The organism is Shinella zoogloeoides (assembly GCF_003574625.1).
Lineage (GTDB): Bacteria > Pseudomonadota > Alphaproteobacteria > Rhizobiales > Rhizobiaceae > Shinella > Shinella zoogloeoides_A.
In genome coordinates this window covers 113,315-167,960 of the sequence record NZ_QNUJ01000005.1, presented here as the reverse complement: position 1 = coordinate 167,960, position 54,646 = coordinate 113,315, and the positions used below count along the sequence as shown (strand labels likewise).

The 54,646-nt window shown below is 66.3% G+C and carries 57 protein-coding genes and 1 riboswitch (2 of these 58 cut by a window edge); of the genes, 41 read left to right on the top strand and 16 right to left on the bottom strand.

What is annotated here, in order from left to right; translation table 11 throughout:
• Together DSD28_RS11580 and osmF are read right to left on the bottom strand one after the other, a co-directional pair.
• On the bottom strand, positions 1-945 hold the 5' portion of the coding sequence (locus DSD28_RS11580; protein ID WP_119256554.1) for an ABC transporter permease. 216 nt of this gene lie to the left of the window's left edge; 945 of the gene's 1,161 nt are visible here — the first part of the coding sequence; it begins with the start codon at positions 943-945; the stop codon falls past the left edge of the window.
• Between the two features lie 50 nt (positions 946-995).
• Positions 996-1,907 (bottom strand): glycine betaine ABC transporter substrate-binding protein OsmF, encoded by a 912-nt coding sequence (gene osmF / locus DSD28_RS11575; RefSeq protein ID WP_119256553.1) that lies wholly within the window; start codon positions 1,905-1,907, stop codon positions 996-998.
• A 283-nt stretch (positions 1,908-2,190) separates the two neighbouring features.
• Here osmF and DSD28_RS11570 point away from each other — a divergent pair, with 283 nt between their 5' ends.
• Positions 2,191-3,567: an FAD-containing oxidoreductase gene (locus tag DSD28_RS11570; RefSeq protein ID WP_119256782.1), complete on the top strand. Its 1,377-nt coding sequence runs from the start codon at positions 2,191-2,193 to the stop codon at positions 3,565-3,567.
• Between the two features lie 141 nt (positions 3,568-3,708).
• A complete protein-coding gene (locus tag DSD28_RS11565; RefSeq protein ID WP_119256552.1) occupies positions 3,709-6,369 on the top strand; it encodes a bifunctional diguanylate cyclase/phosphodiesterase in 2,661 nt (886 codons plus the stop codon).
• Here the strand turns inward: DSD28_RS11565 and DSD28_RS11560 are convergent.
• Positions 6,347-7,486 (bottom strand): gluconeogenesis factor YvcK family protein, encoded by a 1,140-nt coding sequence (locus tag DSD28_RS11560; RefSeq protein WP_245424815.1) that lies wholly within the window; start codon positions 7,484-7,486, stop codon positions 6,347-6,349. The two genes, DSD28_RS11565 and DSD28_RS11560, sit on opposite strands and share 23 nt — an antisense overlap.
• 285 nt (positions 7,487-7,771) lie before the next feature.
• Between DSD28_RS11560 and DSD28_RS11555 the strand changes: the two genes are divergently transcribed.
• The 19 genes from DSD28_RS11555 (at position 7,772) to DSD28_RS11465 (ending at position 22,971) form a co-directional block, all read left to right on the top strand.
• Positions 7,772-8,545 (top strand): amino acid ABC transporter substrate-binding protein, encoded by a 774-nt coding sequence (locus DSD28_RS11555; RefSeq protein ID WP_119256551.1) that lies wholly within the window; start codon positions 7,772-7,774, stop codon positions 8,543-8,545.
• Between the two features lie 102 nt (positions 8,546-8,647).
• Positions 8,648-9,328, top strand: coding sequence for an amino acid ABC transporter permease (locus DSD28_RS11550; protein WP_119256550.1), 681 nt, complete (start codon positions 8,648-8,650; stop codon positions 9,326-9,328).
• A complete protein-coding gene (locus DSD28_RS11545; RefSeq protein ID WP_119256549.1) occupies positions 9,325-10,086 on the top strand; it encodes an amino acid ABC transporter ATP-binding protein in 762 nt (253 codons plus the stop codon). Before DSD28_RS11550 ends, DSD28_RS11545 begins: the two co-directional genes overlap by 4 nt.
• Positions 10,087-10,226: 140 nt before the next feature.
• Complete coding sequence (locus tag DSD28_RS11540) at positions 10,227-10,670, top strand: helix-turn-helix domain-containing protein (RefSeq protein ID WP_119256548.1); 444 nt, start codon at positions 10,227-10,229, stop codon at positions 10,668-10,670.
• A 6-nt stretch (positions 10,671-10,676) separates the two neighbouring features.
• Complete coding sequence (locus DSD28_RS11535; protein WP_119256547.1) at positions 10,677-12,485, top strand: hypothetical protein; 1,809 nt, start codon at positions 10,677-10,679, stop codon at positions 12,483-12,485.
• 30 nt (positions 12,486-12,515) lie between these two features.
• Positions 12,516-12,776 (top strand): hypothetical protein, encoded by a 261-nt coding sequence (locus DSD28_RS11530; RefSeq protein WP_119256546.1) that lies wholly within the window; start codon positions 12,516-12,518, stop codon positions 12,774-12,776.
• Positions 12,773-13,960 (top strand): YcaO-like family protein, encoded by a 1,188-nt coding sequence (locus DSD28_RS11525; protein ID WP_119256545.1) that lies wholly within the window; start codon positions 12,773-12,775, stop codon positions 13,958-13,960. The genes DSD28_RS11530 and DSD28_RS11525 overlap by 4 nt, the downstream gene beginning before the upstream one ends.
• Positions 13,957-14,673, top strand: a complete 717-nt coding sequence (locus DSD28_RS11520) for a TfuA-like protein (protein WP_119256544.1) — start codon at positions 13,957-13,959, stop codon at positions 14,671-14,673. Before DSD28_RS11525 ends, DSD28_RS11520 begins: the two co-directional genes overlap by 4 nt.
• A gap of 107 nt (positions 14,674-14,780) precedes the next feature.
• Complete coding sequence (locus tag DSD28_RS11515) at positions 14,781-15,005, top strand: hypothetical protein (RefSeq protein WP_119256543.1); 225 nt, start codon at positions 14,781-14,783, stop codon at positions 15,003-15,005.
• Between the two features lie 284 nt (positions 15,006-15,289).
• Complete coding sequence (locus DSD28_RS11510) at positions 15,290-15,727, top strand: YqaA family protein (protein ID WP_119256542.1); 438 nt, start codon at positions 15,290-15,292, stop codon at positions 15,725-15,727.
• A gap of 54 nt (positions 15,728-15,781) precedes the next feature.
• The gene (locus tag DSD28_RS11505) at positions 15,782-16,327 is read left to right on the top strand and encodes a sigma-70 family RNA polymerase sigma factor (protein ID WP_119256541.1); all 546 of its coding nucleotides are present in this window, start codon (positions 15,782-15,784) and stop codon (positions 16,325-16,327) included.
• Positions 16,314-17,087, top strand: a complete 774-nt coding sequence (locus DSD28_RS11500) for an anti-sigma factor family protein (protein ID WP_119256540.1) — start codon at positions 16,314-16,316, stop codon at positions 17,085-17,087. Before DSD28_RS11505 ends, DSD28_RS11500 begins: the two co-directional genes overlap by 14 nt.
• A 31-nt stretch (positions 17,088-17,118) precedes the next feature.
• Complete coding sequence (locus tag DSD28_RS11495; protein ID WP_119256539.1) at positions 17,119-17,835, top strand: Bax inhibitor-1/YccA family protein; 717 nt, start codon at positions 17,119-17,121, stop codon at positions 17,833-17,835.
• Between the two features lie 276 nt (positions 17,836-18,111).
• Positions 18,112-18,228: riboswitch (TPP riboswitch) on the top strand.
• A gap of 91 nt (positions 18,229-18,319) precedes the next feature.
• Entirely contained in the window at positions 18,320-20,131 is a 1,812-nt protein-coding gene (gene thiC, locus DSD28_RS11490; protein ID WP_119256538.1) for a phosphomethylpyrimidine synthase ThiC, read from the top strand.
• Between the two features lie 2 nt (positions 20,132-20,133).
• Positions 20,134-21,111: a glycine oxidase ThiO gene (gene thiO / locus DSD28_RS11485; protein ID WP_205536196.1), complete on the top strand. Its 978-nt coding sequence runs from the start codon at positions 20,134-20,136 to the stop codon at positions 21,109-21,111.
• The gene (gene thiS, locus DSD28_RS11480; protein ID WP_119256536.1) at positions 21,108-21,305 is read left to right on the top strand and encodes a sulfur carrier protein ThiS; all 198 of its coding nucleotides are present in this window, start codon (positions 21,108-21,110) and stop codon (positions 21,303-21,305) included. The genes thiO and thiS overlap by 4 nt, the downstream gene beginning before the upstream one ends.
• A gap of 1 nt (position 21,306) precedes the next feature.
• The gene (locus tag DSD28_RS11475) at positions 21,307-22,080 is read left to right on the top strand and encodes a thiazole synthase (RefSeq protein ID WP_119256535.1); all 774 of its coding nucleotides are present in this window, start codon (positions 21,307-21,309) and stop codon (positions 22,078-22,080) included.
• Positions 22,077-22,682 (top strand): thiamine phosphate synthase, encoded by a 606-nt coding sequence (locus DSD28_RS11470; protein ID WP_119256534.1) that lies wholly within the window; start codon positions 22,077-22,079, stop codon positions 22,680-22,682. The genes DSD28_RS11475 and DSD28_RS11470 overlap by 4 nt, the downstream gene beginning before the upstream one ends.
• A 76-nt stretch (positions 22,683-22,758) precedes the next feature.
• The gene (locus DSD28_RS11465; protein WP_119256533.1) at positions 22,759-22,971 is read left to right on the top strand and encodes a TOBE domain-containing protein; all 213 of its coding nucleotides are present in this window, start codon (positions 22,759-22,761) and stop codon (positions 22,969-22,971) included.
• Here the strand turns inward: DSD28_RS11465 and tsaA are convergent.
• The gene (gene tsaA, locus DSD28_RS11460) at positions 22,968-23,489 is read right to left on the bottom strand and encodes a tRNA (N6-threonylcarbamoyladenosine(37)-N6)-methyltransferase TrmO (RefSeq protein WP_119256780.1); all 522 of its coding nucleotides are present in this window, start codon (positions 23,487-23,489) and stop codon (positions 22,968-22,970) included. The two genes, DSD28_RS11465 and tsaA, sit on opposite strands and share 4 nt — an antisense overlap.
• A 129-nt stretch (positions 23,490-23,618) precedes the next feature.
• Here tsaA and DSD28_RS11455 point away from each other — a divergent pair, with 129 nt between their 5' ends.
• Positions 23,619-24,179: a PadR family transcriptional regulator gene (locus DSD28_RS11455; protein WP_119256532.1), complete on the top strand. Its 561-nt coding sequence runs from the start codon at positions 23,619-23,621 to the stop codon at positions 24,177-24,179.
• The gene (locus tag DSD28_RS11450; protein WP_119256531.1) at positions 24,179-24,469 is read left to right on the top strand and encodes a DUF2218 domain-containing protein; all 291 of its coding nucleotides are present in this window, start codon (positions 24,179-24,181) and stop codon (positions 24,467-24,469) included. Before DSD28_RS11455 ends, DSD28_RS11450 begins: the two co-directional genes overlap by 1 nt.
• A 151-nt stretch (positions 24,470-24,620) precedes the next feature.
• On the opposite strand, the gene hpaR is transcribed toward DSD28_RS11450, so the two are convergent.
• Entirely contained in the window at positions 24,621-25,112 is a 492-nt protein-coding gene (hpaR, locus tag DSD28_RS11445) for a homoprotocatechuate degradation operon regulator HpaR (protein ID WP_119256530.1), read from the bottom strand.
• Between the two features lie 115 nt (positions 25,113-25,227).
• Between hpaR and DSD28_RS11440 the strand changes: the two genes are divergently transcribed.
• The 4 genes from DSD28_RS11440 (at position 25,228) to DSD28_RS11425 (ending at position 28,304) form a co-directional block, all read left to right on the top strand.
• Complete coding sequence (locus DSD28_RS11440) at positions 25,228-25,941, top strand: fumarylacetoacetate hydrolase family protein (protein ID WP_119256529.1); 714 nt, start codon at positions 25,228-25,230, stop codon at positions 25,939-25,941.
• Between the two features lie 144 nt (positions 25,942-26,085).
• On the top strand, positions 26,086-26,523 hold the full coding sequence (locus tag DSD28_RS11435) for a pseudoazurin (RefSeq protein ID WP_409530000.1): 438 nt from the start codon (positions 26,086-26,088) through the stop codon (positions 26,521-26,523).
• A gap of 307 nt (positions 26,524-26,830) precedes the next feature.
• On the top strand, positions 26,831-27,421 hold the full coding sequence (locus DSD28_RS11430) for an ankyrin repeat domain-containing protein (protein WP_119256779.1): 591 nt from the start codon (positions 26,831-26,833) through the stop codon (positions 27,419-27,421).
• 46 nt (positions 27,422-27,467) lie between these two features.
• Positions 27,468-28,304: a bifunctional allantoicase/(S)-ureidoglycine aminohydrolase gene (locus tag DSD28_RS11425; protein WP_119256527.1), complete on the top strand. Its 837-nt coding sequence runs from the start codon at positions 27,468-27,470 to the stop codon at positions 28,302-28,304.
• 56 nt (positions 28,305-28,360) lie between these two features.
• On the opposite strand, the gene DSD28_RS11420 is transcribed toward DSD28_RS11425, so the two are convergent.
• The gene (locus DSD28_RS11420) at positions 28,361-29,548 is read right to left on the bottom strand and encodes a cyanate transporter (protein WP_119256778.1); all 1,188 of its coding nucleotides are present in this window, start codon (positions 29,546-29,548) and stop codon (positions 28,361-28,363) included.
• A 136-nt stretch (positions 29,549-29,684) separates the two neighbouring features.
• Between DSD28_RS11420 and DSD28_RS11415 the strand changes: the two genes are divergently transcribed.
• Positions 29,685-30,548: a LysR family transcriptional regulator gene (locus DSD28_RS11415; RefSeq protein WP_119256526.1), complete on the top strand. Its 864-nt coding sequence runs from the start codon at positions 29,685-29,687 to the stop codon at positions 30,546-30,548.
• Here the strand turns inward: DSD28_RS11415 and DSD28_RS11410 are convergent.
• Positions 30,536-32,038 (bottom strand): malonate--CoA ligase, encoded by a 1,503-nt coding sequence (locus tag DSD28_RS11410; RefSeq protein ID WP_119256525.1) that lies wholly within the window; start codon positions 32,036-32,038, stop codon positions 30,536-30,538. The genes DSD28_RS11415 and DSD28_RS11410 overlap by 13 nt on opposite strands.
• Positions 32,039-32,104: 66 nt before the next feature.
• Positions 32,105-32,887, bottom strand: coding sequence for an SDR family oxidoreductase (locus DSD28_RS11405; RefSeq protein WP_119256524.1), 783 nt, complete (start codon positions 32,885-32,887; stop codon positions 32,105-32,107).
• A 125-nt stretch (positions 32,888-33,012) separates the two neighbouring features.
• Between DSD28_RS11405 and DSD28_RS11400 the strand changes: the two genes are divergently transcribed.
• Genes DSD28_RS11400 through DSD28_RS11390 form a run of 3 tightly spaced genes read left to right on the top strand, consistent with a single transcriptional unit; the run spans position 33,013 to position 33,876 of the window.
• On the top strand, positions 33,013-33,210 hold the full coding sequence (locus DSD28_RS11400; RefSeq protein WP_119256523.1) for a hypothetical protein: 198 nt from the start codon (positions 33,013-33,015) through the stop codon (positions 33,208-33,210).
• Positions 33,197-33,616, top strand: a complete 420-nt coding sequence (locus tag DSD28_RS11395; RefSeq protein ID WP_119256522.1) for a CBS domain-containing protein — start codon at positions 33,197-33,199, stop codon at positions 33,614-33,616. Before DSD28_RS11400 ends, DSD28_RS11395 begins: the two co-directional genes overlap by 14 nt.
• Positions 33,613-33,876 (top strand): DUF982 domain-containing protein, encoded by a 264-nt coding sequence (locus DSD28_RS11390; RefSeq protein WP_119256521.1) that lies wholly within the window; start codon positions 33,613-33,615, stop codon positions 33,874-33,876. Before DSD28_RS11395 ends, DSD28_RS11390 begins: the two co-directional genes overlap by 4 nt.
• A gap of 45 nt (positions 33,877-33,921) precedes the next feature.
• Here the strand turns inward: DSD28_RS11390 and DSD28_RS11385 are convergent, their stop codons facing one another.
• The gene (locus DSD28_RS11385; RefSeq protein ID WP_119256520.1) at positions 33,922-34,977 is read right to left on the bottom strand and encodes a DNA topoisomerase IB; all 1,056 of its coding nucleotides are present in this window, start codon (positions 34,975-34,977) and stop codon (positions 33,922-33,924) included.
• An 8-nt stretch (positions 34,978-34,985) separates the two neighbouring features.
• Positions 34,986-37,070, bottom strand: coding sequence for a glycogen debranching protein GlgX (gene glgX / locus DSD28_RS11380; RefSeq protein ID WP_119256519.1), 2,085 nt, complete (start codon positions 37,068-37,070; stop codon positions 34,986-34,988).
• 157 nt (positions 37,071-37,227) lie between these two features.
• Here glgX and treZ point away from each other — a divergent pair, with 157 nt between their 5' ends.
• From treZ to treY, 3 genes are all read left to right on the top strand, one after another.
• Positions 37,228-39,009, top strand: coding sequence for a malto-oligosyltrehalose trehalohydrolase (gene treZ / locus DSD28_RS11375; RefSeq protein ID WP_119256518.1), 1,782 nt, complete (start codon positions 37,228-37,230; stop codon positions 39,007-39,009).
• Positions 39,006-39,437, top strand: a complete 432-nt coding sequence (locus tag DSD28_RS11370; protein ID WP_119256517.1) for a CBS domain-containing protein — start codon at positions 39,006-39,008, stop codon at positions 39,435-39,437. The genes treZ and DSD28_RS11370 overlap by 4 nt, the downstream gene beginning before the upstream one ends.
• A 65-nt stretch (positions 39,438-39,502) precedes the next feature.
• Positions 39,503-42,124 (top strand): malto-oligosyltrehalose synthase, encoded by a 2,622-nt coding sequence (gene treY, locus DSD28_RS11365; RefSeq protein ID WP_119256516.1) that lies wholly within the window; start codon positions 39,503-39,505, stop codon positions 42,122-42,124.
• 6 nt (positions 42,125-42,130) lie between these two features.
• Here the strand turns inward: treY and DSD28_RS11360 are convergent, their stop codons facing one another.
• Positions 42,131-42,838 (bottom strand): GntR family transcriptional regulator, encoded by a 708-nt coding sequence (locus DSD28_RS11360; protein WP_119256515.1) that lies wholly within the window; start codon positions 42,836-42,838, stop codon positions 42,131-42,133.
• A gap of 228 nt (positions 42,839-43,066) precedes the next feature.
• On the opposite strand from DSD28_RS11360, the gene DSD28_RS11355 reads away from it, so the two are divergent.
• From DSD28_RS11355 to DSD28_RS11325, 7 genes are all read left to right on the top strand, one after another.
• A complete protein-coding gene (locus DSD28_RS11355; protein ID WP_245424814.1) occupies positions 43,067-44,254 on the top strand; it encodes an ABC transporter substrate-binding protein in 1,188 nt (395 codons plus the stop codon).
• A 147-nt stretch (positions 44,255-44,401) separates the two neighbouring features.
• A complete protein-coding gene (locus DSD28_RS11350) occupies positions 44,402-45,271 on the top strand; it encodes a branched-chain amino acid ABC transporter permease (protein ID WP_119256514.1) in 870 nt (289 codons plus the stop codon).
• A 4-nt stretch (positions 45,272-45,275) separates the two neighbouring features.
• Positions 45,276-46,247: a branched-chain amino acid ABC transporter permease gene (locus tag DSD28_RS11345; RefSeq protein WP_119256513.1), complete on the top strand. Its 972-nt coding sequence runs from the start codon at positions 45,276-45,278 to the stop codon at positions 46,245-46,247.
• A complete protein-coding gene (locus tag DSD28_RS11340; protein WP_119256512.1) occupies positions 46,244-47,026 on the top strand; it encodes an ABC transporter ATP-binding protein in 783 nt (260 codons plus the stop codon). Before DSD28_RS11345 ends, DSD28_RS11340 begins: the two co-directional genes overlap by 4 nt.
• 3 nt (positions 47,027-47,029) lie before the next feature.
• Positions 47,030-47,752 (top strand): ABC transporter ATP-binding protein, encoded by a 723-nt coding sequence (locus tag DSD28_RS11335; protein WP_119256511.1) that lies wholly within the window; start codon positions 47,030-47,032, stop codon positions 47,750-47,752.
• A gap of 1 nt (position 47,753) precedes the next feature.
• Complete coding sequence (locus DSD28_RS11330; protein WP_119256510.1) at positions 47,754-48,473, top strand: aspartate/glutamate racemase family protein; 720 nt, start codon at positions 47,754-47,756, stop codon at positions 48,471-48,473.
• A gap of 174 nt (positions 48,474-48,647) precedes the next feature.
• Positions 48,648-49,352 carry a GntR family transcriptional regulator gene (locus DSD28_RS11325; protein WP_119256509.1) on the top strand — a complete coding sequence of 235 codons (705 nt, stop codon included), beginning with the start codon at positions 48,648-48,650 and terminating at the stop codon, positions 49,350-49,352.
• A 26-nt stretch (positions 49,353-49,378) separates the two neighbouring features.
• Here the strand turns inward: DSD28_RS11325 and DSD28_RS11320 are convergent, their stop codons facing one another.
• The 5 genes from DSD28_RS11320 to DSD28_RS11300 all read right to left on the bottom strand — a co-directional run.
• Positions 49,379-50,431: a sulfate/molybdate ABC transporter ATP-binding protein gene (locus DSD28_RS11320; RefSeq protein ID WP_119256508.1), complete on the bottom strand. Its 1,053-nt coding sequence runs from the start codon at positions 50,429-50,431 to the stop codon at positions 49,379-49,381.
• 19 nt (positions 50,432-50,450) lie between these two features.
• On the bottom strand, positions 50,451-51,311 hold the full coding sequence (gene cysW, locus DSD28_RS11315) for a sulfate ABC transporter permease subunit CysW (RefSeq protein WP_119256507.1): 861 nt from the start codon (positions 51,309-51,311) through the stop codon (positions 50,451-50,453).
• On the bottom strand, positions 51,301-52,164 hold the full coding sequence (gene cysT / locus DSD28_RS11310) for a sulfate ABC transporter permease subunit CysT (protein ID WP_119256506.1): 864 nt from the start codon (positions 52,162-52,164) through the stop codon (positions 51,301-51,303). The genes cysW and cysT overlap by 11 nt, the downstream gene beginning before the upstream one ends.
• Positions 52,165-52,169: 5 nt before the next feature.
• Positions 52,170-53,195, bottom strand: a complete 1,026-nt coding sequence (locus tag DSD28_RS11305) for a sulfate ABC transporter substrate-binding protein (protein ID WP_119256505.1) — start codon at positions 53,193-53,195, stop codon at positions 52,170-52,172.
• 226 nt (positions 53,196-53,421) lie between these two features.
• Positions 53,422-54,646 carry the 3' portion of an FAD/NAD(P)-binding protein gene (locus DSD28_RS11300; RefSeq protein WP_162911360.1) on the bottom strand. 92 nt of this gene lie beyond the right edge of the window, so 1,225 of the gene's 1,317 nt are visible here — the last part of the coding sequence; its start codon lies beyond the right edge, outside the window — the gene reads right to left on this strand; it ends in the stop codon at positions 53,422-53,424.

Below are 54,646 nucleotides of genomic sequence, written 5' to 3'. Positions count from 1 at the left end.
GATGCCGGTGAGGATGACCGGGAAGGCTAGCGGCAGCTCGACGCCGAAGAGCCGCTGGCGACCCGTCATGCCGATGCCGCGGGCGGCGTCATCGGCATCGCGCGGCACGCCGGCAAGGCCGACCACCGTATTGGCGACCACCGGCAGCAGCGAGTAGAGGAACAGCGCGACGAAGGCGGGCGCGGCGCCGATACCGCGAATGCCGATGGCCGCCGCCCCCGGCACATGCAACGCGATCCAGCCTAATGGCGCGATCAGCAGGCCGAAAAGCGCAATCGACGGGATCGTCTGGATGATGTTCAGCACATTGAGCACGCCCGCCCTCAGCGCCTCCACCCGGTGACAGAGGATGCCGAGCGGCAGGCCGACGAGCGTGGCGGCGGCAAGCGAGCCGAGCGCCAGCACGACATGCCGCCCCGCCTCCAGCCAGAACGTATCGGCGCGGTTCGCATATTCCTTCATGAGCGACAGGCCGTCCCAGGCGCCGGACATCAGGAGCACCGCCGCCGCCAGCACGACGGCGGCAAGCAGCGCGATACGGGCATAGGGCGACAGCCTCAGCCGGGTGAGCGCATCGGCGGCCAGAAGCGCGAAGGCAAAGCCTGTAAGCCAGAAGCCGGAGGCCGGCGCGACGCGGGCATAGCTGTTTTCCGGCGGCGTGAGATGGTCGGCGGAAAGGCCGACCAGGACGGCGAGCGCCAGAATGGCGGCAAAGCCGAGCAGGAGCCGCAGGATCGTCGGCGTCTTCAGGACGACGATCACGATGGCAACGGCGACGAAGGCGAGAAGCGCGGGCCCGAGCCCGCCGGGAAGCGCCTCGAGGATCGGCCGGCCCTCGCCCGGCACGATGCGGTTGGCCCGGAAACTGGCGAAGGGCGCCAGAAAGGCGCCGTAGGCCAGCAATGCGGCGATCACCACGCCGAGCTTGTCGATCCTGAACGTCATGAATGCCTTTCGAAAGGCCCCTCGCCACGAAAGGCGAAGGGCAAGGCCGGCTATTTCAGGAAGCCGTTCTTTTTGAGGAAGTCCTCGGCAACGGCCTTGGCCGGCTCGCCGCCCACCTGGACGCGGCCGTTCAGGTCCTGCAGCGTGACGAGATCGAGCTTCTCGAAGACCGGCTTCAGGAGGTCCTCGATCTGCGGATTGTCCTTCAGCACGGCTTCGCGGATGATCGGCGCCGGCTGGTAGACCGGCTGGACGCCCTTGTCGTCCTCGAGCACGACGAGGCCGGACGGGGCGATGCCGCCATCGGTGCCGTAGACCATGGCGGCATTGGCGCCGTTCGTCTGGTTGGCGGCCGCCGAGATGGTCGCGGCCGTGTCGCCGCCCGAAAGGGTGATGAGCTGATCGGGCTTCAAGGTAAAACTGTAGGTCGTCTGGAAGGCCGGAAGCGCCGCGGCCGAATTGACGAATTCGGACGAGGCAGCGAGCACCACCTTGCCGCCGCCGGAGACGTATTTGCCGAAATCCGTCAGCGTCGCCAGCTTGTTCGGTTCGGCGACGTCCTTGCGCAGCGCGATCGCCCAGGTATTGTTGGCCGGCGACGGCGTCAGCCAGACGATCTTGTTGGCGTCGAAATCGAGCGTCTTGGCAAGCTCGTAGGCCTTGGTCGCATCCTTCCAGGCCGGGTCGTCGGCCCTTTCGAAGAAGAAGGCGGCATTGCCGGTATATTCCGGATAGATGTCGATCTCGCCGGCAATGATCGCCTTGCGCACGACCGGCGTCGCGCCGAGCTGCACCCGGTCCGTCGTCTGGATGCCATTGGCATTCAGCACGGCAAGGATGATGTTACCGAGCACCCCGCCTTCGGTGTCGATCTTGGAGGAGACGACGACCTGGGCCTGGGCGGCGCCGGCGGCAAGACCGAGCGCGAGGGTAGCTCCGAGGAATTTGACGGCTGGACGCATGGGATGACCTTTCGTGCTGTGCGGGAAATCCAGAATGGTATTTTCACCACGTTTGGAACGGCCCGTCGGGGCAAGGCATTTCATATATGGCAGGCAATCGCAAAAAATAGGCCGCGCGAACACGATTAAGCGCGCGCGGCCAAAGCATTTTCAGGATCGCGCGAAGAGCGGCGATTGGCAATAGAAACACGTTGCAATCGCCAAACGCATCCCACACTCTGGCGCGAGCTTCGTTCCATATCGCCGCGTGGAGCCCCGCGCCGCAGGTATTTCATGGAGAGGCATCATGCGCACATTCGACGCCATCATCATCGGTGCAGGCCAGGCCGGCCCCTCCCTTGCCGGCCGGCTGACGGCTGCCGGAAGGACCGTGGCGCTCATCGAGCGGAAGCTCGTGGGCGGTACCTGCGTCAACACCGGCTGCATGCCGACCAAGGCCATGGTAGCGAGCGCCTATGCCGCCCACCTTGCCCGCCGCGGCGCGGAATACGGCGTGGTGACCGGAGACGTTTCCGTGGATTTCGCGAGGGTCATGGCGCGCAAGGACAAGGTGCGTTTCGACGCCCGCAAGGCCAACGAGGACTGGCTGGCGGGCATGAAGGGCCTCACCTTCATCCGCGGCCATGCCCGCTTCGAAAGCCCGAAGACCATCCGCGTCGGCGAGGAGCGGCTTTCGGCCGGGCAGATTTTCCTCAATGTCGGCGGCCGCGCCGTCGTGCCGGACTTTCCGGGTGTCGGCGAGGTGCCGCATCTCGACAATGCCTCGATGATGGAGCTCGACCGCCTGCCGGCGCACCTCGTCATCGTCGGCGGCAGCTATGTCGGGCTGGAATTCGCCCAGATGTTCCGCCGCTTCGGCTCCAGGGTGACGGTGGTCGAAAAGGGACCGCGGCTGATCTCGCGGGAAGACGAGGATGTCAGCGACGCCGTGCGCGACATCCTCGAACGCGAAGGCATCGCCATCCGCACCGGGGCGGAATGCATTCGCTTCGTCAGGAGCGGCAAGGATGTCGGTGTCGGCGTCGACTGCGCGGAAGGGGCGCCCGAGATCATCGGCTCGCATATCCTGCTCGCCACCGGCCGGCGGCCCAACACCGACGATCTCGGCCTCGACACGGCCGGAGTGGCGACCGACAAACGCGGCTACGTCATCGTCGACGACCGGCTGGAGACCAATGTGCCGGGCATCTTCGCCATGGGTGACTGCAATGGCCGCGGGGCCTTCACCCACACGGCCTACAACGATTTCGAGATCGTCGCCGCCAATCTGCTCGACAGCGAGCCGCGCAAGGTGAGCGAACGCATCCAGACCTATGCGCTCTACATCGATCCGCCGCTCGGCCGCGCAGGCATGAGCGAGACGGAGGCGCGCGGGACGGGCCGCAGGCTCCTCGTCGGCACGCGGCCGATGACACGCGTCGGCCGCGCGAAGGAAAAGGGGGAAACGCTCGGCTTCATGAAGGTAATCGCCGATGCCGGCACCGGGGAAATCCTCGGCGCCTCGATCCTCGGCACCGGCGGGGACGAGGCAGTGCAAAGCATTCTGGACGTGATATATGCAGGCAAGCCCTACACCACAATCACCCACGCCATGCACATCCACCCCACCGTCTCGGAACTGATCCCGACCGTATTCGGCGAGATGCGCCCGGCGGACTGAAACGCCCTGCCCGGCGCCCCGGCATCCTGCAAACCGGGCATCGCCTCGTCAGCAAATATTAAGTTGCGTCTGCCATCGTCCCTGACCGGCGGGTGTAAAAGTCCGGCGAGAGGGCAAGCGCGCGGAGACGAGCGAGACGCGATGACGGACCGGAATGCGCATTTCTCCTTCCGGGGGCTGGGATACTATATCCCCGCCATCGTCGTCGCTTTTGCCGTGCTCGCCGCCACCTTCCTCGCCGACGTGCAGAAGCGCCGGCTCGAGGAGGAATATCTGCGTTCCTCCACCACCGAACAGCTCGGCCTGCTGCGCTCCCGGCTCCTCGGCAATATCCTCGGCAACGTCAAGCTGGTCGAGGGCCTCATCGCGACCTTCTCGACCGAGCCCGGCATGTCGCAGCAGCGCTTCTCCGACCTTGCCGGCCGCATCTTCCGCGACGGCACCGAGCTGCGCAATCTCGCCATCGCGCCGGATTTCGTCGTCTCGCTCGTCTATCCGCAAAAGGGCAACGAGCGCAGCGTCGGCCTCGACTACCGCAAGAACGAGCGCCAGCGCGCCGCCGCGCTGCAGGTGCGGGCGCTCGATCGGCTGATCGTCACCGGCCCGGTCGATCTCGTGCAGGGCGGCCGCGGGGTCATCGCGCGCTATCCGATCCATGCCGGCACGGACAATGCCTTTTTCGGCATCGCCTCCGCCGTGATCGACCTCGACAAGCTGCTCGCCGGCAGCGGCTTCAAGGACGACATGCGCCTTGCCGTGTCGATCTCCAGCCGGTCGCACGAGGGCGGAGACGCTCGGACCTTCTTCAGCACTCCGGCCCCGGTTGATACGGAGCCGGTGGTGATGACCATCGATATCGGTCATGAGGTCTGGACGGTTTCGGCCGCGCCCCTCAAGGGCTGGCGCCAGCCTTCGGCGAGCCTCGGGGCCTTCCGCGCCGGCCTTGCGCTGCTCGCCGTCATCATCGTCGCGCCGATGTTCTGGGTCGGCTACCTGATGAAGGACCGCCACCGCCACATCATTGCGCTGCAGGACCGGGAGGAGCGGCTCGAGACCGTCTCACAGCGCCTGCAGCTCGCGCTCGACGCCTCGCGCGTCGGCGTCTGGGAATACGATTGCGAAAGCGGGGTCCTTGCCTGGGACCAGCGCATGCGCGAACTCTACAGCGTTCCCCCCTCCCAGCCGGTCTGTCGCTACGAGGACTGGCGCAAGGCGCTCCATCCCGACGATCTCAAGGAGGCCGAGCGGGCCTTCGCGACGGCGATCGAGATGGAACAGCCCTATATCACCGAATTCCGGGTGCTCGCGAAGGACGGCGTCATCCGCCATATCCGCGCCCATGGCATGACCTATCGCGCTTCCTCCGGCGCCAAGCGCATCGTCGGCGCCAACTGGGACGTGACGGAGGACATCGAGCTGCAGGCCGAGCTGCTGAAGGCCAAGCTGACGGCCGAGGCGCAGAACCGCGCGCTGGAGGACGCCCGCCGCGCCATGGAGCACAACTCCCTGCACGACGCGCTGACCCGCCTGCCCAACCGCCGCTTCCTCGACCAGCAGCTCGCCCTTGCCGGCGACGACAACCGCCCGCTGACGCTGCTGCATATAGACCTCGACCGCTTCAAGGACATCAACGACACGCTCGGCCATGCCGCCGGCGACGAGGTGCTGAAACAGGCGGCCGGCGTGCTGCGCGCGCATGTGCCTGCCGAGGACTTCATCGCCCGCATCGGCGGCGACGAATTCGTGCTCCTGTCGCACCGCGATCCGGCCGCAGCCGATTTCCCCACCCTCTCCGCCCGCCTCATCGAGGCGATCAGCGAGCCCATGGCGATCGAGGGTCACGATTGTCGCATCGGCGCGAGCATCGGCATCGCCACGCGCAACGACGCGGAGGAATCCGCCGAGCAGCTTCTCGTCAATGCCGACATCGCGCTCTACGAGGCCAAGCGCCGCGGCCGCAACCGCGTGGAAGCCTTCAACGACGAATTGCGCCTGCGCACCGTCGAGGTGAAGCGCCTCAGCGACGAGATCCTGCGCGGCCTGGAGCGCCAGGAGTTCCGCCCCTTCTTCCAGCCGCAGTTCGATGCCGAAACGCTGGAGATCGTCGGCGTCGAGGCGCTGGCCCGCTGGGAGCATCCGACGCGCGGCTTCGTGCCGCCCGACGTCTTCCTGCCCGTCGCCGAAAGCCTCAACGTCGTGGCGCGGATCGACGAGGCGATCCTCGAGCAGGCGCTGTTCCAGACCATCCGCTGGGAGGGCCTCGGCCTCGATATCCCGCGCGTCTCCGTCAACGTCTCCTGCCAGCGCCTGCACGACGACGGGCTGGTCGAGAAGCTGAGAGCGATGAACATCCGCCCCGGCTCGCTGACCTTCGAGCTGTTGGAATCGATCTCCTTCGATGCCGCGGATGACGGGCTCAAGCGGGTGATCGAAGAGATCAAGGCGCTCGGCATCGACATCGAGATCGACGATTTCGGCAGCGGCCACGCCTCCATCGTCAGCCTCCTCGAACTCTCGCCCAAGCGGCTGAAGATCGACCGCCGGCTGGTGCAGCCGCTGCTGGAATCGGCCGCGCAGCAAAGCCTCGTCCAGTCCATCGTCGATATCGGCAAGGTGCGCGGCATCGAGACGGTCGCGGAAGGCGTCGAGACGATGGAGCATGCCGAACTCTTGCGCCGCCTCGGCTGCGATATCCTGCAGGGCTACGCCTTCGCGCGCCCGATGGCCTCAGACGATTTCCTCGCCTTCGCCACGGCACGCGCCTGGATGCCGGCGAACCCTACGCCGGCAAGAGCGAGCTGAGGACGTCAGCGACCGTGCGGCCGTCGTGCTGTCCGCGCTGCCAGGGATCCTCGAATTCCTCGACCACCGCCTCCGCGCCGAGCCGCAGGCAGGTCTCCGCCAACGCACCGTTGCCGAGATAGGCGAAGGCCCCGACAGTCTTCTCGAAGGGCAGGAGCTGGCGGTTCGCCAGCACATGGGTGAACGGGCGCGCATCCGCCCCGCCGCGCGCCTGCCACAATGCGCCGGCGATATCGAGCATGCGGGCAAGGTCGAAGCCGCGGGTCTCCCGGCATTGCAGGATATTGCCGATGAAGACGCGGCGGGCATGCACGTTGCGGGCGATCGTCGGAACGATGCCCTCGACATGGAAATGCGGCAGGACGCTGGTGAAGAAGCTGCCCGGCCCGAAGACGATGGCGTCGGCGCTTTCGAGGCTTTCGAGCACGGCGTCGTTGGCCGCCACGCCGCCGCCCGCCGCCGAAAGCGTGATGTCGCGGATGCCGGTCCGCCCGGCCTCCTCCTCCAGCGCCGTCACCCGGTGCTGGCCCTCGATGCGCGTGCCGTCGTTGAGGATGGCGGAAAGGTCGACCCCGCCCTCCGCCGTCGACGGCCAGACATGGCCGGCAATGTCGCAGAGCTTGCGGAAGACGAAGATGGCGGTGTTGATGTCGCTGTTATGCGCGAGATGCGCGCCGGTGAGGATGAAATTGCCGATGCTGCCGTTGCGGAAATCGAAATCCCCGCCGATCGCCGCGCGGAAGGTGCGCAGGTAATTGAGGATGGCGCCGCGCAACCCCGGCTCCATGCGCTCCAGCAGCGGATGGCGGCCTTCGGCATAGAGCGCGAATTCCGTGCGGGCATCTTCCTGCGCGCCGCTGGTCAGGCGGGCATTGCACACCTTCACCACGTCGCCGGCGCGGCCCTCGCCATGCGCCATGGTCATCAGCGCCTGGCGGATGTCGCCGACGGCGAGCACGCCGAGGCTTTCGCGGATCACCTTCGAACTGCCGCCGCTATCCCAGGCCGGCACGATGCGGGTCAGCCGCACCGGCTTGGAAAGAAGCGCCAGATTGGTCGTGCGGCAGGCGGTGCCGCCCGAAAAGAGCACGATATGCGGCAAGCGGCTCTCGGCCATCCCGTCTCCTGCGTTTCTAGTTTCAGCGTCTTGGTATAAGCCTCCCGCGGCGCGCTGAAAATGGCATTCATCGGCCCTTCCTCGACGATCTTTCATCCTTCGTCCCGTCTATCGATTGTCACCGTGCAAGGGCTCAAAAGCCGCCGGCGCCGCCTGTAAGCGGCCGCCGATGAGAAAAATATTTGCATTCGCCCAAATAAATCGCAGTTTTCTGCCCATCGTTTTTCATGGATTTCTGCGATTGATCGCCCATCGAACATGTGAGCCAGAAACGGAGTCCCCAAGATGAACTGGTTGAAGACCCTTGCCGCCGCCGCGGCCCTGCAGGCCGCCGCTCTCGCCCCTGCCTTTGCCGGTGAAAACCTCGCCGCCGTCCAGTCGGCCGGCGCGCTGAAGATCGGCACCGAAGGCACCTACGCCCCCTTCACCTACCATGACACGGACGGCAAGCTGGTCGGCTTCGACGTCGAGATCGGCGAGGCGGTCGCCAAGAAGCTTGGCGTGAAGGCCGAATTCCTGGAAGGCAAGTGGGACGGCCTGATCGCCGGCCTCGACGCCAACCGCTACGACGCCGTGATCAACCAGGTCGGCATCACCGAGGCGCGCAAGCAGAAATACGACTTCTCCGAGCCCTATATCGCCTCCAAGGCCGTGCTGATCGTGCGCGCCGACGACGACAGCATCAAGGGCTTCGCCGACCTCAAGGGCAAGAAGTCCGCCCAGTCGCTGACCAGCAACTTCGGCAAGCTCGCTGAAGGATCGGGCGCCGAGCTCGTCGGCACCGACGGCTTCGACCAGTCGATCCAGCTCGTCCTGACCGGCCGCGCCGACGCGACGATCAACGACAGCCTGTCCTTCCTCGACTTCAAGAAGCACAAGCCCGACGCCAATGTGAAGATCGCCGCCGAACAGGAAGGCGCCGACTATTCCGGCATCATCATCCGCAAGGGCGAGCCGGAACTGCTGGACGCGATCAACAAGGCACTCGCCGAGATCAAGGCCGACGGCACCTACAAGGCGATTTCGGACAAGTATTTCGGCCAGGACGTCTCGAAGTAATCTTCGACCGGCCGCTTCGCGCCGGCCTGTTCCTGACATATAGATAGACCGACGAACTGGCCGGGGATGACCCGGCCAGCCGCATTTCGGAGGATCGCCCCCGTGCCGCCCTGGCTTCAACTGATGCTGGACTCGCTTGCCCCCCTGCTCTGGGCCGCGCTCGTCTTCACCATTCCGCTCACCCTCGCCTCCTTCGTGCTCGGCCTCGCGCTCGGCCTGCTGACCGCCGTCGTGCGGCTCTTCGCCCCGCGGCCGTTCTCGGATGTCGCGCGGTTCTATGTCTGGGTGATCCGCGGCACGCCGCTCCTGGTACAGCTCTTCGTGATCTTCTACGGCCTGCCGAGCGTCGGCATCCTGCTCGACGCCTTCCCGGCGGCCCTCATCGGCTTCACGCTCAATGTCGGCGCCTATACGTCGGAGATTATCCGCGCCGTCATCTCCTCCGTGCCGCGCGGCCAGTGGGAAGCGGCCTATTCGATCGGCATGAGCTGGTCGCAGGCGATGCGCCGCACCATCCTGCCGCAGGCGACGCGCGTCGCCGTGCCGCCGCTGTCCAACACCTTCATCTCGCTGGTCAAGGACACCTCGCTCGCCGCCGCCGTCACGGTGCCGGAACTCTTCCAGACGGCCCAGCGCATCGTCGCCACCACCTACGAGCCGCTGATCCTCTATATCGAGGCGGCGCTGATCTATCTCGCGCTGAGCTCGGTGCTCTCGTCCCTGCAGGTGCGGCTCGAAAAGCGCTTCGCCCGCTATGGCGGCTTCCTGGAGGCCCGCACATGATCGAACTCACGCATATCGAGAAACGCTTCGGCGACAATGTCGTGCTGCGCGACATCAGCCTGCGGCTGGCCGAAGGCACCGTGACGGCCCTCGTCGGCCCTTCCGGCGGCGGCAAGAGCACGCTTCTGCGCTGCATCAACCTGCTCGAAATCCCGACCGCGGGTTCGATCCGCCTCGGCGAGGAGAAGATCGATTTCGCCCCCGACCGCAAGGTCGGCTGGGACGCGATCCAGAAGTTGCGCCGCCAGACCGGCATGGTCTTCCAGAACTTCCAGCTCTTCCCGCACCAGACCGCCATCGCCAACGTCATGGAAGGCCTCGTCACCGTCCTGAAATGGCCGGCCGACAAGGCCCGGGCCCGCGCGATGGAGCTTCTCGAAAAGGTCGGCATGGCGCACAAGGCGGATGCCTGGCCGGCGACGCTTTCGGGCGGCCAGCAGCAGCGCGTCGCCATCGCCCGGGCGCTCGCGCCCTCGCCACGCGTCCTGCTGTGCGACGAGCCGACGTCGGCGCTCGACCCCGAGCTTGCCGAGGAAGTCGTGGAGGTCCTGAGCCGCCTTGCCCGTGAGGGAACGACCATGGTGATGGCGACCCACGACCTGCGCCTTGCCTCGCGCGTCGCCGATGCCGTCGTCTTTCTCGACGGCGGCGTGATCGTCGAGGAGGGCCCGCCCCGCGCCATCTTCTCGACACCCCAGCGGGATAGGACGAAGAAGTTCATCGCCTCGCTCAGCGCGCCGCAAAGCTACGACATATAGCGGCGGCGTACACGCAGCCTCACGTTACGGTAGCGATGAAATCCGGTCCGCGGCAGTTGCATCGAGCCGGGTATTCGAGCACAGTGAAGGCATATTCCGATATCGTATGCCCCGGCATGCCCTCTAGGGGAGAAAGTATCATGACCAAGAAAACACCGAACCCGATCGACGTCTTCGTCGGCTCCCGCGTGCGCCTGCGCCGCCTGATGGTCGGCATGAGCCAGGAAGCGCTCGCCGATCGCCTGGGCGTGACCTTCCAGCAGGTTCAGAAATACGAAAAGGGCACGAACCGCATCAGCGCGAGCCGTCTGCAGGCGATCTCCGACGTCTTCCGCGTGCCGCCGAGCTTCTTCTTCCAGGACGACGAGAACGCCGTTCCGACCGCAGGCGTCGCCCACGAGACCGGCGACGTCTCCACCTTCGTCTCCTCCAAGGAAGGCCTCGACCTCAACCGCGCCTTCCTGAAGATCGACGATGCCGGCGTGCGCAAGTCGATCATCGCGCTGGCGACCGCGCTCTCCAAGGCGAGCGCCGGAGCGGAAGCGGGCGAACGTGCGGACAGCGCATCGGAACTGCGGATCTGATAGCACATGCCGGCGCAGCTTCAGACGCTGGGCCATCTTCGCCTGCTCGACGAGGGCGGTAACGACATCGTCTTTCCCGAAAAGGCGCTGCTGATTCTCTGTTATCTCAAGACGCGCGGCCTGACGGAAATGCCGAGGGCCGACGCGGCGAGCCTTTTCTGGGACGACGGCAACGCTGCCGCCGCCTTTGCCAGCCTGCGGCAGACCGTCTCGCGCGCCCAGAAGCGGCAGCGCGATCTCGGCCGCGCCTATCTCGCCTTCACCGACGCCGCCATCGCGCTCGGGCCGGATCCGGTCGAAAGCGATGTCGCAAAGCTGCGGCAGGATGCGGGCCTTGCCATTCTGGCGGGCCTCCTTACCGAGGATTTCCTCAAGCACGTCAAGCCGGTCAACCGCGCGCTCGTCAACTGGATCGCGCTGCAGCGGACGGCCCATATGGCGTTGTTGCGCCAGGCCCTGCTCGACAGGGCGGCCGACAGCGGCGCCGCACGGCAGGTCCGCTCGTCCGCCGCCCTCCGCCTGCTGGAGGCCAATCCGCAGGACGAGGAGGTGCGGGCGGTTCTCACCGGCCGGCCGGCAACGCCGGCGGCGCTCATGACCGTTCAGCCGTCCATGCAGATCCTGACGCCGGATGAAGCCGGCATCGCGCTGCCGCGGCAGAACCCGCCCCGCGTCGTGCTGCTGCCGCCGGCCACGGCGCATGGCTCGCGCGCGGCGGCGCGCTTTGCCGAGGCCCTGATCGAGGACGTGACGATCGGGCTCTGCGCGCTGCGTTCGATCTCGATCATCGCGCCGCATACCGCCGCGCAGATCTCGCGGCAGGCGGACCGGGCCACCACCTACGAACGCCACAAGATCAGCTATATCCTGGAAACGCGCCTGCGCGACGAGGGCGACGGCCACACGCTCTTCGCCCAGCTCATCTTCTTCGGCAGCGACGAGGTCATCTGGGCCGAGCGCTTTCCGCTGTCGGCCGAGGGGCTCGCCCGCTCCCGCCAGATGATCGCCCACCAGATCGCCGGTGCCATCGCCACGGAGATCGAGCACAACGAGCTGGTGCGCGGCGATTACGAGCGCAACGCCGATGCCTACCGCACCTTCCTCGTCGGCCAGGGTCAGTTGAAGAACCTCGACCTGCGCGACATCCGCCGCGCCCGCAAGAGCTTCCGCGAGGCGCTGCAGACGAGCGCCGATTTCGCACCCGCCCTCGGCGGCCTCGCGCGCAGCTACTTCCTCGAATGGCTGGTGACCGCGCGCGGCGACGGCGAATTGCTGCAGCAGGCGGAGGACTATGCGGCGCAGACCATCAGGACCGACGAGCGGCTGCCCTCCGGCTACCGCGAGCTCGGCGTCGTGAAGCTCTACGCCCGCCAGTTCGACGAAAGCGCCGCCTATCTCGACCAGGCCGAGGCACTGAGCCCGCACCATGCCAATGTCATCGCGAGCTATGCCGATACGCTGGTGCAGGCGTCCCGGCCCGATCTCGGCCTCCGGAAGATCGAGCACGCCATCGACCTCAACCCGCTCTCCCCCGACGAATATTTCTGGACCGCCGCCGGTGCCAGCTATTCGCTCGGCCTCTATGAGCAGGCGCTCGACTATATCGCCCGCATGAAGGACCGCACGCCGGTCGACCGTCTTTCGGCCGCCTGCTGGAGCATGCTCGGGGACATGAAGAAAGCGCGGCATTTCGTGCGCCGCACCTACGTCGTCCATCCGAACTTCGACGTCGAGGCCTGGATGAAGATCGTCCCCTTCAAGGAAGAGTGGCAACGACAGCAGTATTATGAAGGCCTGAAAAAGGCGGGGTTCTGAGAATTCAACCGAACGAGGGAGGGACTGAACATGGCGCGACTGGTTGTTTTGGGCATTGAGGGAGATGACGGGCTCTGGGTCGCGGACCTCGACGCCGGCACGGTGACGCAGATCGGCGTTCCCTCGGGCGGCGCGCTGAAGGCCGCGGACGACCTGCGCAAGGCCGGCGCGACGATCACCAAGGGCGTGAACCTTGCCGCCCTCGCCTCCTCGGCGGATGCGGTTTCCGGCGGTTTCATGGATGTCTCGGGCGGATTCATGGACGCTTCCGGCGGCTTCATGGACAAGTGAGCCGGCCCTGTTCCGACCGGATCTGCGGCCCGGAAGAGACCTGGAGCCGGATCGGGGCGCTGCTGCCTCGGTTCGGCATCACCCGGCTTTCCCGCCTGACGGGGCTCGACCGCCTCGGCATCCCGGTCTGGAATGCGGTGAGCCCCAATGCCCGCTCGATCGTCATCAACCAGGGCAAGGGCATCACGGATATCGACGCGAAAGTCTCCGCCGCCATGGAGGCGCTGGAGCGGGCCGTCGCCGGCGACCCGCTCGTGCGCGCACGCCGTTCCTGCCGCCGCGCCTTCTCTGAGGCAGGGGAAACGTGCCTGCCGCTCGACATCTTCATAGCGGCCGGCCAGCCCTTCGTCGGCGAGGACGAGGTGATCGACTGGCTGGCAGGACACGACGTCGCGACGGGCGAGCGCATCTGGGTGCCGCGCGAGGCGGTGATCCTCGACCGCACGGAGGAAACGCCGCGTTTCTGGCAATCCTCGGATGGCCTGGCCTCCGGCAATTCGGAAACCGAGGCGATCCTGCATGGCCTGCTGGAGCGCATCGAGCGCGATGCCGATCGCTTGTGGCGTCTGCTTCCCCGGCAAAAGCGTCTTGCGGCGGCGATAGACCCGGCGCATATCGCGGACCCCGTCGCCGAAGCGCTTGTCGCGCGCTTTAGGGAAGCGGGGCTGGACCTTCGCCTCTTCGACATCACCAGCGACCTTGCCGTGCCCACCTATGCGGCGGTGCTTGCCGAAGCCGGCATCCTTGCCCGCAGGCAGCCGCTGTTCCATGACGTGACGATCGGCTACGGCACCCATCCCGTCGCGGCGCGCGCCGTCATCCGCGCGCTGACGGAAGTCGCGCAATCGCGCCTCACCTATATCAGCGGCGCGCGGGACGATCTCTTCGCCGAGACCTTCAGCCGACCGCTCGCGGCGGAAACCCGCGCCCTTTTCGAGGCAGCGCCCGGCGCCGCCCCAACCTATCCGGCGCCGGAAGGCGATGCCGCCGGATTGCTTGAATGGTGCCTCAAAAAACTCGCCGCCAGCAGCATCGCGCCGGTCGTGGCGGTGCCGCTCGGCGATGCGTCGCTGCCCGTTTCCGTGGTCAAGATGATCGTGCCGGCGCTTGAGAACCCCGAGGGCGCGCGCCGGCATGCCGTCGGCCCGCGCGCCCTCTCGCGCATGCTGTTCGCAATGCCATGAAGATCGTCTTCGTCGGCCCCAGCCTGCCGGATGCCGCCACGCTTTGCGGCCACGGCATCGAGGTTCGCCCGCCCGCGGCCCATGGCGACGTCCTCTCGGCAACAAGGGCCGGGGCCGCCGCCATCGGCCTGATCGACGGCAATTTCGAACATGTCGCCCCCGTCTGGCACAAGGAAATCCTCCACGCGCTGGAGACGGGCGTCGCCGTCTTCGGCGCGGCGAGCATGGGCGCGCTCCGCGCGGCCGAATGCGACGGCTTCGGCATGGTCGGCATCGGCCGCATCTACGAGGACTATGCCAGCGGCCGGCGCATCGACGACGCGGATGTCGCCCTGCTGCACGGCCCGGCCGAACTCGGCTATCCCGCCCTTTCGCTACCCATGGTCAATGTCGATGCGACGCTGGATCGCCTCGGCGATCTCCAGGCTATTGATAAGGCTCACATATCAAGCCTGCGCGCAGCCGCATCCGCTCTCTTCTACAAGGACCGGACCTGGGCGGCGATCGTGGAAAGGGCCGGACTGGCCGCGTTCCGCAAGGATTTCCTGCAACTTTTCCATGTAGAAACGGTGAACCGGAAACGCGAGGATGCCCTCGCCCTGCTGCAGGCCCTTCACGATTTCCAGCCGCAAAGCCCTGCAAAACACGCGGACTGGACGTTCCGGGCCACCTCGCTCTGGCGCACCGCCGCCCATCAACCCAAAACGCAGTAGAACGTGCAATTTCCCATTCCGCGTGTGTCACGCCTGAGTCACGCGCGAAAAGGGCGCGTCACGCCTATACTTTGTGCAGGGCTTGAGAAATTGCGGGGGCGCAAGACATGAGAATCGAAACGAACGAGGTCGAAGACCGGGGCAACGAACTGATGGCGCTGGCGCGTCTTGTCGCCTTCGCGCTGGAATCGGCGAAGACGCTGGATGCCGAAATCGTCGAATTCTGCCTGGACAAGGCATTGCGGGCCGTGCTGGACGAGATCGACGAACCGTCCCGCATGACGCTGACCACGAACGACATCATGCTGATGAACCGGTCGGCGCTCTGCTGACCGGCTGAAGCCGGCCGCCGTTCCTCCACGGCGCCGATCGCGTCGGCGGCCCGAACCAGGCGGGCCGCCGCCGATCCTCGCGACCGTTTCAACGATAGTGCGGACAGGGCCTTCAATATCGCGTGCGGCAGAGCACCTTTGCCGCTACCGATTGCCGCTGATGCCAGCAAAAGACCATCCTCCCCTTCCTCCATAGGACGGCACCGTTTACGAAAGCTGCCGGACCAAGGCGGAGGCGGCATGGACAGCAGGGAACAACGGAGCGGCCAGGCCGCCGACCGGCGGTGAGCGCGCTTGCCGCCTATGGCGGCCTCTTTCTCGCCGCCCTGATCGCCGCCACCATCCTGCCCGCCCAGTCGGAGGCGGTGCTGGCCGGCTTGCTGGCATCGAAGAGCTACACGCCCGCCCTGCTCATTCTCGTCGCCGGCATCGGCAACGTGCTGGGCTCGGTGATCAACTGGCTGCTCGGCCGGGGTATCGAACGCTTTCGCGATGCCCGCTGGTTTCCCGTCTCCGAGAAATCCCTGGAGCGCGCCGGAAACTGGTATCGCCGCTATGGCTGGTGGAGCCTGCTACTCAGCTGGATGCCCGTCATCGGCGATCCGCTGACGGTCGCGGCCGGCATCATGCGCGAGCCCTTCGGCCGCTTCCTCCTCGTCGTCTCGCTCGCCAAGTTCGGCCGCTACATCGCGCTTGCCGCCGTCGTGCTGCACTGGCTTTGAACTTTTTTCGCAAGGCGATGGAATGAGCGTCGCCCGGTGCTCGTATATTGGGGCATGAACGGAAAGACACCCGGCTTCAACGTGATCGGACAGCTTGCGGCGCTGAGGCGCTACGCCCTGTCGCTCGTCCGCAATCCGGACGAGGCGGAAGACCTCGTGCACGACGCGCTGGTGAAAGCCTATGAGCGGCAGTCGACCTTCCGCACCGGCGCGAATGTCCGCAACTGGCTGATGTCGATCCTGCACAATGCCCATATCGACCGCCTGCGCCAGCGCCGCTCGCAGCAGCGCCGCCACGATGCGGCGGCCGAGATCGCGGAGACCTCCGCGCCGGCCAATCAGGATCATTCGGTGCGGCTCACCCAGCTGCGCGACGCCTTCTTCGGCCTGCCGGAGGAGCAGCGCGCGGCGCTGCATCTCGTCGCCATCGAGGAGCTTTCCTATCAGGAGGCCGCCGATACGCTCGGCATCCCGGTCGGCACGCTGATGTCGCGCGTCGCCCGCGCCCGCCAGCGGCTGCGCAGCTTCGAACAGGGCGGCAGCGCCGCACCCGTCACCCATCTCAGGATTGTCGGAGGCACCGGCGATGACAAGCAATGACCCCATCCTCGAAACCGACCTCAACGCCTATGTCGACGACCAGCTCGCCGTCGGCCGGCGCATCGAGGTCGAGGCCTATCTCTCCGAACGGCCGGAAGTGGCCGCACAGATCATGAAGGACCTGCGCGTGCGCGACGAACTGCGCCTCGCGCTCGCCGACCATCGCACCGTGACACGGCAGGAAACCCGCGAGGCCGCGCGGCTTCTCGAGCGGGCGCTGTCGCATCGCCGCGTCTTCTCCGTCTTCCGCCGCGCCGCCGCCATCGCGCTCTTCATCGCGGCAGGCTGGGTCGCCCATGCGGCGCTCGGGCCCTTCGGCGCGACGCAGGTCGTCGCCTCCACGCCGCCGCCCGCCTTCGTCGAGGAGGCCGTGCGCGCGCACCGGACGACGCTGCTGCGCGACAGCATGACCTCGCAGCCGGAAATCGAGACCTTCGACCCGGCGGAGATCCGCTCGGCGACGGCCATCGTGCTGCCGGACCTGCCGAAGGGCTGGACCGTCATCGACACGCAGGTCTTCCCCTCCGCCTACGGCCCGAGCGTCGAGCTGGTGCTGGAACCGGCGAAGGGGGAGCGCCTGTCGCTCTTCGCCGTGCGCCCCGGTTCCTTCGCCGTGCAGCACGTCCTGCTCTTCCATGCCGACAACGCCCGGGCCGCCTATTGGCAGATCGGCGACGCCGCCTATGCGCTGGTGTCGGAAAGCCGCAAGGCCGACGACCTGGCGGACACCGCACGGGACCTTTCCCGCACGCTCCACTGATCAACCGCTTCCAGACCGAAGGAGATTCTCGATGGAACCCGTACAACAGCGTTTCGGCTATGGCGCCCAGGCGCAGTCGGCCGCCCTCTTCGACGAGGGCCTGCGCCAGCACATGCTGCGCGTCTACAACTACATGGGCGCCGGCCTCGTCATCACCGGTCTCATCGCCTTCGTCGTCGGCTCGACGCCGGCGCTCTACGTGCCGATCTTCTCCTCGCCGCTGAAATGGGTGGTGATGCTGGCCCCGCTCGCCTTCGTCCTGTTCTTCTCGTTCAAGATCCAGACCATGTCGGCCAACGCCGCGCAGATGACCTTCTGGGCCTTCTGCGCCGTCATGGGCCTGTCGCTCGCCTCGGTGTTCCTCGTCTTCACCGGCATGAGCATCGCCCGCACCTTCTTCATCGCCGCCACCATGTTCGGCGCCACCAGCCTCTACGGCTACGTGACGAAGCGCGATCTCTCGAAGTTCGGCTCGTTTCTGATGATGGGTCTCATCGGCGTGATCATCGCCTCCATCGTCAACATCTTCCTCGGCTCCAGCGCCCTGCAGTTCGCCGTCTCGGTGATCGGCATCCTCGTCTTCGTCGGCCTCACCGCCTGGGACACGCAGAACATCAAGGAGCAGTATGCGGAAAATATCGGCCACGAGTCGCAGCAGAAGATGGCCGTGTTCGGCGCGCTGTCGCTCTACCTCAACTTCGTCAACATCTTCCAGCTCCTGCTGAACTTCACCGGCGAGCGCGAATAGTCGTTAGAGCAGCTGACTCTTAATCAGCGGCTCGAAGGGAACGGCGGGGCAAGACCCCGCCGTTTCTTTTTGCCATCAACCGCTCCACACTTACCGTCGTCATCCTCGACCTTGAGCCGAGAATCTACCAACGCATCAAAACCCGGGACGTTGGCAGATGCTCGGGACAGGCCCGAGCATGACGCAGGAAAAGACAGAATGCGGCGCAACAAAACGTAAGAAATAACTTACGCAAATTACCCCGTTGACAAATCTCCACGCAGCGTCTTTGCTTGGGACATTCACCAGGGGGGTCCCGACAAGGGGCTGAGATACTGCTGGCATTCGCAGCGCAGTGACCCGTTGAACCTGATCCAGTTCATACTGGCGTAGGGACGGTGCAAGCGCTGTGGCAGGCTATCCGCAACCCGGATTCCGTCTCCCGCGTCCTTCCATCATTCCGGCTCTAGGACTGGGTCTCCAAACGAAAACTTGGAGCCTCACGATGAATATTGCCGCTCAAAAGCTCACCCCCACCGTCACGACGGGCGCCCTTCCCGCCTCGCGGAAGATCCACATTCCCGGCGAACGACACCCGGACATCCGCGTGCCGATGCGCGAGATCGCCCTGCACCCGACCTCCGGCGAACCGCCGGTCGTCGTCTACGACGCCTCCGGCCCCTATACCGATCCCGCCCATGTCGTTTCCATCGAGGGCGGCCTGCCCCGCCTTCGCGAAGGCTGGGTCGCTGCCCGCGGCGATACGCAAGCCTATGACGGCCGCCACGTCCGCCCCGAGGACAACGGCTTTGCCACCGGCGAGCGCCTGACACCGGAATTCCCGGTGCTGAGCCGCCCGCGCCGCGCGACGGACGGCAAGGCGGTGACGCAGCTCGCCTATGCCCGCGCCGGCATCGTCACGCCCGAGATGGAATTCATCGCCATCCGCGAAAACCTCGGCCGCAAGGCGGCGAGGGAAGCGCTTGCCCGTGACGGCGAGAGCTTCGGCGCGCATATCCCGGATTTCGTGACGCCGGAATTCGTGCGGCAGGAAGTGGCGAGCGGCCGGGCCGTCATCCCCGCCAACATCAACCACCCGGAAGCCGAGCCTATGATCATCGGCCGCAACTTCCTGGTGAAGATCAACGCCAATATTGGCAATTCCGCCGTCACCTCCTCCATGGCGGAAGAGGTGGAGAAGATGGTCTGGGCGATCCGCTGGGGCGCCGATACGGTCATGGACCTTTCGACCGGCCGCAACATCCACAATATCCGCGAATGGATCATCCGCAACTCGCCGGTCCCCATCGGCACCGTGCCGCTCTACCAGGCGCTGGAGAAGGTGAACGGCATCGCCGAGGACCTGACTTGGGAGGTCTACCGCGACACGCTGATCGAACAGGCCGAGCAGGGCGTCGACTATTTCACCATCCATGCCGGCGTGCGGCTGCACTACATTCCGCTGACGGTGAACCGCGTCACCGGCATCGTCTCGCGCGGCGGCTCGATCATGGCCAAGTGGTGTCTGCATCACCACAAGGAAAGCTTCCTCTACGAGCATTTCGAGGAAATCTGCGACATCGCCCGCGCTTATGACGTCACCTTCTCGCTCGGCGACGGCCTGCGCCCCGGCTCGATCGCCGACGCCAACGACGCCGCGCAGTTCGCCGAACTCGAAACGCTCGGCGAACTGACGCAGATCGCTTGGGCGAAGGACTGCCAGGTCATGATCGAAGGCCCCGGCCATGTGCCGATGCACAAGATCAAGGAGAACATGGACAAGCAGCTGAAGACCTGCGGCGAGGCCCCGTTCTACACGCTCGGCCCGCTGACGACGGACATCGCGCCCGGCTACGACCACATCACCTCGGGCATCGGCGCGGCGATGATCGGCTGGTTCGGCACGGCCATGCTCTGCTACGTCACGCCCAAGGAACATCTCGGCCTGCCCGACCGCGACGACGTGAAGGTCGGCGTCATCACCTACAAGATCGCCGCCCATGCCGCCGATCTTGCCAAGGGCCATCCGGCCGCGAAGATCCGCGACGACGCGCTGTCGCGCGCCCGCTTCGAGTTCCGCTGGGAGGACCAGTTCAACCTCTCGCTCGACCCGGAGACGGCCCGTGCCTTCCATGACGAGACGCTGCCCAAGGAGGCGCACAAGGTCGCGCATTTCTGCTCCATGTGCGGCCCGAAATTCTGCTCCATGCGCATCTCGCACGATATCCGCGCCGAGGCGCAGAAGGAGGGACTGGAGGCCATGGCCGCGAAATTCCGCGAGGGCGGCGACCTCTACATGCCGCTTTCGGGAGAATGACCATGCGCATCCTCGTCAAGGGCGCCGGCGTCGCCGGCCTTGCCACCGCCTGGCAGCTCTACCGCCACGGCTTCGACGTCACCATTTCGGAAAGCCGGGAAAGGGCGGGCCTCGGCGCCTCCGGCTTTGCCGGCGGCATGCTCGCGCCCTGGTGCGAGCGGGAAAGCGCCGAGGAAGAGGTGCTGGCGCTCGGCCGCCTTGCCGCCGACTGGTGGGAAGCCGCGCTCCCCGGCCATGTGCATCGCAAGGGCACGCTGGTCGTCGCCGCCGGCCGCGATGCCGGCGAGCTCGAACGCTTCGCCGGACGGACGAGCGGCTGGGAATGGCTGGACGAGGCGGCCATCGCCGCGCTGGAGCCGGACCTTGCCGGCCGCTTCCGCCGGGCGCTGTTCTTCCGCGAGGAAGCCCATCTCGATCCGCGGCAGGCGCTGGCGGCGCTGACCGCCAGCCTCGAGGAGGCGCGCATGCGCTTCCTCTTCGGCGCGGGCGGCAAGGCCGGTGGCCATGACCGGGTGATCGACTGCACCGGCGCGGCGCGGATCGGCCGCCTGCCGGGCCTGCGGGGCGTGCGCGGCGAAATGCTCGGCCTCGAAACCGCCGAGATTCGCCTGTCCCGCCCCGTCCGCCTGCTCCACCCCCGCCATCCGATCTATATTGTGCCGCGGGAGGCGGGCCGCTTCATGGTCGGCGCGACGATGATCGAGAGCGACGATGCCGGCCCCGTCACCGCCCGCTCGCTGATGGAGCTGCTGAACGCCGCCTATGCCCTGCATCCGGCCTTCGGCGAGGCGCGGCTCGTGGAGACCGGCGCGGGCATCCGCCCGGCCTATCCCGACAATCTTCCACGCGTGAGCGAGGATGGCGAGACCATCCATGTGAACGGCCTCTACCGGCACGGCTTCCTGCTGGCGCCCGCCATGGCCGGCGAGGTCGCCCGCATCCTCCTTCGCCAGAGGCAATTCGAAAGGAAGGCATCATGACCCTCATCATCAACGGCGAGGAACAGGAAGTCGCCGCCGCGACGCTCGCCGATCTCCTCTCCGCCCTCGACTACGAAGGCGACTGGCTGGCGACGGCAGTGAACGGCGAGCTGGTGCACCGCGAGGACCGCGCCGCCTTCCCGCTCGGCGAGCGCGACCGCGTCGAGATCCTTTCCCCCATGCAGGGAGGCTGACATGCTGAAACTCTACGATGCCGAGGTCGGCTCCCGGCTGCTGCTCGGCACCGCGCGCTACCCCTCCCCGGCCATTCTCGCGGAGGCTGTGCGGCGCTCGAAGGCGGAGATCGTCACGGTTTCCCTGCGCCGGGAAAATGCCGGCGGCAAGGCGGGCGGCGCCTTTTTCGAACTGATCGGGGAGCTCGGCGTGCGCGTGCTGCCCAACACCGCCGGCTGCCACAGCGTCAAGGAAGCCGTGCTGACGGCGAAGATGGCGCGCGAGGTCTTCCGCACCGACTGGATCAAGCTGGAGGTGATCGGCCATCACGACACGCTCCAGCCCGATGTCTTCGGCCTCGTCGAGGCGGCGCGCATCCTGACCGGCGAAGGCTTTCAGGTCTTCCCCTATACGACCGACGACCTTGTCGTCGCCGAAAGGCTGCTGGAGGCCGGCTGCCGGGTGCTGATGCCCTGGTGCGCGCCCATCGGCTCGGCCATGGGGCCGGTCAACCCGATGGCGCTGCGCGCCTTCCGCGCGCATTTCCCGGATATTCCGCTGATCGTCGATGCCGGCATCGGCCGCCCATCGCATGCCGCCACCGTCATGGAGCACGGCTACGATGCCGTGCTGCTCAACACCGCCGTCGCCGGCGCGGGCGATCCCGCCGCCATGGCGGAAGCCTTTGCGCTCGCCATTGCGGCCGGCCGCCTCGCCCATGCGGCGGTGCCGCTCGAGCCGCGCGACATGGCCGTCCCCTCCACTCCCGTCATCGGAAAGGCCGTCTTTTCATGAAGCTCGATCCCTTCTACCTCATCGTCGACAGCGCCGACTGGATCGAGCGGCTCGTGCCACTCGGCGTCAGGCTCGTGCAGCTACGCATGAAGGACCTGCCGGAGGATCGCCTGCGCGCGGAAATCCGCCGCGCGAAAACGGCCTGCGCCGCCGGGGGCTGCCAGCTCATCGTCAACGATTACTGGCAAATCGCCATCGAGGAGGGCTGCGACTTCGTGCATCTCGGGCAGGAGGACCTTGCCGGGGCCGACATCGCCGCCATCCGCGCGAGCGGCATGAAGCTCGGCCTTTCCACCCATGACGCGGCGGAGCTTGAAACGGCGCTCGCCGCACGGCCCGATTACATTGCGCTCGGCCCCGTCTGGCCGACGATCCTGAAGAAGATGAAATGGGCGCCGCAGGGCGTCGAGCGCCTCGCCGACTGGAAGGCCCGCATCGCGCCGCTTCCCCTCGTCGCCATCGGCGGCCTCAATCCGGATCGCCTCTCCGCTGTCTTCGAGAACGGCGCCGACAGCGCCGCCGTCGTCACCGACATCACGCTGAATGCCGACCCGGAGGCCCGTACCCGAGAATGGATCGAGCGCACCGCCCGCTGGCGATGATCGCCGGCTGCGGTTACGGACCTTTCCTTTCGGCGCCGCGATGCTAGTTTGCAGGTAGCAACCACAGGAGCATTGCATGAAGATCAGCGCGCGCAACCGCCTCAAGGGCAAGATCGTCGAAGTCACTCTCGGCGCGACCACCGCCCATGTCCGCATCGATGTCGGCGGCGGTTCGATCATCACCGCCTCGATCACCAACGAAGCCGTCAACGAGCTCGGCCTTGCCGCCGGGCAGGAAGCCTATGCGGTCGTCAAGGCCTCCGACGTGATGGTCGCCGTCGACGACTAATCGCCGGCCTTCCTGCACATCTGCGCCTGGCCGGTCTCGAAATCGCCCGGCTGGGGCGGTGCGATCGGCTTGAAGAGCGTGCGGTCCGGCTTCAGGTCGATCAACGGCGTGCCGTCGAGGCAATCGAGGCCGCGCACGAAGAGGCGATTGCCTTCGATCTTCTCCAACACGACGATCGAGGTTCCGATCGGGTTCGGCCGCACGGGCGAACGCAGCGAGAAGGTGCCGTGCACCTCGCCGTTCGACGCCGGGCTCTGCAGCACGAGGTCGCGGCGCGACTGGTGCAGCCAGTAAAGCACTTCCAGCCGCTCGAACCGCTCGACACCCGTCAAGGCCTGCACCCAGGGCTCGAAGATCTCGATAGTGCAGACCGGTCCGTCATGACGCCCCTGCCGCGGCGTTTCCATGCGTGCGGTCCAGGGCGTCGAAATCCGGCCGATGAAGACGAGCTGCGCATCCGCCGTTTCCGGCGGCGTGATCGCGACCTCGTTCCTGCGGATTTCGTTCAGCCGGACCATGCTCATCTCCATCGTTATATTTTCTAAAATACGACGTTAGCGGCCGCCGAAAACTTTTTAAAGATATAAATCTCGATATATCTTGATTCCAGATATATCGGGATTTATATCGGGACCATGAGACACAGAATGGGATGCGGCCCTCACCGCCACTTTTCACCGCCCGACGATCGTTCGGGTCCCTTCCATCGCGGCCGCCATCATGGCCCCGGCCGGGGTGGCCGCCACGGCGGACGCCTCTTCGACTACGGCGAGCTGCGCCTCTTGCTGCTCGCCATCATCGCCGATGCGCCGAGCCATGGCTATGAGCTGATCAAGACCATCGAGGAACGCTTCGGCGGCAGCTACAGCCCGAGCCCGGGCGTCATCTATCCGACGCTCTCCTGGCTGGATGACATGGGCTATGCCGTGATCGAACCGGCCGAAGGCGGCCGCAAGCGTTACAGCATCACGCCGGAAGGCAAGGCCTTCCTCGCTGCCAACCGCGCGGCCATCGACGAGCTCATGGCGCGCGCCGGCAGCGGCGGACCGCGCGGCCGCGAAGGCGTGCCCGCCCCGGTCGTGCGCGCCATGGAAAACCTGAAACTCGCCATGCGGCTTCGCCTCCGCCGGGGAGACGTGAGCGAGGAGGCGGCAGCCGCCATCGCCGCCGCGCTCGACCTTGCCGCCCAGACCGTGGAGAAAAGCTGATGACCGCCGCAACGAGCAAGACCGCCATCGCCACCGAACAGGCAAGCCGCTACCTGCAGCAGCTCTGCAAGCATTTCGCCCACAAGCTGCCCGTGAAGTTCGACGAGCATGACGGAGAGATCACCTTCTCCATCGGCGAATGCCGGCTGAAGGCGGACGGCGCGGCGCTGCATATCGACCTTGCCGCGCCCAAGGCGGAGGACATGGAGCAGTTGAAGGACGTGGTGATCCGCCACCTCGTCCGCTTCGCCTTCCGCGAGGAACTGCAGGTGGACTGGCAGGACGCCTGACCGGCCTGGGACCGATCGACATTCAGTTCAGGCTGAGCCGAAAAATGGTGCTTTTCCGGGATCCGGAGCGCAGCGTACTTTCGGTACGTGAGCACCGGAAGCCCGGAAAAGTGCCGTTTGCAGGCCGGCATGGGCTGAATGGCGATCGGTGCTATTCCTCGCCGCCCAGCTTCAAGGCGGCGAGTTCCTCCAGCATGTCGAGAAGGATATCGATCCTCTCCGCCCCGAAGCGCGCGTCGATCTCCGCATAGACGCGCAGGGCGTCCGGCATCACCTCGTCGATCATCGCCTGCCCCGCCGGCGCCAGCGTCAGGAGGACGCGGCGCTTGTCCTCCTTGTCCTTGTGGCGAAAGATCAGCTTGCGCTGCTGGAGCGAGCGCAGCATGCGCGTGAGGCTCGGCGCGAGGATGAAGGCCTTCTCCGCCACTTCCGACGCATCCACCATGCCCTCGTCGGCAAGCACGCGCAGGACGCGCCATTGCTGCTCGGTCACGTCGTGATCGACGAGGATGGGCCGGAAATGGCGCATCACCGCCTCGCGCGCTTTCAAGAGGCCGATCGGCAGCGAGCGCCGGCACGCGCCCTGCGGCGCGTCTTTCGCCGTCTCGGGAGTGCTCTTCTCTGGCGGGTCGCTGTTCCTCATCGTTCCCCTATCCGCGATTTTTCCGGCCCGTGCAAGGAAAGGCGGGAAGAACGGATGATCGCAGCGACGCCCCATGCTAGCCTCACGCCGAACACCAGCCAGCGAAAGTGCAGCCATGCCCGCCGAAAACACCAGGACCGACCGCAGCTATGTCTTCGCGCCGGCCCCCGTTCCCGCTTTGCCCATCGAAGGGAGCGCCGCGCTCTTCCCGGTCCACCGCATCTATTGCGTCGGCCGCAACTTTGCCGACCACGCCATCGAGATGGGCCACGATCCGGACAGGGAGCCGCCCTTCTTCTTCCAGAAGAATCCCGACACGCTCGTCGCGCCGGAACGCGGCTTTCCCTATCCGCCCGCCAGCAGCGACGTGCATCACGAGGTCGAGCTGGTCGTCGCGCTGAAGGAGGGCGGCAGCGACATTCCGGTCGAGCGGGCGCTCGGCTGCGTCTACGGCTACGCCATCGGCATCGACATGACCCGCCGCGACCTGCAGGCTGAGGCGAAGAAGCTGGGGCGGCCCTGGGAGGTCGCCAAGGCCTTCGAGCATGCCGCGCCCTGCGGGCCGATCCATCCCGCCGCTACCGTCGGCCATCCGGCGGCCGGCACGATCCGGCTGACGGTCAACGGCATGATCCGGCAGGAGGGAAACCTCGACCAGATGATCTGGAAAGTCCCGGAGATGATTTCCTGCCTTTCCCGCCTCTTCACGCTCGCGCCGGGCGACCTGATCTTCGCCGGCACGCCCGCCGGCGTCGGCGCGGTCAGGAGGGGCGACACGATGCACGCGCAGATCGACGGACTCGGCGGCATCGCCGTCACCGTCATCTGAGACATTTGCTCGTACTGCGACAGGACGCCACGCACGATCCCGCGCCCTTGTTTGATTAAAGTCAAAGAAGGAGCGGCCCGGCGGGTCTACTTCCTCCTCATGAACGTGAGACGTTCGTCATCAAGGAGAACTCCAGTGCGTATCATGGCAAAGAGCATCGTCGGCGCGGCAGCGGTCATTCTGGCGCTCGCGCTTCCGGCAGCGGCGGCAGATTTCGAGGTGCACATGCTCAACAAGGGCGCCGAGGGCGCCATGGTGTTCGAGCCGGCCTTCGTGAAGGTCGCGCCCGGCGACACCGTAACCTTCATCCCCACCGACAAGGGGCATAATGTCGAGACGATCAAGGACATGATCCCGGAAGGCGCGGAAGCCTTCAAGAGCAAGATGAACGAGCACTACAAGGTCACGTTCGACAAGGCCGGCGCCTATGGCGTCAAGTGCACGCCGCATGTCGGCATGGGCATGGTGGGCCTCGTCGTCGTCGGCGACGCGCCGGCCAATATCGATGCGGTCAAGACCGGCAAGCTGCCGAAGAAGGCACGCGAGCGCCTGGACGCCGCCATCGCGGCAGCGGGGCTGTAAAGCAAGTTCCAGCAAAAGTGCGCAGCGGTTTTGCGTCCGGAATTGCGTAGAGCTTCCCTTTCAGGGGCGGGGGCAGGAACCCGGGACGGAGCAATCCGTCCCGGGTTTTCCTTTGCCCGCGTTCTGTAAGCCGCCAAGTTCCATCTTCTGCATGATGCTGATTTGCACATTTAATTTTCTAATGAGGCTGCCGCCTGCTAGTTTGCCCCCACACACCAACGGGATGCGCATGCTGAAACTCGCTTTTCTCTCGGCCTGGCTCGTCCTCACGGCCCTCTGCCCTCCCCTTTTTGCTGCCGATGACACCATGAATATCCAACTGCACAAGGCGGCCGCGGCCGACGACGTCGCCGCCATAAGGACGCTGCTTTCGAAGGGCGCGGAGATCGACGCGCGCGATGCGAGCGGCGCGACGGCGCTGCTGGTCGCCACCCACGGCAACAAGGTGAACGCCGCCCGGGCCCTGATCGAGGCCGGCGCCGACGTCAATGCCAAGGACCAGATCAGCGACAGCCCCTATCTCTATGCCGGCGCGCGCGGCCATCTCGACATCCTCAAGCTGACGCTCAGCCACGGCGCGGACCTCAGGAGCACCAACCGCTACGGCGGCACCGCGCTCATCCCCGCCAGCGAGCGCGGCCATGTCGAGACCGTCGATACGCTGATCAAGGCCGGCGTCGACGTCGACCATGTGAACCGCCTCGGCTGGACGGCGCTTCTCGAAGCGATCATTCTCGGCGACGGGGGACCGCGCCATGTGAGGATCGTCGCCCTGCTGATCAGGGCCGGCGCGAAGGTCGACCTTGCCGACAATGACGGCGTGACGCCCCTCCAGCATGCCCGCGGCCGCGGCCAGGGCGAAATCGTCGCCCTCCTGGAGAAGGCTGGGGCGAAGTAACACCGCACGGACTATCGGAAACACTCAAGACAAAGGGCCTGAGACGATGCAAAGAAGCTACTATTCCTCCCTCGGCGGCCACCCGCCGCAGACCGACCTGCTGACCGGCCGCGCCGTGTTCACCGAGGCCTATGCGGTCATTCCGAAAGGGGTGATGCAGGACATCGTCACCTCCTACCTGCCGTTCTGGAACGACACGCGCTGCTGGGTCATCGCCCGCCCGCTTTCCGGCTTCGCCGAGACCTTCTCGCAGTACGTCATGGAAGTCGCCCCGGGCGGCGGCAGCGACAGGCCCGAGCAGGACCCGGAGGCCGAAGGCGTGCTCTTCGTCGTCGACGGCGAAGTGGAACTGACCCTGCCGACCGGCAAGCACACGCTCCAGCCGGGCGGCTACGCCTTCCTGCCGCCGGGCCTCAAGTGGTCGCTCCATAACCGCTCGCGCGCCCATGCCCGTTTCCACTGGGTCCGCAAGGCCTACGAGGCCGTCGACGGCCTGCCGCATCCCGAGCCGCTGATCCTCAACGAAAAGGACATCTCCCCGGCCGCGATGCCCGACACCAATGGCGGGTGGGCGACGACGCGCTTCGTCGATCCCTCCGACCTTCGCCACGACATGCATGTGACCATCGTCACGCTGCAGCCGGGCGCCGTCATTCCCTTCGCCGAGACCCATGTCATGGAGCATGGCCTCTATGTGCTGCAGGGCAAGGCCGTCTACCGTCTCAACCAGGACTGGGTGGAAGTGGAAGCCGGCGACTTCATGTGGCTGCGCGCCTTCTGCCCGCAGGCCTGCTATGCCGGCGGCCCGGAGCCGTTCCGCTACCTGCTCTACAAGGACGTCAACCGCCACATGGCGCTGAAGCCCTTCGGCGCGCGCCGCTAGGCGGCATTCGCTCAGGCCTTTTTTTAGAAACCCGCACCCGGCCGGCGCGGGTTTTTTCATGCGGCAAGGGCCATGGCCTCGGGATAGCGGCGCGGGTTGAAGCGCATATAGAGCAGCGCCGTCACCAGCACGCAGCCGAAATGCAGCATCCAGCCGGCGGCAAAACCGCCCGTCCAGTCATGCAGCACCGCCATCGCATAGGGCCCGATGGCGGCAAGCAGGAAGCCGCCGCCCTGCATCAGCGCGGCGAGCGCTCCGGCCTGCTCGGGCCGCGGCAGGTGATCGAGCGCCGTGACGATGGCGAGCGCGAAGCTGCCACCGAGGCCCGCGCCGCAGAGCCCCGCCCAGGCGGCGGGCGCAAGGCCGGGGGCCGTCGCAAGGCCGAAGAAGCCGATGCCCTGGAAGAGGATGGTGAGCCACAGCCAGCCGCGGCGGTCGATATTGCGGCGCGCGAGGATGGGAAGGCCGAGTGCGGCCGTTGCCTGACAGACCGCCATGACGGCGACGAGACCGCTGCTGTCGGCGCTCGTCCAGCCCTGCGCCTGATAGTAGGGCGCAAGCCAGGCGATCATCGAGGTATAGCCGGTATTGACCAGCCCGAAGGCGGCCATCAGCACCCAGGTTCGCGGCCGGCGCAGAAGCTGGCGCGTCAGCGCGCCGTCCGGCTTGCTGGCCTCCACATCGGAAAGGATGCGCCATGCGGCGGCCAGCGCCACGGCCACCGGCAGCGCCAGCCAGGCGAGCGCCGCCCGCCAGCTGTAGCCGGCATGGACGAGCATCGGCATCAGCCGCGCCCCGAACGCTCCGCCGGCCATGATCATCGCGGAATAGAGGCCCGTCACCACCGGCACGCTGTTCGGGAAACGCGCCTTGATGATGCCGGGAAAGGCCGCCTGGATGAAGGCGACGCCGATGCCGCAAAGCGCGGCCGTCGCGATTAGCGCCAGCCCGCCGGAGGCGACGACCCGCAGCGCCGAACCGGCAAGCAGGATGAGAAGCGCGAGGAGAAGGCCGCGCCGGGTGCCGATCCGCATCTGGATGCCCGGCGCCACGAAGGCACCGAGGCCCATCAGGAACATCGGCAGCAGCGTGAGCATTGCGATGCCGCTATAGCCGAGGCCGGTATCGGCAACGATCTCCGCGAGGATCGGAGCGGGGGCGGCAAGGAAGGGCCGAAGGTTGAGGCCGACCAGAACGACCAGTGCAAGCATGGCCCAATCGCGGCCGGGGCGCGTATCCGTCATCATTCGACTTTCATGCTGAAACGGGGTTTGGCGGGCAGGAATGCCCGTCGATTGTCCGCTATCGCTATCACCAGCTTGAATCATGCGCAAATTACATGTTTAGATAGCTACTATTCCGGTTTTCGATGGAGATGCCATGCTCGACCCGCGCCTGCTCAGGGCTTTCGTGGCGATCGCCGATTCCGGCAGCTTCACGGCCGCCGCCGATCGCCTGCACATGACCCAGTCGACGATGAGCCAGCAGATCGCCCGGCTGGAGGAGGCGATCGGGCGCGAGCTGGTCGATCGCGCCGCGCGGCCGGTGCGGCTGACCGTGACGGGCGAGCGCCTGCTCGGCCACGCCCGGCGCATCCTTTCCCTGCAGAGCGAGGCACTGACGCTGGTGGCCGAGACCTCCGGCACGACCTCCGTGCGGATCGGCATGCCGGACGATATCGCCACGCCCGAAATAGCCCGCGCCTTCGCCGCCTTCACCAAGCGCCACAAGGAGGCCCGGCTCGACGTCACCACCGGCCTTCGCTCGGACCTGGCGCGGCGCTACCGCGCCGGCGAACTCGATATCGTGGTGCTGAAGGAGGACACGCCGAGCGCCGACGCCTGGGCGAGCTTCGAGGAACCCATCGCCTGGTTCACCGCCGGGGATGCGGCGGCGGCCCTGCCCGACCCCGTGCCGCTCGTCACCTTCCCGCCCGGCGGGCTCTACCGCGACGCCATGTTCGAGCGGCTGGAGCGCGAACGCCGGCGCTGGTACGTCGCCTTCACCTCCGCGAGCCTGCGCAACGTGCTGATGGCCATAGAGGCGGGGCTCGGCCTTTCCCTGCTGCCGGTCGATGCCACGAAAGGCTGGCGGGTCCGGCCCTTCGCCGAATTCGGCCCGGAGCCGCCCGTCGTCGCCTCTCTCTATTCCTGGGAGCGCAGCGGCATCGTCGGCGAGCTGGCGAGCGAGGTGCTCGACATCCTCAAGCGGCGCTTCTCGAAGGATGCCGATCAGGCCTTGTAGAGATCGGCATAGGTCTCGCGCAGGACGTTTTTCTGGACCTTGCCCATCGTGTTGCGCGGCAGGTCGTCGACGAAGAGCACGCGCTTGGGCTGCTTGTAGCGCGCCAGCCGGTCCTGCAGCCCGCCGAGCACCGTCTTCTCGTCGAGCGTCGAGCCCTTCTGCCGCACCACGACCGCCGTCACGCCCTCGCCGAAATCGGGATGCGGCACGCCGATGACGGCGCTCTCCACGACGCCCGCCATGCCGTCGATCTCGGTCTCGACTTCTTTCGGATAGATGTTGTAGCCGCCGGAGATCACGAGGTCCTTGCCGCGGCCGACGATGTGCACATAGCCGCGCCCGTCGATCTTGCCGAGGTCGCCGGTGATGAAGAAGCCGTCCGTGCGGAATTCCGCGGCGGTCTTTTCCGGCATCTTCCAGTAGCCCGTGAAGACGTTCGGCCCCTTCACCTCGATCATGCCCGTCTCACCGTCCGGCAGCGGCTTGCCGCTCTCCGGATCGGTGACGCGCAGCGAGATGCCGGGCAGCGGGAAGCCCACCGTGCCGGCGACACGCTCGCCGTCATAGGGGTTGGAGGTGTTCATGTTGGTCTCGGTCATGCCGTAGCGTTCGAGGATCGCGTGGCCGGTCCGTTCCGAGAAGCTGCGATGGGTCTCGGCAAGCAGCGGCGCCGAACCGGAGACGAAAAGCCGCATGCCGGCGGCAACCTCGCGCGTCAGGCCGGGATGCTGCGCCAGCCGCACATAGAAGGTCGGCACGCCCATCAGCACCGTCGCGCTTTCCATCAGCCGGAACACCTCGTCGGCGTCGAATTTCGGCAGGAGATACATCGAGGCGCCGGCAAGGAGCGTCACGTTCGACGCGACGAAGAGGCCATGCGTGTGGAAGATCGGCAGGGCGTGGATCAGCCGGTCGGCGGCCGTGAAGCGCCAATGGTCCCGCAGCGTCAGCGCATTCGACAGGAGGTTGTCATGGGTCAGCATCGCGCCCTTGGAGCGGCCCGTCGTGCCGGATGTGTAGAGGATCGCCGCAAGATCGTCCGGCCCGCGCTCGATATCGGAGAAATCCGCCTCCTCCGCCCCGGCCAGTTGCAGAAGGCTGCCGCCGCCCGTCGCATCCAGCGTCTCGACCGCGCCGCCCGCGATCTCCACGACGCTGTCGCGGACCTTCGGATCGACGACCACCAGCGCGGGCGTTGCATCGCCGAGGAAATAGCCGAGTTCCGCCAGCGTATAAGCGGTGTTGAGCGGCAGGTAGATGGCGCCCGCCCGCAGGCAGGCGAGATAGAGCATCAGCGCCTCCGGGCTTTTTTCCACCTGCACGGCCACGCGGTCGCCGGGCGTCACGCCGCGCCTTGCCAGCGCATGCGCCAACTGGCCGGAAAGCCGGATCATGTCGCCATAGGTCCAGCGGCGCCCCTCGGCCGTTTCGATGAACACCGCCTCCGGCGCCGCGGCAGCGCGGATGGGATCGAAAAGATGGTTGGCCATGGCTGTCTCCTCTTCGCTCTTGCTGCACCTTGTCACAGGGCATGGCCGGGACGCCAGAGGAACCTGTCAGCGAAGCAGCCCCTGCCCGCCGTCGATCCACAGCGGCGTTCCGGTGATATGGCGCGCCTTGGAAGATGCGAGGAAGAGAATGGCGTCCGCCACCTCGTCGGCCGTGCCGGGCTTGCCCTGCGTCACCGGTATGTCGCCCTCCGGCCAGAGCACGGGAATGCCGGCTTCGCCTGCACCCCGCTGGTCGGTGTTCTCGTCGATGCTCGTCTCGATGGCGCCGGGGCAGACGGCATTGACGCGGATGCCGGCCTTGCCGAGCTCCAGCGCGAGCTGCTGCACCATCGCCACCTGCGCCGCCTTGGTGGCCGAATAGGCCGTCGCGCCCGGTGTCGTGAATGTGCGCGTGCCGTTGATCGAGGAGACGACGACGATGGCGCCCTCGCCCGCCTTCTTGAGATGGGGCACCGCAAGATGCAGCGTCAGGTATGTGCCGCGCAGGTTGACGGCGATGGCGGCGTCCCATTCCTCCGGCGTGAGATCGTCGATCGGCGCCCAGACGCCGTTTATGCCCGCATTGGCGACGACGATGTCGAGCCCGCCGAAGGCGCCGGCAAGCTGCTCGACGGCCGCCCGCATCGGCGCCTCCTCGGCGACATCGGCGGCAAGCGCCAGCGCCGAACCGCCGAGCGCGCGGATATCCTTCGCCACCTCCGCCACCTCCTCGGCGGTGCGGCTGAGCACGCCGACGCTCGCCCCATGGCGGGCGAAGGCCAGCGCCGTGGCCCTGCCGATGCCGGACCCGGCACCGGTCACGAGGGCAACCTTTCCAGCAAAGAGCATGGGCATCTCCATCCGTCGGGTCCGGCAGGAATGTCCGGCGGGCCGCCCGGTTCCCGTTTTTTCGGAACCAACGGGAAGGAGTGGCGTTTGGGCTTGTGACGAAGTCAGTTCGCAGGAGGTCCGACGTGCGCCAGAAAAAGAAGCCGCTAGCCCGAAAGCCCGACGCCGCGCCGGATACCAGCAGGAGAAAACGCCGCAATTCCTGGGAGCCGCAGGTTATCGTGCCGCATCAGGTGGACCTGCCGCTCCCGCGCACGGAGCGGGAGGAGGTGGCCGTACCCGCCGCCCCGAACGGCCGCAGCCTCGCCAATGGACGGCTCTGAAGAGGAGCGGACGCAGATGCGCGTGAAGGACGTGATGTCCGCCCAGATCGTGACGGTCTCGCCCAACGATACCGCCCAGTCCGCCGCGCGGCTGATGCTGGAAACCGAGGTCGGCGCCCTGCCGGTGGAAGTCCCCGGCGTCGGCGCCATCGTCGGCATCATCACCGACCGTGACATCGTCGCCTCGGTGCTCGGCAAGGGCCTTTCCACCTCCACCACCATCGCCGAATTCATGACCGTCTCGCCGGAAGTGTGCAACGAGGCCGACGACACGGCGGCCGTGGCCGCCCGCATGCGCGCGCTCGGCGTGCGCCGCCTCGTCGTGGTGCGTGACGACCGCCGGGTGGTCGGCCTCGTCAGCCTCGTCGACCTTCCGGCCGAGAGGCGAGCGGAGGAAGGCCAATGACCATTTTCGCAACCGATCGTCTCTGGGACGAGGCCGTCGTGCTCGAGGGCGACCGGCAGGTACTCCGCGTGCAGAGCACGCGCGATGCCCTGCTTTGCCTGAAGAACCACTGGCCGCTGGAGGATGGTCCCGCCGCATCGACGGCAAGGCGTACCTGCAAGCAAGGGCTGTCAAGCGACGACGATCCGACCCTCGCCCGCCGGGCCTTCATCGAAGCGGCGAGGGAGGCCGGTTTTCGCGTGAATTCGTGGACATCGTAGCAGCCGCGCCATAAGGCCGCCCCCATTTCCCGAACATTTCCGACGCTAGGGCGCTGCCGCCGCGCCGCGCCGGCGGGTACGGCGGCGGGCATTCCGCCGGCTTTCCAGAAACCGCAGCAGCCGCTCCTCCTCCGCCCGCAGCCCGGAAGTGGAACGCGGCGGGCGATGCAGCGCCACGCGCAGCGGCTCCAGCGCGTCCGCAAGCGCGATGATGTCCGGATGGATATAGCTCGAACGGGCGATGGCGGGCGTGTTGTGCAGCACCTCGGCCGCCGCCTGCGCCATGCCCTTGATAGTCGGCCTTCCGCCCTCCTCTATGGCCTGCCGGGCCAGCGAGAAGGCGGCAAGGCTGCCCGCCCAGGTGCGGAACGTCTTGGCCGAGACGGCGATGCCGGAAATGTCGGCGAGATAAGTGTTGAGTCGGCCGGAATCGACGGGCCGGGCGACGTCGTTCTCGTCCCGCCAGACGAAGAGCTGCCGGCCGGGAAGGTCCGCGCAATCCTCCAGCAGGCGCTGGAGGCGCGGGTTCTTCAGCGTGCGGCGCACGCGCTTGCCGCCCTTTGCGGTGAACCTCAGCTCGATCCGCCCGTCGCCGAGGCAGACATGCCGTTTCAGGAGCGTCGTCGCGCCATAGGTCTTGTTCTCCACCGCATAGGCCCGGTTGCCGACACGCAGATGCGCTTCGTCGAGCAGCACGGTAATCGCCGCCAGCATGGTCTCGACCGTGCCCGGCGCCCCGTCGAGGTCGCGCCGCACCGTGCGGCGCAGTTTCGGCAGCGCCCGGCCGAAGGCGATCAGCTGGTCGAACTTGTCGCCGCTCTTCAGCGCCTGCCAGCCGGGATGGTAGCGGTATTGCTTGCGGCCCCGCGCATCGTAGCCCGTCGCCTGCAGGTGGCCGTTCTCGTCGAGGCATATCCAGACATTCTCGTAGGCGGGCGGCAGGCCGAGGGCGGCGATCCGCGCCTTCACCGCCGCATCGCGAAGGAGCGATCCGTCGGGCAGGCGATAGCAGAAGCTGCGGCCGGCGCGCTGCCGGCGAATGCCGGGCTCGCTGTCCGAGACATAGACGAGGCCGGTTTCCTTGAGATTGTCCGGCGCCATCTGGATCGCTATGCCGCCGGTTCGAAGGCGGCGATACTGGCGCCGTAGACCATGGCCGGATTTTCGGCCGGGTGAACAGAGAAGGCATCATCCGCCGCGCCGGTATCCAGCACCCGCCTCCATGCCGTGATGCCGTTCACCTCGGGCAATGTCACGCTGCAATCCCCGCCCGCATTGCAGACGAGGAAGAGCTGATCGGCCCCCTCCCCGTTGGCCGGCTTCGAAAGGAAGAGGCCGAGCGTCCGCAGGTCGCCGTCGTTCCACGCCTCCTCGTCCATGACGGCGCCGTCCGGCCGGTACCAGGCGATCTCGATCGTGCCGTCCTCGGCCGCCTCGCCCGTCAGGAAGCGTTCCTGGCGAAGCGCCGGATGTGCCTTGCGGAAGGCGATCGCGCCCTTGCAGAAATTAAGGAACGGATCGTCGAGGCCGCTCCAGTCGGTCCAGCCGATCTCGTCGTCCTGGCAATAGGCGTTGTTGTTGCCCTGCTGGCTGTTGCCGAGCTCGTCGCCGCCGAGCAGCATCGGCACGCCCTGGCTCAGCATCAGCGTCGCGATCATGTTGCGCCGGCGCCGGTCCCGCGCCGAGCGGATGCCGTCGTCGTCGGTCGGCCCCTCCGCGCCCATATTGTCCGAGTAATTGTCGGAATGGCCGTCGCGGTTCTCCTCGCCGTTCGCCTCGTTGTGCTTGTCGTTGTAGGAGACGGTGTCCATGAGGGTAAAGCCATCATGCGCGCTGATGAGGTTCACCGAGGAGGTGGCGCCGCGGTCGGAATGGTTGAACTGCTCGGAAGATCCGGCAAGGCGAGAGGCAAGCCCCGCGACGAGCCCGCCCTCCCCCTTCCAGAACCGCCGCACGTCGTCGCGATACTTGTCGTTCCACTCGCGGAACGGATAGGGGAAGCCGCCGACCTGATAGCCGCCGTCGCCGACATCCCACGGCTCGGCGATCAGCTTTACGCCGGAGAGGATGGGATCCTGCCGGATCGCGTCGAAGAACGTGCCCTCCCGGTCGAATTCGATGTGTCGGGTGCGGCCGAGGGTACTCGCAAGGTCGAAGCGGAAGCCGTCGACATGCATGACGCCCACCCAGTAGCGCAGGCTGTCGAGCACCATGCGCAGCACCATGGGATGGGCGATGTTGACCGTGTTGCCCGTGCCCGTCGTATCGTAGGTGTGGCGCGGATCGTCCGGCGACAGGCGGTAGTAGCTGAGATTGTCGAGCCCACGGAAGCTCAGCGTCGGCCCGCGCTCCGAGCCCTCGGCGGTGTGGTTGTAGACCACGTCCATGATCACCTCGATGCCGGCGGCATGGAAGCGCTTGACCATGGTCTTGAACTCGGTGATGGCGCGGCTAGAAAGGAAGCGCGGCTGCGGGGCGAAGAAGCCGAGCGTCTGGTAGCCCCAATAGTTGCGCAGGCCCTTTTCCAGGAGATAGCGGTCGTCGGGGAAATACTGGATGGGCAGCAGCTCGACGGCGGAAATGCCGAGATCGACGAGATGCTCGACGATGGGGTCGCTCGCCATGCCCATGAAGGTGCCGCGCAGGTCCTCCGGCACGCCGGGATGCGTCATCGTCATGCCGCGCACATGCGCCTCGTAGATGATCGTCTCCGTCCAGGGCCGGCGGATCGCCTGGTCTCCAGCCCAGTCGAAATCGGGATCCTGCACCACGCCCTTGACCATGAAGGGCGCGCTGTCGCGCTCGTCGAAGGAAAGGTCCTCCCCCGGATCGCCGATGCGGTAGCCGTAGAGCGCGTCGTCCCATTCGAGGGCGCCGACGACCTGCTTGGCATAGGGATCGAGCAGCAGCTTGTTCGGGTTGAAGCGATGACCGGCATTCGGCTCGTAGGGCCCATGCGCCCGGTAGCCGTAGACCGTGCCCGGCTTGAGGCCGGCGATATAGCCCGACCAGACATCGCCCTCCCGCTTGGGCAGGGGCAGCCGGGCGACCTCCTCGCTGCCGTCCTCGCTGAAGAGGCAGAGCTCGACCTCTTCGGCATGGGCGGAAAAGACGGCGAAATGCGTGCCCTCGCCGGTGAACTCGGCGCCGAGTTCCGGCTTTATGAAATCGAGTTCCGAAAACGAATAGCTCATGCGGGCGGGTCCCCTTGGGTGAACACCAGCCGGAAGGCCTGACGGCCATATCCAACGGGCTCTTGAAAGCGGTGGGGCAACGCGAAATGCGACGCATTGTTCCGGAACAATTGCCCCCGCCTCCCGGTTCGAACCCGGCAACCGAAGGAGAGGAAGCATGACACGACCATCGTCGAGCCAGAAGAGCTGGGGACCACGCATTCTGCAGGATGGCAGGGTGCAATTCCGCCTCTGGGCGCCCGCCGAAACGGCCGTCACGCTGGTTGCCGGCGACAGGGACATCGCAATGAACGCGGCGGGTGGAGGCTGGCACGAGGCAGAAACGGACCGCGCCGGCCCCGGCACGCCCTATCGCTTCCGCCTTGCCGACGGCACCGAAATTCCCGACCCCGCCTCCCATGCCCAATGGAACGACATCGACGGACCGTCTGTGGTCGTCGACCACCGAGGCTATGCCTGGCGCAATATCGGCTGGAAGGGCCGGCCGTGGGAGGAGGCCGTGCTCTACGAATTGCACATCGGCACCTTCACGCCGGAAGGCACCTTCCGCGCCGCCATCGAGCGCCTGCCGCACCTTGCCCATCTCGGCATCACCGCCATCGAGATCATGCCGGTCGCCCATTTCGCGGGCCGGCGCGGCTGGGGCTATGACGGCGTGCTGCACTATGCGCCGCACAATGCCTATGGCACGCCGGACGACCTGAAGGCGCTGATCGACGCCGCCCACGGCCATGGCATCATGGTGCTGCTCGACGTCGTCTACAATCACTTCGGCCCGATCGGGAACAACCTGCCGCGCATCGCCCCCGCCTTCTTCCATCCCGAACGGCATACGCCCTGGGGCGCGGCGCTCGCCTTCGAGGAGGAGGCGGTGCGTCGCTATTTCATCGACAACGCGCTGCACTGGATCCTCGACTATCGGCTGGACGGCCTGCGCTTCGATGCAACGGAAGAGATCGAGGACGAGAGCGACCGGCATGTGCTGATCGAGCTCGCCGAAACGCTGCGCCGGGCGACGCCGGACCGCCATGTCCACCTCGTCGTCGAGGACCAGACGAGCCGGCAGGGCCTTCTCAACCGGGACGGCGGCGCCGCTCATCTCTACACCGCGGGCTGGAACGACGAGTTCCACCACGCGCTGCATGTCATCGCGACCGGAGAGAAACAGGGCCACTACGCGCCCTTTGCCGAAGCCCCGGACGACATCCTGAAGGAAGCGACCGCCCGCGGCTTCGTCCACCGGGACCGCTCGAAGGACCGCATCGGCCCCGCGCCGCAGGACCCGCTGCCGCCGGTGGTCAACGTGAATTTCCTGCAGAACCACGACCAGATCGGCAACCGCGCCTTCGGCGAACGGCTCGCCGTGCTCGCCGATCCCGCGCTCCTCAACACGATGACGGCCTTGCTTCTCCTCGCGCCGGCCGTGCCCATGCTCTTCATGGGCGAGGAATATGGCGAGCGGCGTCCCTTCTGCTTCTTTGCCGATTTCGAAGGCGATCTCGCTCATACGACGAGGCAGGGCCGCAAGGACGAGGCCGATAAGTTCGGCGGCATGCCGCAGGGCAGGCAGACGGGCGACCTGCCCGACCCGACCGCCGAGGAGACCTTCCTGACGTCCAAACTCGACTGGGCACGCGCCGCTTCGCCCGATGGCCGCCGTCAATATGGCCTTGTGCGCGACCTGATCCGGCTGCGGCAGGCCCATGTCGTGCCGCTGCTCTTGCGCCCCGGGCCGGTCGAGCCGCATGTGCTTTCCAGCGAGGATGGCGTCCTTGCCATCGACTGGCGCTTTCCCGCCGCAACGCTCGGCATCCGCGCAAACCTCACCCATACGGAAAGGCCCTGGCCGGACGTGGCGGGCGAGACGATCTTCGAGCTTTCGCAGGGCGGAACGGCGGGCCCCGCCATCGTCGTTGCCATCGACCGGAAAAGGGCATGAGGGAACCAAGCGGCCGCTCGGCGGTTCTTCCGCAAACCGTTCAGCGAGAGGTCGAAATGCATATCGGCGAGATCATGACCCGCAACGTCCATCTGGTCCGGCCGGAGGAGACGCTGCACTATGCCGCGAGCCTGATGGCGGAATGGGACGTCGCCTTCCTGCCGGTGGCCGATGCCAGCGGCCTTGTCGGCACCCTGACGGACCGCGACATCATCCTGCGCGCCGTCGCCCCGGGGCTGGATGCGGAAACGACGCGGGTCTCCGACATCATGACGACGAACATCACCTATTGCTACGACGACGAGGAGGCGGAAGGCGTCCTTGCCAACATGCAGTCGCTGCATCTACGCCGCCTTGCGGTGCTGGACCGGCAAAGCCGGCTGACAGGCGTGGTGTCGCGAACGGACTTCGCCCGCCACGGCCTTTGAGCCCTTGGAACAAATCGGGAGGATATGCGTTCTGGAGCGGCTTCCACCCCCATCTTCAGGGCCTCATGACCTCTCCCCGCTCGACCTACCGCCTCCAGTTCCGCAACGGCATGGACTTCGGCAAAGCATGCCGGCTGGTTCCCTATCTGAGGCGGCTCGGCATAAGCCATCTCTATGCCTCTCCCCTGATGACCGCCGTCAGCGGCTCCACGCATGGCTACGACGTCACCCGCACCGACGAGATCGATCCGGCGCTGGGCGGCCGCGAAGGCCTTGTTCGCCTCGCTGCGGAATTGCATGCAGAGGGCATGGGCATCCTCCTCGACATCGTGCCGAACCACATGGCGGCGAGCCTTGAAAATCCCTGGTGGTACAGCATCGTCCTCTGGGGGGCGGAAAGCCCCTTTTCCGGCCATTTCGACATCGACTGGTCGCAGAAGCTGACGCTTCCCTTTCTGGGAAAGAGCTTCGAAGAGGAACTGGCCGCCGGCGCCCTTCGCCTGACGCTCGATCCGCAGCGGGACGCCCTGGCGCTTTGCTATCATGACACCTGCTACCCCTTGCATCCCGCCACCTACCGGCTGGTACTCGACGCCGGGGACGGCTTCGCGGTGAAGGGAAGCCCGAAGGAAGACCCGGATGGCAGGACCATCCTCTCGCAGGCGCTCGCCGCGCCGGGCGCCCGCGCCGCGCTGGAACGGCGCCTCGCCGAACTCTCCGCCGATCCGGCCGCGATCACCGCGCTTCACGCCGCCCAGCCCTGGCGGCTCACCGACTGGAAGACGGCGAGCCGCCATCTCAGCTATCGCCGTTTCTTCGAGATCGCCGGCCTTGTCGGCCTTCGCGTCGAAGACCCGAAGGTTTTCGACGACAGCCACCGGCTGGTGCTCGATCTCGTGCGCGACGGGATCGTGGACGGCCTGCGCATCGATCATGTCGACGGGCTTGCCGATCCCAAAGCCTATCTCGAACGCCTGCGCGCCGCCGTCGGCCCCGACGTCCATATCGTCGTCGAGAAAATCCTCGAAAAGGAGGAGCCCTTTCGCACCGACTGGCCGGTCGAGGGCGCGACGGGCTACGAATTCATCGCCTCCCTCGCCGACGCCTTCGCCGACGAGAAGGAGGGCGACCGGCTTGCAGCCGCTTTCCGCCCCCTGAAATCCGAAGAGCACCGGGGAAGCTACGAGGAGGAGCGGCGCGCCAGCAAGCGGCAGATGCTTTCGGACAATTTCGAGGGCGAAGTCCACCGCATCACCCGGCTGGCGAAGTCCATGGCGGACGAGACAAATGCCGATCTTTCCCGGCCCGCGCTGGCCGAGGCGATCTGCGGCATGATCGTGGCGCTTCCCGTCTACCGCACCTACACGACCGCCACCGCCGGCGCGGACGAGCACGACCGCCAGCTTCTCGCAGCCGCGCGCCAGCAGGCGCAGGCCGACGTCCGCCCCGAAGTGCGCGAGGCGATCGACTTCATCTGGGAATTGCTTGTCGACGACAGGACATGCGGCACGCTCGCCGGCTGCCCGGAATTTCGCGTGCGGTTCCAGCAGCTCAGCGGCCCCATCATGGCGAAGGCGCTGGAGGATACGCTCTTCTACCGCGAGAACGCCTTCATCGCCCTCAACGAGGTCGGCGGCGATCCGGGCCGGCCGACGGGCGGGCCCGTTGCCTTCCACGCTGCCATGGAGGCGCGCGAAAAGACCCTGCCGCGCGGCCTTTCGGCCACCGCGACGCATGACACGAAGCGCGGCGAGGACGCCCGCGCGCGGCTCTACACCCTCGGCGAAGCCCCGGACCTGTGGATCGCGGCAACGCGGCGCTGGGCGGCGCTCAACGCACGTCTTCGCCGCCCGCATACCGAACGCATCGCGCCGGAGCCGGACGTGGAATGGCTCATCTATCAGTCCCTTGCCGGCGCATGGCCGCTGGAGGGGCATGGGAACGCACCGGCCATGGCGGCGCTGAAGGCGCGCATGCGGCCCTATGTCGAAAAGGCCCTGCGCGAGGCCAAGCTCGGCTCCAACTGGAGCCTGCCGGATGTCGACTACGAAGAAAAGGTCGCCGGTTTCGTGGACGGCCTCTTCGGGCACAACGTCTTTCTCGAAGACTTCGCCGCCACGCTGTCGCCCTTCATCGATGCGGGGCTGGTCAATTCGCTGGCGCAGACGCTGGTCAAGCTGACGGCGCCCGGCATTCCCGACATCTACCAGGGCAGCGAGCGCGGCGATTTCTCGCTGGTCGATCCCGACAACCGGCGGCCGCTGGAGGTGGAAAGCCTCGACATTCCGCAAAAGCCGGCGGCCTCACGGCTGCATTTCGCGGCCTACAAGCAATGGCTGGCGGCAACGGTGCTCGACGCCCGCAACCGGCACCCCGCCCCCTTCGATGGCCCTTACCTGCCGCTGGCACTTTCGGACGGAAGCCGGCAGGCCCTCGCCTTCCTGCGCGGCACGCCGCAGGCCTTCGCCATCACCGTCGTCCCGCGGCTGGTATTCGGCAAGGTCGCGCCGGATGGCTTGCAATTGCTGGAGGGCACGCTGGACGATATCCGCCTCGCCCTTCCGGCCGGCTTCGAGGCGCGAAAACTGCGCTCGGTCCTCGATGGCCGCACCCTCACGCCGGGCGCGACGCTTACCGTGGCGGACGCCCTCGGGGAGGAGCCGGTCGCCTTGCTCCTCAGCGTCTAGAAACGATCAGGGCTTGGCGAAGAGCTTGACGAGGTCGACGCTGTCCGTCGCCTTGGCGCCGAGCTGGAGATGGCTCTCGATGTGGCGCAGGTGCTGCGTCATCATCCACGCCGCCTTTTCGGCGTCGCGGGTATGGAACGCGCCGACGATCGCCGCATGGTCGTCGTCGCGACAATTGCTGACGCCGGGCGCGCCGAAAATGCCGATGATCAGCGAGGTGCGCGTCACCAGTTCCTTCATGGTGCGCAGGAGCACGGCATTGCCGGCGACCTGCGCCATCAGCGTATGGAACTGGCCGGACAGGCGGATCGCATCGTGCCGACGCCGCTCCTTGTGGGCGAGATGCTCCATTTCCAGATGAAGGTTCAGCGTCGCGATATCCTCGTCCGTCGCACGCTGGACGGCGAGGCGCGCGATGTTCGGCTCGAGCGCCAGACGGGCCTCGAAGACCTCGCGGGCCTGCTCGGCCGTGGGGGAGGCGACGAAGGCGCCGCGATTGGCATGCAGCTCGACGACCTCGCGGCTTGCAAGCAGCAGCAGGCTGCGGCGGATGCGCATCCGTCCGACGCCGAAGGCATCGCAAAGTGCGGATTCGGAAAGCTTGGTGCCCGGCGGCAACCGCTGCTCGATAACGGCCTCGAAAATGCGCTCGACGATATCGCTCTCGTCGATCTCGTCCGATTCCGCCACCGGGTTCCGCGTGCTTACATCCATGGCCGCATTGACCTTTACATGCGTTCTCTGCCTCGTAAGCCCCTAGATAGGGCCGTTTTGGTTGACCAACAAGCGTCAATTTCGTCGACGCCATATCTCGCCGTTGTTCACACCACTTGACAAGATCGTTAACAATACGCTCAATGCTCAAGCCAAGGCCGATATGGCCGCCTCTCGCGGCCCGCGTGCCTATACCGATAAAGATCAATGGCCCAGAGGAAGAACATCATGCACAAGCGCACATTCCTGAAGTTTTCCGCCCTCGCTGCAGCGACCGTCCTGTCGCTGCCGCTGATGGCCCATGCCGAGAACGCGACGCTGAAGGTCGGCTTTGTCGGCGTCACTTCCGGCCCGGCCGCGGCCTGGGGCATCTCCAACCAGCGCTCGATGGAGGCACGGGCGACCTGGCTGAACGAACTCGGCGGCGTCAAGATCGGCGACAAGACCTACAATATCGAGATCGTCCCCTTCGACGACCAGAAGGATCCCAAGCGCGCCATCGCCGGCATGGAAAAGATGGCGCAGGACGGCGTCCACTACGTCGTCGGCCCGAATGTCGACGACGGCGCGGCGGCGGTTCGCCCGGCCGCCGAGCAGAACGGCATCATGTATTTCCCCTATTCCTTCCCGAAGGCGCTCTTCTCGCCGCCGGCCTCCAACGCCATCCTCAGCATGGTGGCGAACTACCAGTCCGGCCCGGCCATCTATAAGTACCTGATGGAAAACAAGGGCGTGAAGAAGGTGGCCTTCGTCGCGGCCAACGAATCCGACCCGCTCAGCCAGCGTGAATCCGGCGTCGCCGCCGCTCAGGCCCTCGGCCTCGACGTGGTCTCCAGCAACGTGACCTACCAGGTTGACACGACGGACTTCACGCCGGTCCTCCTGCCGGTCATCCAGTCCGCGCCGGATCTCCTCGTGCTCTCCGGCGTGTCTCCGGCCAACGCCCCACAGCTCATCCGCTCGGCGCGCGAGCTCGGCTATACCGGCCTCATCTCGACCGAGACGGCGCAGGACGCGGCCGTTCTCAAGGAAGGCGCCGGCGAACTTGCCGAAGGCTTCATCTCCGTCGGCGGCGCCTCCACGCCGGAGCTTGCCAGCGACACGATGAAGGAATTCGTCGACCGCTACACCAAGATGTTCGGCGAATACAACGACGAGTCCAACACCAAGGTCTATGCGCTCGAATACATCATCGAGACGATCAAGGCGAACCCGGCGGCCATCGACAATGTCGATGAGTTCAAGAAGACGATCGACACCTTCGAAGCGCCCAACCCCTTCATGAAGGGCGACGCGAAGCTGAAATATGTGGGCATGACCTCCTTCGGCCAGAAGCGCCAGATCTCCGTCCCGCTCGTCGTCAACGAGTACAAGGACGGCAAGTTCGAGACGCTGTTCGTCGGCCAGGTCGACTGACCGGCGCCTGAGGCGCCTGGAGGCAAATCCAGGAAAAGTGCTTCGCACCCGTCCGAACGGCGCGCAGCGCTTCAGAAACGGGACCCGGACCGCACCTGTCGTCCGGCCGGGTTTCTCTCTGCCTGACCTTTCCATTGGAGGCTCACGATGGAACAGATAATCGCCAACGGTCTCTACCTTGGTGCGCAATATGCGTTGATAGCCCTCGGGCTGACGCTGATCTTCTCGCTGATGAACGTGCTGAACTTCGCCCACGGGCAGATGTACGTCTTCGGCGGCTTCGTCACCTATACGGTGGTCGTCCAGTTCGGCCTGCCCTTCGTCGTCGGCCTTGTCGCCTCGGCCGTGATCCTCGCGGTCATGGGCGCGCTCATCGAGAAATTCCTCTTCGCGCCGGTCGTGCGCCGCTCCAAGCGCGATGAATCGACCATGCTGCTCGCCGCCGGCGTCGCCTTCTTCCTCGATGCCGTCATCCTGCTGCTCTTCGGCGAGAAGCAGCGCGGCGTGCCGAAGATCGTGAGCGGCGTGTTCAACTGGGACATGCGCATCATCATGCCCTATGACCGCATCCTGATCGGCGTCCTCGCGATCCTCCTCATCGTCGTCTTCATCGGCTTCATGAACTATTCCCGTGCCGGCCGCGCCATGCGGGCGCTGGCGCAGGACCGCATGGCGGCCCAGTTGATGGGCGTCGACGTCTCGCGCTATTCGATGCTGGGCTTTGCGCTCGGCGCGATGCTTGCCGGCCTCGTCGGCGGCCTTCTCGTCACCATCACCGGCGTCAATCTCGGCATGGGCGGTCCGACCTCGATCAAGGCCTTCCTGATGATCATGATCGGCGGCGCGGGCGTGATTTCCGGCGCGATCGCCGGCGGCTTCATCCTCGGCATGATGGAAAGCGTCGGCCTTACCGTGCTCTCGGCCTATGGCGACATCACCTATCTCGTGATCTTCGCCTCGCTGATGGTGTTCCTGGCATTCCGCCCGCAGGGGCTGATGGGCAAGCCGTGGGGTTGAGACAATGAATATCAAGAAAATTCTCGGCTTCGCCGTCTTCCTGATCGCCGTTCTCGTGCTCGTGCCGCTGTTCATCCGCGCCACCGGCCGCTGGGACTTCTTCTACACCCTGACCTCGGTCGCGCTGCTGTCCGTCGGTGCCGCCGGCGTGTGGCTCACCTTCTATATCGGCCGCATCAATATCGGCCAGGGCGCCTATGCGCTGGTCGGCGGCTACGTCTCAGCCATCCTCGTGACGCAGGCGAATGTCTCCTTCTGGCTGACGCTGCCGCTCGCCGGCCTGTTCTGCGCCTTCATCTCCGTCGTCATCGGCCTGCCGATCCTGCGTCTTCGCGGCGTCTACTTCGCCATGGTGACGCTGGTGCTCACCGAGGTCGCGCGCCTTTCCGCGCTCGCCCTGCCGGTCACCAACGGCGCCAAGGGCATCACCTCGATCCCGCTGCCGGGGGAACTCTCCCTCTTCGGCCTGACGATCATCCCGGCCTTCGGCACGCTCTCCAATCCGCGCTTCGGCTTCTACATCATGGCCGTGGTGCTGATGATCGTGACCTATCTGGTGCTCTGGCGCATCGTGAACTCGCGCCTCGGGCACCTGTGCCGCAGCCTGCAGCAGAACGAGGAGCTTTCGGCCTCGATCGGCGTCAACACCGCCTATCTCAGGGTCCTCGCCTATGCGATCTCGTCCTTCTTCGGTGGCATAGCCGGGGCCATGTTCGCGGCGATCTCGCAGTCGATCTATCCGTCCTCCTTCGTCGTCGCGGACAGCGTGAACTTCATGCTCTACTGCTTCCTCGGCGGCCTCGGATACGTCTTCGGCCCGATGCTCGGCACGCTCCTGCTCTATTTCGGCTGGGACCTGCTGTCGATCGCCAGGGAATACCAGCTCCTCATTTATTCCGGCGTCATGATCCTGCTCATGCTGGTCCTGCCGAACGGGGTCCTGAGCCTGCTCGACAAGAAGGAGGGCCGCGCATGAGCCCGATCCTGCAGATCAACAACATCACCAAGCGCTATGGCGGCCTGACGGCGGTGAACGACGTGTCGTTCAACGTCAAGGAAGGCGAGATCCTCTCGGTGATCGGTCCGAACGGCGCGGGCAAGTCCACGCTCTTCAAGCTGATCTCCTCCTTCGTGCCGGCGACGAGCGGCGAAGTGCTCTTCAGGGGAAGCCGCATTTCCAGCCTCGCCCCGCACAAGGTGGCGCGTCTCGGGGTCGTGCGCACCTTCCAGGAAACGACGATCTTCCGCTCCATGACGGTGCGCGAGAACATCATCGTCTCGCATCACCTGCGCTCGAAGGCGAACCTTCTCGGCTTCTTCCTCGGCTCGAAGCAGGCGCGCGAGGACGAGGCGGCCTTCGCAGCGTCGGCCGACGACATCGTCGATTTCCTCGGCCTGCAGGCGATCCGCAACGAACTCGCCTCCAACCTGCCGCAGGGCCATCTTCGCGCGCTCGGCATGGCCATCGGCCTTGCCACCGACCCGAAGGTCATCCTGCTCGACGAGCCCTTCGCCGGCATGAACCACGACGAGACGATGAAGATGGTGGCCCTCGTGCGCCGGCTTCGCGACGAGCGTGGCGTCACCGTGCTCCTCGTCGAGCACGACATGCCCGCGGTGATGAAGATCAGCGACCGCATCGTGTGCATCAACTTCGGCCAGAAGATCGCCGAGGGCACGCCCCAGGAAATCCGCCAGGACGAGAAGGTCATCGAAGCCTATCTCGGCTCCGAAGATGCCGCGATCGGGATGTAAGCCATGACGAACATATTGAGCGTTGAAAATGTCGAACTCTACTACGACCACATCTATGCGCTGAAAGGCGTTTCCATCGATGTGGGCGAAGGCGAGACCGTGGCGCTGATCGGCGCGAACGGCGCGGGCAAGTCCTCGATCCTGCGGGCGATCACGGGCCTCCGGCCGATCAAGTCCGGCCGGATCACCTACCAGGGCGAAAAGCTCGACGGCACGCCCGCCGCCGAGATCGTCCGCCGGGGCATCTCCATGGTGCCGGAGGGCCGCCGCGCCTTCCCGCTGATGTCGGTGAAGGACAATCTCCTGATGGGGGCCTTCACCCGCACCGACAAGGCGGAGATCGAGCGGACGCTGGAAAACGTGCTGACGCGCTTTCCCCGTCTTAAGGAACGCTATCACCAGCAGGCGAGCACCATGTCCGGCGGCGAGCAGCAGATGATGGTGATCGCCCGCGCCCTGATGGCCCGCCCCAAGCTCCTGCTCCTCGACGAGCCTTCCCTCGGCATCGCGCCGAAGATCGTGCAGGACATCGCCCGCGCCATCGTGGCCATCAGCCGCGACGAGAAGGTCTCCATCCTCCTCGTCGAGCAGAACAGCCGCATGGCCCTTTCCATCTCCAACCGCGCTTATGCGCTCTCCACCGGCTCGATCGCGCTTTCCGGCAATTCCAGGGAACTGATGAACGACGACCGCATCAAGGCTGCCTACCTCGGAGGCGAACTCTGACATGAAAATCCTCGTCATCAACCCCAACACGACCGCATCGATGACGGATCACATCGGGAAGGCGGCGCGCGGCGCCGCCTCTCCCGGCACCGAAATCACCGCCGTCAACCCGACGCACGGCCCCGTTTCCATCGAAGGCTATTTCGACGAGGCGATGAGCCTTGCCGGCCTGCTCGACACGATCCGCCGCAACCCGGATTGCGACGCCGTCGTCATCGCCTGCTTCGACGATACCGGCCTCGACGCGGCGCGCTGCCTCACCGACCGGCCGGTGATCGGCATCGGCGAGGCCGCCTATCACTTCGCCTCGATGATCTCGAACAAGTTCTCCGTGGTGACGACGCTTGCCCGCTCCGTGCCGGCACTGGAGCACAATCTTGCCCGCTACGGGCTCGATGCCCGCTGCGCCAAGGTGCGCTCCTCGGAAGTCGCCGTGCTGGAACTGGAGCAGCCGGGCTCCAACGCCCGTCAGAAGATCAGCGCCGAAATCGGCACCGCCATCGCCGAGGATCGTGCCGAGGCCATCGTGCTCGGCTGCGCCGGCATGGCCAGCCTCGCCGCCGATCTCGCGCAGGAACACGGCCTGCCGGTGCTCGACGGCGTCACCTGCGCGGTCAAGCTCGCCGAAGCCATGGCCGGCCTCAACATGCGCACCTCGCGCCTCGGCGGCTACGCCCCGCCGCCGCCGGCGAAACTGAAAAGCATCTTTCCCGGGGAATAGCGCGAAAGTACGCATTCCCGGGACAGGATCGCATACATTGCTCCCCGAACAAGCGCGCGGCCATTCGAAAGGCCCGCCGCCGTCGGCTGATTGCCTGTGCCGGATGCGCACGGGTGGACAGACTCGCTGTTTGCATGCAATTTGCAGGCTCATTTCGGGACGGGAGAAAGCCGCATGACACAGAAGGTGGGCGAAACGGGCCGCGGCCGGTCGCAAGCCGTACATCGCGCCTTGAAGCGCGCGATTCTGGACCAGGCCCTGTCGCCCGGCGCCAAGCTGCCGGAAGATTCCATCGGCGAGCGCCTCGGCGTCAGCCGCACGCTGGTGCGCGAGGCCCTCGTGCGGCTGAGCGAGGAGGGCCTTGTCGACCTGCGTCCCAACAAGGGCGCGACGGTGGCCCGGCCGACGCTGGAAGAGGGACGCAACCTGTTTCTCACCCGCATGGCGCTAGAGCGCCTTGTCGTGGAAACCCTGTCGGGCAAGCTGACCAAAGAGCAGATCGACACGCTTTCGGCGCATATCGCCGCCGAGGATGCCGCGCGGATGGAGCACGCCCAGTCGATCCGCCTTGCCGGCGAGTTCCACACCCTGCTCGCGCAGATGACGAACAATGCCAGCCTCATCCGCTACGTGAACGAGACGGTCGCCCGCAGCTCGCTGATCCTCGCGCTCTACGGCCGGCCGCATTCGTCCGAATGCGCGGTGTCGGAGCATCAGGACCTTCTCGACCACCTGATCGCCGGCAAGACCGACGCGGCCGCCAAGCTGATGGCGCATCACCTCGATTCGATCACCACCCGCGCCCTTCTACCGAAGGAGGACGACCGCAACATCAAGGACGTCCTCTCCGCCTATGCCGTTGCGGAAGGCCTAGTCTAGGATAGCCAGGCCTTACGCGAAACACGTCAGGCCTGCTCGCCGAACAGCTTCCACCGCGTCGGCCTGAAGCGGAGCGTCGAGCCGTTCGCCGCCTGCGCATCGAGCGGGATTTCGATCTCGACATGGTGCGCCGCACCGGCCCTGCCGATGTCGATATCGGCGATGCGGGTGCCGGCGAGCCGCCGCGACGTCGCGACGCGCCCTTCGAGCGCCGGCGCCTGCGGGTCGGCGACCAGCACCACATCCTGCGGCCGGAAGAACAGCGTGCCGGCGGCAGCGTCCCCGGCAGCGGATGTGATGCCGATCGGCGTCTCCTGGAAGAGGATGCCGCCCTCCGCCACGGTCACGGGAAGGCTCGCGCTGTCGCCGATGAAGGAGAAGACGAAGGGCGAGTTCGGCCGGTCATAGACATCGTCGGACGAGCCGACCTGCTCGATCTTGCCCTGGCTCATGACGACGACGCGGTCGGCGAGCTCCAGCGCCTCTTCCTGGTCATGCGTGACGAAGACGGTGGTGTGGCCGGTGCGGTCGTGGAATTCGCGCAGCCAGCGGCGCAGCTCCTTGCGGACCTTGGCGTCGAGCGCGCCGAAAGGCTCGTCGAGCAGCAGCACCTTCGGCTCGATCGCCATGGCGCGGGCAAGCGCCACGCGCTGGCGCTGGCCGCCGGAAAGCTGGTTCGGATGGCGCTTCTCGAGGCCGGAAAGCTGCACCATCTCCAGCAGTTCGCCGACCCGGCGGCGGATCTCGGCCTTGGGCGGGCGTTCCCCGCGCGGGCGCACGGTGAGGCCGAAGGCGATGTTGTCGGCAACCGTCATATGGCGGAACAGCGCATAATGCTGGAAGACGAAGCCGACATGGCGCTCCTGCACCGTCTTGTGCGAGGCATCCTCCGCGCCGAAATGGATGCTGCCGAGCGTCGGCTGCTCCAGGCCGGCGATGAGGCGCAGCAGCGTCGTCTTGCCGGAGCCCGACGGGCCGAGGAGCGCGATCAGCTCGCCGGAGCGGATGTCGAGCGAGACATCGTTGAGCGCCGGATAGCGGTCGAATTCCTTGCGGATGTTCTTTACACTGACGTCCATTGCGGGCGTGCCTTTCAGATCAATGCTTGCGACCGGCGGCGATTTCCGCGCCGTAGTGAAGTTCGAGGACCGTCTTGACGACCAGCGTCACGAGCGCGAGGGCGGCGAGCAGCGAGGCCACAGCGAAGGCCGCGACGAAATTGTACTCGTTGTAGAGTATCTCGACATGCAGCGGCATGGTGTTGGTGAGGCCGCGGATGTGGCCCGAAACCACAGAGACCGCCCCGAACTCGCCCATGGCGCGGGCATTGCAGAGCAGCACGCCATAGAGCAGGCCCCATTTGATATTGGGCAGCGTCACGTACCAGAAGGTCTGCCAGCCGGAGGCCCCGAGCGACAGCGCCGCCTCCTCGTCGCCCGTGCCCTGCTCCTGCATGAGCGGAATCAGCTCGCGCGCGACGAAGGGAAAGGTCACGAAGACGGTGGCGAGCACGATGCCCGGCACGGCGAAGAGCACCTCGATGCCATGGCTCTTCAGCCAAGGCCCGAGAACGCTGCCCGAGCCGAAGAGCAGCACATAGACGAGGCCGGAAATGACCGGCGAGACCGAGAAGGGCAGGTCGATCAGGGTCGTCAGGAACGCCTTGCCCTTGAACTCGAACTTGGCGATGGCCCAGGCCGCCGCCACGCCGAAGACGAGGTTGAGCGGCACCGCGATGCCGGCGACCAGCAGCGTGAGGCGAATGGCGGCGAGCGTATCGGGATCGCCGAAGGCGGCGAAGAACGCACCCGCCCCCTTGCGGAAGGCCTCGATGAACACCGCGGCCAGCGGCAGGAGCAGGAAGAGCGCCAGGAACAGGAAAGCGAGCGCCATCAGCGTATAGCGGGCGGCGGGCGCTTCCGTCGTCGGCGAGCGGAAGGGGCGGGATTCACGCGCCATGACCGTACCTCCTGCGGCTCCACGCCTGGATGAGGTTGATGACGAGCAGCATGGCGAAGGACAGCGCCAGCATGATCGTGGCGATCGCCGTCGCCGCGCCGTAGTTGAATTCTTCGAGCCGGATGACGATGAGCAGCGGCGCGATCTCCGAGACATAGGGAATGTTGCCGGCGATGAAGATCACCGAGCCGTATTCGCCGACGCCGCGCGCAAAGGCGAGCGCGAAGCCCGTCAGGATCGCCGGCGCGAGCCCCGGCAGCAGCACGCGGAAGACCGTCTGGAAACGGTTGGCGCCAAGCGTCGCCGCCGCCTCCTCGACCTCGCCGTCGATCTCCTCCATGACGGGCTGCACCGTGCGCACCACGAAGGGCAGGCCGATGAAGACGAGGGCGATGACGATGCCGGTCGGGTTGAAGGCCGCCTTGATGCCGAAGACGTTCAGCACCTGCCCGACCCAGCCGTTCGGCGCATAAAGCGCGGCAAGGGCGATGCCCGCGACGGCCGTCGGCAGGGCGAAGGGCAGGTCGACCACCGCATCAACGATGCGCCGGCCGGGAAAATCGTAACGCACGATCACCCAGGCGACCATGACGCCGAAGACGACATTGATCAGCGCGGCGAGAAAGGCCGTGCCGAAGGACACCTTGAGCGCATTCAACGTGCGCGCGTCGGCAAGGATGGCGAGGAATTCCGGACCCGACAGCGAGGCGGAACGCCAGACGAGGCCGGCGAGCGGGATCAGGATGATGAGCGTGAGGTAGGCGAGCGAAAAGCCAAGCGTCAGTCCGAAGCCCGGAATGACGCTTGGCTGTCTCAGTCGCCACCGCACCGAAGCGGCAGCAGAAGTCGACACGTTACTCAGTTCCCCGGCTTGTAGATCTGGTCGAAGACCCCGCCGTCACCGAAATGCTCGGGCTGTGCCTTTGCCCAGCCGCCGAAGATCGGGTCGTCGATCGTCACCAGCTTAATGTCGGGAAGCTGTTGCAGCAACTCGGGTTTCACCAACTCCCGCTTGGAGGGGCGATAGAAGTGCTTGGCCGCGATGTTCTGGCCCTCTTCCGAGTAGAGATATTCGAGATAGGCTTCGGCCTGCTTGCGCGTGCCCTTGGCATCGACATTGCCGTCGACCACCGCGACCGGCGGCTCGGCGAGGATCGAGATCGGCGGGGCGACGATGTCGAAGGAATCCGCGCCGAATTCGGCGCCCGCCAGATAGGCCTCGTTTTCCCAGGCGAGCAGCACGTCGCCGATCTGGCGCTGGGCGAAGGTGGTCAGCGCGCCGCGCGCACCCGTGTCGAGCACCGGCGCCCGCTTGTAGAGCTCGGCGATATAGGCCTTGATCTTGTCCTGGTCGCCGCCGAATTCCTGGTTGGCCCAGGCCCAGGCCGCAAGGTAGTTCCAGCGTGCGCCGCCGGAGGTCTTCGGGTTCGGGGTGACGATCTGCACGTCGCCCTTCACGAGATCGCCCCAGTTATGGATGTTCTTCGGATTGCCCTTGCGCACGAGGAAGACGATGGTCGACGTATAGGGCGCCGAATTGTTCGGCAGGCGCGAGCGCCAGTCCTTGGCGATCTTGCCGGTCTTCTCGACGATGGCGTCGATATCGCTTTCGAGCGCCAGCGTCACCACGTCGGCCTCCAGCCCGTCGATCACCGCGCGGGCCTGCTTGCCGGAGCCGCCATGCGACTGCTGGATCGTGACGTCCTCGCCGGTCTCGGCCTTCCAGTGCGCCGCGAAGGCGGCGTTGAAATCCTTGTAGAGTTCCCGCGTCGGATCGTAGGAAACGTTCAGCAGCGTGGTCTCGGCCATCGCCGCCGAAACACCGCCGAGCACGAGGCTCACACCAAGGGCGAAAGCCCCAACACCTTTCAGAAATTTCGACATCTCCAACCTCCTGGTCTCTGCCTCGGTCAAAACCCTAGAGAATTAGTAGACTTAGTCAACAATGGCCGGAAACTTCGCAAAACCGGTTCCAAACGGGCCGCAACGACGCAATGGGCGCACTGTCCCACCCGGCGGCAAGCGCACAGTTCATCTCGAAAACGCCCGGGCGAACGCAAAATGCATCCGCGAAAAATTCAGGTTTTCCGGCCGCCCGCCGGATTTTTTTTCAGCCATTCGACACCCGCCCGTGACCGGAAAGGGGCACGGCGAGAACGCCGCGATAGACCTGCCGCACCGTCTCGGCGAAGGTGAAGGGGCCGGGGCGCAGGCTGGAGGCGATGGCCCCCACCGCCGAGAGCCCGCGCAGGGGCGCGCCGTCGTTCAGGAGCTGGCCGCAATCATCGGCAGAGAGCAGCGCTACATCGCAGCCGAGCAATCCCGCAAGCGCGCGGGCGGACGGCGCCTCGCGGCAGTCGATGACGGTCTCGTCGGGGGATTTCGGATCGCGCGGGGGAACGAAGCGCGTGCGGCCGCTCTCGAATTCCGCGGCAAGGTGCCGGTGGATATCGCCGGCGAGGCGCACGGAGAAATGCCGGTGCAGGCGCAGGATATGGCGGCGGTAATGGTTGCGCTCGGCCTGGGGCAGGTTGCGCCAGACGACGGAAAGACGGGCGGAGGCTGCATCGACGACGGTCTGCCATTGGCCGCCGTGCCGCGCCTCCGCGATGCTACATTCCTGCCGGATATAGCGGAAGGCGTCCCTCAGCGAGCGGCTGGTGGGCGGCTCGCCGAAGACCATGCCCTCATGGCCCCGGCCATGCGGCTGCGGCAGGCGGCCCGCCGCGGCGGCGACCTCGATGGGCCCGGAGAACCCGCGCCGGCGCAGTTCGAGCAGGATGGCGGCAAGGCGCGGGCCGTTGCCGACAAGGGTCAGCGGCGGCGGATCGTCCTGCCCCGAAAGGCGCGCGGCGGCGGCGAACGCCTCCCGCCAGGACGCCGCCTCGCGCTGCGCCATGCCGAAGCCGGTCGCGATGAAGACATGGTCGAAGACGGCGCCTTCGCCATCCCGAAATGCAAGGCGCACCCCACCCGCCTCCGCAAGGAGATGGCGCACCGTGCCGCGGATGGTGCGGATATGCACGTCCGGGCGCTGCGAAAGCGCCTCGCCGAACCGTGCCATCAGATAGTCGCGAAAGAGCGCGCGCGGCACATGGATATCCTGCGGGCCGCGCAATGCAGACACCGTGCCGGCGGCAAGAAGCGTATCCTTCAGCCAGCGGGAAAAATCGTCCGGCCGCTCGGGAAGGACGGAAAGGTCGCGGGCGGGCTCGGTAGTCAGCGCCTCGCCGGCAGGGCCGTCGCCGAAGGCGCCGGGCGCATCCTCGGCATCGATCATCCAGGCTTCGAAGGGCCGGTGAAGCCGGCGCATCAGCGCGATGATCGTGGCGAGC

Bases quoted from the DNA above. Each gene is read 5' to 3' on its own strand.
- osmF (WP_119256553.1), bottom strand. From the start codon at position 1,907: ATGCGTCCAGCCGTCAAATTCCTCGGAGCTACCCTCGCGCTCGGTCTT.
- DSD28_RS11565 (WP_119256552.1), top strand. From the start codon at position 3,709: ATGACGGACCGGAATGCGCATTTCTCCTTCCGGGGGCTGGGATACTAT.
- DSD28_RS11560 (WP_245424815.1), bottom strand. From the start codon at position 7,486: ATGGCCGAGAGCCGCTTGCCGCATATCGTGCTCTTTTCGGGCGGCACC.
- DSD28_RS11555 (WP_119256551.1), top strand. From the start codon at position 7,772: ATGAACTGGTTGAAGACCCTTGCCGCCGCCGCGGCCCTGCAGGCCGCC.
- DSD28_RS11545 (WP_119256549.1), top strand. From the start codon at position 9,325: ATGATCGAACTCACGCATATCGAGAAACGCTTCGGCGACAATGTCGTG.
- DSD28_RS11540 (WP_119256548.1), top strand. From the start codon at position 10,227: ATGACCAAGAAAACACCGAACCCGATCGACGTCTTCGTCGGCTCCCGC.
- DSD28_RS11535 (WP_119256547.1), top strand. From the start codon at position 10,677: ATGCCGGCGCAGCTTCAGACGCTGGGCCATCTTCGCCTGCTCGACGAG.
- DSD28_RS11530 (WP_119256546.1), top strand. From the start codon at position 12,516: ATGGCGCGACTGGTTGTTTTGGGCATTGAGGGAGATGACGGGCTCTGG.
- DSD28_RS11520 (WP_119256544.1), top strand. From the start codon at position 13,957: ATGAAGATCGTCTTCGTCGGCCCCAGCCTGCCGGATGCCGCCACGCTT.
- DSD28_RS11515 (WP_119256543.1), top strand. From the start codon at position 14,781: ATGAGAATCGAAACGAACGAGGTCGAAGACCGGGGCAACGAACTGATG.
- DSD28_RS11505 (WP_119256541.1), top strand. From the start codon at position 15,782: ATGAACGGAAAGACACCCGGCTTCAACGTGATCGGACAGCTTGCGGCG.
- DSD28_RS11500 (WP_119256540.1), top strand. From the start codon at position 16,314: ATGACAAGCAATGACCCCATCCTCGAAACCGACCTCAACGCCTATGTC.
- DSD28_RS11495 (WP_119256539.1), top strand. From the start codon at position 17,119: ATGGAACCCGTACAACAGCGTTTCGGCTATGGCGCCCAGGCGCAGTCG.
- thiC (WP_119256538.1), top strand. From the start codon at position 18,320: ATGAATATTGCCGCTCAAAAGCTCACCCCCACCGTCACGACGGGCGCC.
- thiO (WP_205536196.1), top strand. From the start codon at position 20,134: ATGCGCATCCTCGTCAAGGGCGCCGGCGTCGCCGGCCTTGCCACCGCC.
- thiS (WP_119256536.1), top strand. From the start codon at position 21,108: ATGACCCTCATCATCAACGGCGAGGAACAGGAAGTCGCCGCCGCGACG.
- DSD28_RS11475 (WP_119256535.1), top strand. From the start codon at position 21,307: ATGCTGAAACTCTACGATGCCGAGGTCGGCTCCCGGCTGCTGCTCGGC.
- DSD28_RS11470 (WP_119256534.1), top strand. From the start codon at position 22,077: ATGAAGCTCGATCCCTTCTACCTCATCGTCGACAGCGCCGACTGGATC.
- DSD28_RS11465 (WP_119256533.1), top strand. From the start codon at position 22,759: ATGAAGATCAGCGCGCGCAACCGCCTCAAGGGCAAGATCGTCGAAGTC.
- tsaA (WP_119256780.1), bottom strand. From the start codon at position 23,489: ATGGTCCGGCTGAACGAAATCCGCAGGAACGAGGTCGCGATCACGCCG.
- DSD28_RS11455 (WP_119256532.1), top strand. From the start codon at position 23,619: ATGGGATGCGGCCCTCACCGCCACTTTTCACCGCCCGACGATCGTTCG.
- DSD28_RS11450 (WP_119256531.1), top strand. From the start codon at position 24,179: ATGACCGCCGCAACGAGCAAGACCGCCATCGCCACCGAACAGGCAAGC.
- hpaR (WP_119256530.1), bottom strand. From the start codon at position 25,112: ATGAGGAACAGCGACCCGCCAGAGAAGAGCACTCCCGAGACGGCGAAA.
- DSD28_RS11440 (WP_119256529.1), top strand. From the start codon at position 25,228: ATGCCCGCCGAAAACACCAGGACCGACCGCAGCTATGTCTTCGCGCCG.
- DSD28_RS11435 (WP_409530000.1), top strand. From the start codon at position 26,086: ATGGCAAAGAGCATCGTCGGCGCGGCAGCGGTCATTCTGGCGCTCGCG.
- DSD28_RS11430 (WP_119256779.1), top strand. From the start codon at position 26,831: ATGAATATCCAACTGCACAAGGCGGCCGCGGCCGACGACGTCGCCGCC.
- DSD28_RS11425 (WP_119256527.1), top strand. From the start codon at position 27,468: ATGCAAAGAAGCTACTATTCCTCCCTCGGCGGCCACCCGCCGCAGACC.
- DSD28_RS11420 (WP_119256778.1), bottom strand. From the start codon at position 29,548: ATGACGGATACGCGCCCCGGCCGCGATTGGGCCATGCTTGCACTGGTC.
- DSD28_RS11415 (WP_119256526.1), top strand. From the start codon at position 29,685: ATGCTCGACCCGCGCCTGCTCAGGGCTTTCGTGGCGATCGCCGATTCC.
- DSD28_RS11410 (WP_119256525.1), bottom strand. From the start codon at position 32,038: ATGGCCAACCATCTTTTCGATCCCATCCGCGCTGCCGCGGCGCCGGAG.
- DSD28_RS11405 (WP_119256524.1), bottom strand. From the start codon at position 32,887: ATGCTCTTTGCTGGAAAGGTTGCCCTCGTGACCGGTGCCGGGTCCGGC.
- DSD28_RS11395 (WP_119256522.1), top strand. From the start codon at position 33,197: ATGGACGGCTCTGAAGAGGAGCGGACGCAGATGCGCGTGAAGGACGTG.
- DSD28_RS11390 (WP_119256521.1), top strand. From the start codon at position 33,613: ATGACCATTTTCGCAACCGATCGTCTCTGGGACGAGGCCGTCGTGCTC.
- DSD28_RS11385 (WP_119256520.1), bottom strand. From the start codon at position 34,977: ATGGCGCCGGACAATCTCAAGGAAACCGGCCTCGTCTATGTCTCGGAC.
- glgX (WP_119256519.1), bottom strand. From the start codon at position 37,070: ATGAGCTATTCGTTTTCGGAACTCGATTTCATAAAGCCGGAACTCGGC.
- treZ (WP_119256518.1), top strand. From the start codon at position 37,228: ATGACACGACCATCGTCGAGCCAGAAGAGCTGGGGACCACGCATTCTG.
- DSD28_RS11370 (WP_119256517.1), top strand. From the start codon at position 39,006: ATGAGGGAACCAAGCGGCCGCTCGGCGGTTCTTCCGCAAACCGTTCAG.
- treY (WP_119256516.1), top strand. From the start codon at position 39,503: ATGACCTCTCCCCGCTCGACCTACCGCCTCCAGTTCCGCAACGGCATG.
- DSD28_RS11360 (WP_119256515.1), bottom strand. From the start codon at position 42,838: ATGGATGTAAGCACGCGGAACCCGGTGGCGGAATCGGACGAGATCGAC.
- DSD28_RS11355 (WP_245424814.1), top strand. From the start codon at position 43,067: ATGCACAAGCGCACATTCCTGAAGTTTTCCGCCCTCGCTGCAGCGACC.
- DSD28_RS11350 (WP_119256514.1), top strand. From the start codon at position 44,402: ATGGAACAGATAATCGCCAACGGTCTCTACCTTGGTGCGCAATATGCG.
- DSD28_RS11345 (WP_119256513.1), top strand. From the start codon at position 45,276: ATGAATATCAAGAAAATTCTCGGCTTCGCCGTCTTCCTGATCGCCGTT.
- DSD28_RS11340 (WP_119256512.1), top strand. From the start codon at position 46,244: ATGAGCCCGATCCTGCAGATCAACAACATCACCAAGCGCTATGGCGGC.
- DSD28_RS11335 (WP_119256511.1), top strand. From the start codon at position 47,030: ATGACGAACATATTGAGCGTTGAAAATGTCGAACTCTACTACGACCAC.
- DSD28_RS11330 (WP_119256510.1), top strand. From the start codon at position 47,754: ATGAAAATCCTCGTCATCAACCCCAACACGACCGCATCGATGACGGAT.
- DSD28_RS11325 (WP_119256509.1), top strand. From the start codon at position 48,648: ATGACACAGAAGGTGGGCGAAACGGGCCGCGGCCGGTCGCAAGCCGTA.
- DSD28_RS11320 (WP_119256508.1), bottom strand. From the start codon at position 50,431: ATGGACGTCAGTGTAAAGAACATCCGCAAGGAATTCGACCGCTATCCG.
- cysW (WP_119256507.1), bottom strand. From the start codon at position 51,311: ATGGCGCGTGAATCCCGCCCCTTCCGCTCGCCGACGACGGAAGCGCCC.
- DSD28_RS11305 (WP_119256505.1), bottom strand. From the start codon at position 53,195: ATGTCGAAATTTCTGAAAGGTGTTGGGGCTTTCGCCCTTGGTGTGAGC.